Origin of the sequence: Butyrivibrio sp. LC3010 (genome assembly GCF_000424385.1) — a bacterium.
Lineage (GTDB): Bacteria > Bacillota > Clostridia > Lachnospirales > Lachnospiraceae > Butyrivibrio.
In genome coordinates this window covers 1-57,671 of sequence record NZ_AUJU01000002.1, presented here as the reverse complement: position 1 = coordinate 57,671, position 57,671 = coordinate 1, and the positions used below count along the sequence as shown (strand labels likewise).

Below are 57,671 nucleotides of genomic sequence, written 5' to 3'. Positions count from 1 at the left end.
TCAGTCATACCGGGATGCCCTGTGGTATGCCATCGGATTGCACCAAGTATGTCCTCATCTTCTATTCCATATTTATGTTCCGCAAGGCACATGCCTGCTTTTGCATGTATTAATGCAGGATTTCGTCTCTCTACATCAGTAATCTCGACGCCATACTTTTTGCATATTTTGATTTGCTCATCATGTTCCAGATTCTTGGCACAATCATGAAGATAGCCTGCAGTAATCGCTTTATCAATTGGAACATCATGTACTGCAGCCATATTAGCAGCTGTATATGCGACTCCAAGCGTATGATCAAATCTATCCGCATTAAGTACAAGCTTCATTTCTTTTCTAAGCTTATGGGATATTTCTAAGATCTTCACACTCAAGAATAATACCTCCCGTAAACTCAGCCATTGTATATTTTTACATCATCATCAGAATTATCAGGAGCCGGCATACCGTTGTACAAATTCTTTATACTTGCAAAATCAATTACAGATTCCGGAAGCATATATCGAACAGATCTGCCGTTTTTAATTCTGGCTCTTATATCACTACTTGAAATCTCAATATTGTTCAGTTGAAGAAGTCTTATATCTGCGCCATATTTATCATGCAGATAACTTCTGTGCTTATCCATCTCTTCGAGAGATAATGAGCCTCTTACACCTGCTAAAATAACACAATTAGCAAATATCTCCTCTGAATGATACCAGCTTTCGAGCTGTTTAAATGTATCACCGCCTACAATGAAATATATCTCATCGCCTGGATACATCTTCTTAAGCTCTCTCAAAGTATCTATAGTATAGGTTTTACCCTCACGGTCAATTTCAAGTCGTGAACAGGTAAAATAAGGATTACTGTCAATGGCAAGCTTCACCATCTGATATCTAAGCTCTCCCGGAGCAACATTATCATTTTCCTTCATGTATGAGATGCCACTTGGCATAAAAATCACCCTATCAAGTCCGAATTGCTCTCTGGCAGCTTCTCCTAAAATAAGATGAGCATTATGAATAGGATTGAACGTTCCACCTAAAAGTCCGATTTTTCTACTTGCCATATAAAAGTCCCCTTTTTATAATCATTTGATTATTTTATTTTTGATATATTGTATTACTTAGGCAGCTTAATCTCAGGATCTTCATGAAAAGGCTTGTAAAGTACTACTTTTCTTCCTATAACCTGTACAAGTGTGGATCTTGTTCTTTCTGCCACAGTATTTGCGACTTCTTTCACATCATCAGTACAGTTTTTTAATATAGAGCCTTTAATAAGCTCTTTTGTATTAAAGCATTCTAATACACTTTCAGTTACTTCAGGAGTAACTGAAGCCTTTCCTATCTGAAAAACAGGCTCTAAGTTCATAGCGAGCCCCTTAAGATAAGCTCTCTGCTTACTCGTTAGATTCATCATCTTCCTCCATATCTATATAATCGTCCTGTAATATACTATCATCTGCTGAAGCACCGCTTTCTTCGGTATCTGCATTTCTGTAATAATCAAAGCTGTTACCATACATTCTGACAGTATCGCCCTCCTGTATGCCAAGAGCCTCCAGCTTATCCAGAATGCCATTTTCAACAAGGAAGTTCTGGAAAAATGCAAAACCTTTCTCTGAATCAAGGTTAGTGTAACCAAGCATCTTCTCAATCTTAGGTCCTTCGATTACATATTCCTTTTCATCAGAATCATATTCAACAGTAAATGCTTCGTTTTCTTCTTTAAGCTCAACTTCAGGATCATATTCACTTTCAAATACGACAGTATCCTCACCAAGTTTATCGAGCTCCCTGCTAATATAGTATAACAGTTCGTCTATTCCTTTGCCAGTTAGCGTTGAAGTAGCAAATACTTTTACCCCTTGAGGCTCAAATTTTTCTTTGAGTTTCTTTATGATCTCAGAATTCTCACCATCAGGAAGCATATCAATCTTATTGGCAGCAATTACCTGAGTCTTTTTGGTGATATCAGCATTATACTTCTCAAGCTCAATATTTATAGCTTCAATATCTTCAAACGGATCACGGCCTTCAGTTCCTGCAGCGTCAACAACATGAATCATCATGCGTGTACGTTCAATATGCCTCAAGAACTCGTGACCAAGACCTGCTCCATCAGCCGCACCCTCAATAAGTCCGGGAATGTCAGCTACAACAAATCCGCGGGCATCATTAAGACTAACGACCCCGAGAATCGGAGTTAAAGTTGTAAAATGATAGTTTGCAACTTTTGGCTTTGCATTTGAGACCTTAGTAAGAAAAGTTGATTTACCAACATTAGGGAAACCAACAAGTCCCACATCTGCAATCATCTTAAGTTCGAGTAATATTTCAAGTTCCTTGGCAGGTTGACCTGGCTGAGCATATCTGGGTGCCTGCATTGTGCTTGTAGCATAATGCATATTACCGTTGCCGCCTTTACCACCTTTTAAAAGAGTATATTCTGTAACATCTCCTGACATATCTACAATAACTTTACCACTGACTGCTTCTTTAATTACAGTACCCTGCGGAACCTTTATTATAATGTCAGCCCCCTGCTTTCCATGGCATCTGCGTTTTCCGCCATCTTCACCATTTTCGGCTTTATATTTTCCACCGTAGTGGAAGTCTGAAAGAGTGTTTATGCCCAAGTCAACCTTAATAATAACGTCGCCGCCTTTACCGCCATCGCCGCCATCCGGTCCACCGTTTGCAACGAATTTTTCTCTTCTAAAGGAAACATGACCGTCTCCACCTTTGCCACTTTTTACAAACACTCTCGCTCTATCTACAAATGCAGGCATTATTATCTCCTATATGATAAAAAGAGCTCCAAACAATACATGTTTGGAGCTCAATACAATACGATACTGATTACTTCTCTACAGCGTAAACGCAAGCCTGCTTCTTATCGCGGCCCTTGCGCTCGAAACGAAGCACACCATCAACAAGTGCGAAAAGAGTATCATCTTTACCGATACCTACGTTCACACCGGGATGAATGTGAGTGCCACGCTGTCTGTATAAAATATTTCCAGCCTTTACGAATTGTCCGTCAGCTCTCTTTGCTCCAAGACGCTTTGACTCGGAATCACGACCGTTCTTTGTGGATCCGACTCCCTTCTTATGAGCAAAAAATTGAAGGTCCATATTCAACATGACTTACACCTCCTCGAATTTAATGTTCAAAAACTCATTACCATACTGTTTGTAGACGCCCATTATGCCAAGTTCAAATGACTTCAAAAGTAACTCGCCATTTTCTGAAAAACCCTCAGAGGATTTTACATCTATCAATCCTTTAACAGGATCAGCATCACAGGTAAAATTATCATCTGTAAATTTTTCCAATGAATTAACGGTATTAATTGAGAGCATAGAAATAGCTGCACAAACAATATCTTTTCCATATTCACCGGATCCGGCATGGCCCTCAAGCTTAAAGCCGAGTATCTCGCCATCTTTATTTTTACGAATAATGATATTTGTCATATCTGCAAACACTCACTACAAGAATTACAGTGAAATCTTATCAATCTTCACACTTGTGAAGCACTGTCTGTGACCGTTCTTCTTGTGATAACCGGTCTTACTCTTGTACTTATAAACGATAACCTTCTTACCTTTGCCCTGTTCCATAACTGTTGCGCTAACCTTTGCACCAGCTACATCACCAGCAACCTTAAGAGTCTTGTCATCATTTACTGCAATAACATTATCAAATGTAACTTCTTTTCCGGCTTCTACGTCAAGCTTCTCAACACGAATAACGTCGCCCTCGGAAACCTTGTACTGCTTACCACCAGTAACTATAATTGCGTACATAAGGCACCTCCTTCTTCCAAATCTCGCTAACTATGGTGGGAATATATCCACTTCAACCTCGTTAAGCGGCATACTATTGAATAATAACATCACTTATTACGTGTGTCAATAGTTTCTCTTAGAGATTTCTTTTTTTTATTTCTTGTGAATTCCATGATTCCAAGTCCTGTAAGATCCACAAAGCTTAAATTCATAGGATCATTTTTGATAAGATCCTTAATAAACGCTATCAACTCTGAGTTCATGCTTTTATCCTTCATGGATATAAAATCTATAAGAATCATACCGGATAAGTTTCTTAATCTTATCTGTCTATAAGCCTCTTTTGCAGCTTCTTTATTCTGCTCAAGAAAAAACATATCGGATTTTTTTAAATTTTTACCGGAATTAACATCTATAAGATTTAAAGTTTCAGTCTGCTCAATTACCAGGAAAGCTCCGGATTTTAACCATACGTTTTTCTTGAAAATATCTTCAGTACGACTCGTAAGACTATAATGTACTTTTAAAGGTAATCGTTGTTCCTCTTCATCATAATAAGTACAATCGACATCTGCCCCGGTAAGCTCCTCATATATCGATCTGTTATCTGTAACTATCCTGTCAGGAGCCTCATCACATATCTGACTGAAAATCTCATACGTCTTATTCACTACACACGATATACCTGTTTCTTCAGGTGCTATCTGTTGGTATTCAGATCTTGTCTTTGCTATTGCGATTAAATTCTGTAAATCCCCAGCGGTATTTTCGAATGATAATTTTAATTTACCGGTAAGCCTTGGCTGTTTGGTCTTTTGAGCTTCAACCTTTATCTGCACAAGAACAATATCACCGGCTTTAAGCTCCTTAGAAGATTCGACATCTCTGTTTAAAACACAGTGAGCTGGAAGCGTGTTCAACGGTAAAAAGCCTATACCATTCTTATCTCCGTTTTTTTCGAATCTGACAAATGCTGCATTTATGTTGGAAACAATATTTTCTACTCTTCCGACATATATATTCCCTGTGCGATCAACGATATCGATGATATCCAGATATTCTATTTTGTTTTCTTTAAGACCTAATATACAGGTGTGGTCAAAAAATTCTGTTATCAGCAGCTCAGACATATATTTTTCCCTGTGTCAGATTCTTATCTGCAGCAAAAGATAACTCGTTTAACATATCGGGAATCATAGGCTGTACATAGTGTCCGCCTTCATCCTCGCCTTCAAGATAAGTCTCAAGTCTGTGAAATTTCGCAGCGAATTCCTGCATTTCTTCATTAGCAAATGCAAATAAGCTCTCAATAAGTAAAGAAGCCTTTAAATTGGAACTGCTACCTGCAGATAGCAGAACATGAACACTTTTATCTTCCAAAATCTCCCACTTGTAGATCAGCGGTTTAATGTCAATCTGCTTCTCACCATTTTTAGTCTTCTTTGTTGCCAAAATCTCATTCTGTTTCATGAATTCGGTAAATTCATGTAAGAGGTCAAATGAAGGTTCCTTATTTTCTCTAAAGGAAATAATGTACTCTGCAGCAGCAACACTGGTCATTGCATTGACACTTTTTTCAGGTAATTCCTGTATTGCAAGTATCTCAATTCCTTCATTCATAGCACTGTTCAGTGATTCCATGACACTCTCGGGAGAACTACAGCTTAGAACAGTCATATCCATATAGTCACCGTCTGTTGTAGCTCCAACGCTAAGGGGCTGTGCAAATGACAGAATCTGATGAGGGCTGTAGCCTTCACTGTATTTAATATCAATTTCAGCACGTCTTATTGCTTTCTGGACATATCTCATTACATCCAAATGTCCAAGAAAACGTATAGGACCATGCTTTGAAAACTTCAATCTTAGTTTAATCATATTTTGTAACCTTTAAATTTTTGCAATTTATAATGTTTTTCTCTATTATGACTTTCAAAGCGATAACTATGAAAATCGCCAGACAATCCTATAGTTTGATAACATTATTTTTATACGCCTGTTTTGGGCTGGAAGCAAATGCCTACGCCATAGTTTGCGCCGCCGCAGCCCATACATGACTGTCTGCAATTGGGTGAAACTTTACCTTCTTTTGAAGTCTGCCACTCGCGCCATAAGAATTCCTTAGAGACACCGCAATCAAGAATATCCCATGGAAGAATTTCGTCTTTACTACGCTCTCTTTTTACATAGAAAAGGGGATCCAGACCTGCTTTTTCCATCTCTTCCATCCAGATATCGTTTTTAAAGTATTCACTCCATGCATCAAAGATACATCCGCGCTTGTAAACGTTATAAATAACCTCTGAAAGTCTTCTGTCACCTCTTGCAAGTATACCTTCAAGCATACTGGCGTCTGCTTCATGCCAGTTATACTTTATGTGTTTCTGATTAAGCTGTGACATTATTCCTTTTCTGGTAATGCTTGCTTTATCGAGGAATTCTTCTTTTGTATTCATTGAAGCCCATTGAAAAGGTGTAAAAGGCTTGGGAACAAAGAAGGATGTACTTGCAGTTATTTCAATTGTTCTTCCGTTTCTTTTTTCCTTAGGAACAGTTTCAAAATATTCAACGGCAATCTTATTGGCAATATCGCCTATGCCCTCGATATCCTCTGTAGTTTCGCCGGGAAGGCCAAGCATAAAATACAGTTTAACCTTATTCCAACCGCCTTCAAAGGCTTCGTGAGCACCTCTTAAAATATCTTCCTCAGTAAGACCTTTATTAATAACATTTCTCATTCTCTGAGTACCGGCTTCAGGAGCAAAGGTAAGTGAGGATTTCTTTACATCCTGAACCTTACTCATAACATCCAGAGAAAATGCATCTATTCTCAGTGATGGAAGTGAAATATTGACTTTATGCTCATTACAATAATCTATAAGGAAATCAAGCAGCTCGTTAAGTCCGGTATAGTCACTGGTACTTAGTGAACTTAATGAAATCTCTTCATAGCCGGTATTTTTTATCAGAGTCATTGCATACTCTTTTAATTTATTGACATCACGTTCCCTTAGTGGTCTGTACAGCTGACCTGCCTGGCAAAATCTGCAGCCTCTTATACATCCGCGCATTACCTCAAGCACAACCCTGTCCTGTGTAACTCTAATAAAAGGCATTACAGGCTTCATAGGGTAATAACTCTCTGTAAGATCGAGACATATTTCCTTTTCAACTTTTGCAGGAACACCGTCCCTTAGTGTTGAAATGGCGCTTATAGTACCATCTTCCTTATATTCGACATTGTATAAAGAAGGCACATACATTCCATGAATCTGTGAGCATTTGTAAAGAAATTCTTCTCTTGAAGTTCCATTTTCTTTACATTCTTCATATAAGTCAAACAACTCTCTGTATTTTGTTTCACCTTCACCTATGTAAAAAATATCAAAGAAATCTGCTATCGGCTCAGGATTGTAGGAGCAGGGACCTCCTCCTATAACAATCGGATCATCTAAAGTTCTATCCTTGGAATAAAGAGGAATTCCGGAAAGATCAAGAACCTGAAGAATATTGGTGTAACACATTTCATACTGAAGAGTGAAACCCAAAAAGTCAAAATTCTTGACAGGATCCTGAGATTCCAACGCAAAAAGCGGGATATTTTTTTCTCTCATAAGGCTGTCCATATCAGCCCAGGGAGAAAACACCCGCTCACACCATACATCCTCATACTCATTGAATAATCCATAAAGAATCTGTATTCCCAAATGCGACATGCCTATCTCATACACATCCGGAAAACAGAATGCAAATCTAATCTTAATGTCAGATAAATCCTTCACAGCACTATTAACCTCACCCCCAATGTAACGCTCCGGCTTAGTAATGCTAAGAAGGATTTCATCTGATAATGCTAATTTTTCTTTCAAATTACACCTCAAATATAATTATTGGAAAAAGGAATAATTATTTATCTTCTGGCAAGTTCATCTGTGATCTCTTCCCAGCTGATTCCTTTTTCTGACATAAGTACCATCATATGATACAGGAAATCTGCCATTTCGTAAATGAGTTCATTTGAATTTTCATTTTTTGCTGCGATAACCATTTCAGTGCTTTCTTCACCGACTTTTTTCAGGATTTTATCAAGTCCCTTATCAAACAGATAATTGGTATAGGAACCTTCTCTTGGATTTGTTTTTCTGTCATTTATAACAGTGAAAACACTATCAAGCACCTTCTGAGGATTTTTCTCAGCATATTTCTTTCCTGTTATCTCATTGAAAAAACAGGAATAGCTGCCGGTATGACAAGCAACACCTACCTGTTTTACCTTGGCAAGTATTGTGTCCATATCGCAATCTGCTGTAAGCTTTTTCACATACTGGAAATGTCCGCTGGTCTCTCCCTTAAGCCAAAGCTGATTTCTGCTTCTGCTAAAGTATGTCATTTTTCCTGTCTCTATAGTTTTATAATAGGACTCTTTATTAAAATATGCCACCATTAATACTGCATCTGTTCGATAATCCTGAACAACAACAGGAACCATACCGTCGGAGTTTTTCTTGAAATCTTCCCACTCGAATGAAGGAAGCATTCTATCAACAGCCAGGTCATTCTCGGCACAGATATTTTTCATATTTCTTATTTCGGCCGAATTAGCATTTATAGCTTTTCCGGAAAGTCCACTGACATTTGGCTGTGACATAAGCCTTATCATTTTATCAAGGGACAGATCAGGAAGACTCAGAATAGTAGGCATATTTATTTCAGGAGTCTTCTTGATTTCGGAACTATTCAAAAGGATAAGCTCTGAAGCATACTTTCTTACACTTTCATCATAAAGCGAAATCTTATCTGTTTCTGTATAGCAGATGCAGATTTTATCCTTTCCGAATTTTTCGGATACCTCCTGCAAAATATCAATATTTTCCTGCTTTGAAAAGTTAAGACAAGCCTTTTTGCATCCGGCATAAAGGAGTTTTTTTATGTCCTCCATACGCTTAACATTACCTGCACCATAAACCTCACAGGAAACCTGACCGCAAATATCCTTTATTATATCAAGAGATTCCTCATGTTCAGAATCACCGTTGGACATATCATAGACAATAATCGCATCACAATCATCATTATCATATTTTTCTGCCAGAGCTACAGGCGATTCTGATATGATATCAGCATTTTCAAGTGAAACTACTGCATTTTTATGAAGTAAATAGATGCAAGGTACAAATTTTTTCAGCATAAAATCAATTCTCCAAAGGTTTATTTTTTAAAGACTTCCCTTAGTACTTAAGACTCCGGTTATCCTTTCATCAAAGGAAGTTGCCTCATCTAAGGCTTTTGCGAAAGCTTTAAACATGGCTTCAACCCTATGATGATCATTTATTCCCGTGATGACTCTCAAATGTAAATTCATCATAGCACCATAGGAAACAGCGTAAAAGAATTCTCTTACAAGCTGTGTATCAAATTCTCCAATCATTGGTGTAGTAAAGTCGGCATCCATTTCAAAATATGGTCTGCCACACAGATCAATTGCACAAAGCACAAGCGCATCATCCATAGGAAGTAAAAAGTTACCGTATCTTTTTATTCCCTTTTTTTCACCGATAGCCTTGGCTATTGCCTGGCCGATAACTATTCCGGTGTCCTCCACGGTATGATGACCATCAACATAAAGATCCCCTTTTGCATTAACCGTAAGATCAAAGAAACCGTGCCTGGCAATTGCAGATAACATATGATCAAAAAATCCAATTCCGGTATTTACATCAGTTTTACCTGAACCGTCAATTTCAATCTTAACAGTAATATCTGTTTCACCGGTTTTTCTAGTAACTTCAGCAAATCTGGACATATCAGCCCTCCTCGAATCTGACAGCTATTGAATTAGCATGTGCTGTCAGGCCTTCATTTTTAGCAAATAACTCTATATCTTTGTGTACTTTACGAAGTCCTTCCTCAGAATATGCAATAATACTCGTCTTTTTAACAAAGTCATCTACAGAAAGCGGTGAGAAGAACCTGGCTGTCTGATTTGTAGGAAGTATGTGATTGGGACCAGCAAAATAATCACCAAGTGGCTCGGATGAGTATGTTCCAAGGAAAATAGCACCTGCATGCTTGATCCTTGGCATTACTTCAAAGGGATTTGCTGTGATTATTTCCAAATGCTCTGATGCAATGGCATTTGCGGCATCGACAACATCTTCCATGTTTTCTGCAACAAAAATGTATCCGTAATTATCCAAAGACTTATTTATGATCTCTGATCGTTCAAGCTTTTTAGTAAATTCTGCGACTTCATCGGAAACCTTCTGTGCCAGTTCCTTACTGGTGGTAATAAGAATTGCACTGGCCATCTCATCATGCTCAGCCTGGGATAAAAGATCTGCGGCAACATATCTTGGGTTTGCAGTTTCATCAGCAATTACAAGAATTTCTGAAGGACCTGCGATTGAGTCGATTGAAACGTATCCAAAGCATGCCTTTTTTGCAAGAGCTACAAAAATATTGCCGGGGCCTGTGATTTTATCAACCTTAGGTACAGACTCAGTACCAAATGCCATGGCAGCAATTGCCTGGGCGCCTCCAACCTTATAAACTTCTGTTACGCCGGCAATATCAGCGGCTACCAACGTTCCGGGATTTACCTTTCCGTCCTTTGATGGAGGTGTGCACATAATAATACGCTCTACACCTGCAACTTTGGCAGGAACAACATTCATAAGTACGCTGGATGGATAAGCAGCCTTGCCACCTGGGACATAGACACCTGAGATTTCTATGGGGATTATTCTCTGTCCGAGGATTGATCCATCTTCCTTAGTGTCAATCCAGGAATTTCTCTTTTGCTTTTCATGAAAAACTCTTATGTTTTCAGCACTCTTCTTAATGACTTCAATGAATCTGTCATCTAAAGCCTTATATGCTTCTTCAATTTCTTCTCTTGTAACCTTTATGGTCTTATCTGTAATGTCAAAATGATCGAATTTAGCGGTATATTCGAATAATGCTTCATCCTTCCTGTCGCGAACATTAGCAATGATATCCGCTACCGTCTTTTCATATTCACCGTAATTTGAGGGACTTCTTTTAAGGAGCTTTTCAAGAAGTTCGCCTTTTGTCTGATTATTAAGTTCAACTATACGCATTACAGATTCTCCTTCATATCATTGATAAGCTTGTGGATTCTTTCTGATTCCATCTGCATGCTTACCTGATTTACTATGACTCTTGCAGAAAGAGGACAGATTTCTTCAAGTACTGTGAGCCCGTTTTCTCTTAAAGTGCTTCCTGTTTCAACTATATCTACGATAACATCTGAAAGATTTACAATCGGACCCAGCTCAACAGAGCCATTGAGTTTAATTATATCAACTGTCTGCTGCTTCTGATTATAAAAATAATCTCTGGCAATTCTGGGATATTTGCTTGCTACTTTTATCATTTCATGATGATGTAAAAGCTCTCTTGCTGATTCCGGACCACAGACACACATTCTACATTTACCGAATCCAAGATCCAGAACTTCGTAGACGCTTCTATTTTCTTCCATGATGGTATCTTTACCGACAATACCAATGTCAGCGGCTCCATATTCGACATAAGTTGGAACATCAGGACCTTTTGCCAAAAAGAACTTTAGCTTAAGCTCTTCGTTGGTGAAAATAAGTTTTCTAGTCTTTTTATCCATTACTTCTTCGCAGTGGATCCCGCATTTTTCAAGAAGCTCCATTGTAGACTCAACAAGTCTTCCTTTTCCAAGAGCAAATGTTAAATATCTGTTTTCACTGTTCATGTCAATTTGCTCCTTTCAAGATAACGCGCTTGCCTTCAGCTCTTAAAGTCTTTGCCTTACTTAGTGCTTCTGTAAAATTATCAGCAGTATATTCGATAGTGATCTGAGCTTCTCTCTTCGGGATTTCAACCTTTTGTCTGTAAAGAGCTGTCATTAGATCATCAAGATTTATCATAAATCCAATGGACGGAGCACTTTTTCCAAATCTTTCAAGCAGGTTGTCATATCGTCCACCCTTGGCGATGGCATCTCCAACACCATAGGTATATGCGCCGAACACAACTCCCGTATAGTAATTGAATTTACTGAGCATACCAAGGTCAAAAGATATATATTCTTCAATTCCGTAACTGCAAAGCACCTGATATAGTTCCTGTAAATGCTTTATGGCATATGTTGACCTTTTGTTATTAACAAGGCGCCCTGCTTCCTCAAGAACATTTGCATTACCAATACAGGTTGAAACACTTCTTATAAGTTCACGATATTTCTCAGAAACACCATATTCTTCCATAATTCTGTCAGCTGCAAAGGCATTTCTGTTTACGAGTTGCTCTCTGATATCTTCCTCTGTATCAAAATCTATTCCGGCTTCTTCACAGATTCCGTAATAATAATCTGCATCACCTATACTTACCTTGAAGTCCTGAAGGCCTGTTGAAGATATTGATTCAACCAGTAATGCGATCATTTCCGCATCAGCATAGATTGAGCCATCGTTCATAAGCTCTGCACCTATTTCAGTTGATTCCTTAAGCTTGCCCTGGAGATTATTTGTATTAAGAAAAGCTTTGCCACTATAGTAGAATCTTAAAGGCTCATCGTCTTCTAGAAAATACTTACTTGCGCATCGCGCAACAGAAGGAGTAAAGTCCGGACGCAAAACCATCGTCACGCCGTCCTTATCAAAGAATTTGTAGAGCTCCCTTGCACTGTTGTCACTTATCTCCTCTGAAAAAACATCAAAATATTCAAATGTAGGAGTATCTATTTCCTCAAATCCAAAGCCAAACATCTTTTTGCAAATAACATTTTTCACAAAAGATCTGTCACTGCATTCTGTTCCATATAAATCCCTGACACCTTCAGGTGTGTGTAAAAGTCTTCGATTCATAAAATGTCCCTCTGCACTTTAATACGGTAACGTGCTAACTCATTACTATGTTAAATTTATTTTAGTTTATAAGAATACAATTTGTTTGTCAATCTCTTTGTGCTAAATCCTTTTGCATGAGATCAAGGTATGGAATAAAAGCTTCGGAGTCATCGGAAATAACATACTCAGGATCAAGTTCTTCATAGGTGAAGCTCTTTCTGCCACCGGCTAATGCCCGGTCCCAATAGTTTTTCAAATGTCTGAATGGTAAATAGTAGAATACTCCCCTGCTTGTAAAATGGATCAGAAAGAATGCTATACCATCCTGTTTTTCAAATCTCTCCATAAATGAAACCTGATGGGCATGTATATTTTCAAGTGCAAATGTATCTTTAGCGCATTCTTTTGCATCAAAACAAACCGGTATACCTTGAACAGCACCTATATAATCGATAGTGCTCTTTTGGTCAAAGTATGCCAGTGTAATATGTCTGGTTTCTTTATCAATTCTTATTGGGGTTATTGGTGTAGGAATTTTCTGGATAAGTGCAAGATTTTCATCCTGATATTTCTCATTGGTTCTGTTTATCAATTCTTCCAAGGCCTGCCCCCTCAGACCTCTTGAATTCCAAGTTGCCATTCATTCACCTCTATAAACATTACTTTAATAATATTATCGTAAACATCATTAACAGTAACCGAAGAAATACTAACAGATATTGGCTATATTTTTATATAAATCAGGTAAAGGAGCAACAAAAGACTTGCCGGAAAGACCTGAAAGCTCTCCCTCTATAGACGGAAATTCAAGTCTATAAGAATGAAGAAGCTGGAATTTTAAACCATAATTTTTTGAAAAATATTCATTAACCTTTTGATGTCCGTATTTAGCATCGCCAATAAGAGGATGCCCTATTGAAGATAGATGCGCTCTTATCTGATGCGTTTTACCCGTGTGTAACAACACTTCAAGTTCGGTAAATGCCTGACTTTTACCATTTATAGTAAAGCTTTTATATCCAATAACTTTGTATGATGTCTCAATTCGTGATAATTTATTTCTATCTATTCCGGAGAAATCATCATTATCACCATATAGTTTTACAGTATTTTTTCTTTCATCCTTAATCAGATAGCCTGATATATGTTCATCACTTGTAACATTACCTGAAACTATTGTTCTGTAATACTTATGAACAGACCTTTCCCTCAACATTTCTGCTGATTTTCTTGCTCCCGGAAGGGATTTGGAACAAATAAGAAGACCTGAAGTATTCCTGTCAAGTCTGTTACAGATGGATGGCTTAAAAACTCCCAGAGATTCAGGAGTTATAAATCCGGTATTCAAAAGATATCCAATAAGCCACTCATTAACACTGATATCCTTAAACTCAGCCTTTTGTGATAATATTCCAGCAGGCTTATTTATAAGTAAAATATCATCATCTTCATAGATTATTTCAATACTTTTAAGCTTTTTAAAGGCTTTCTCATACTCGGTAAGACTTTTATCTTCAGTGGTTTCAGATGATTTTATGTGTACATTTACAAACTTATTGAAGGTTTCATCTGAAAAGAATACAGATATCGTATCTCCGTTCTGTAATATTTCTTTACCGGTTGCCTTTTTTCCGTTAAGGGTAATATTCTTTTTTCTAAGCATTTTAAAAATAAAACCCATGGAACATTCTGAAAAATAAGTCCCAAGAAATTTATCAAATCTTTTGCCGCTTGAATTGTTATCTACTTTTATTTCCTTCATTACTTATACCTTTATTAAAGTGAAATAGAAAGCAGGACTAAAGCACAGGTTTCTACTGTTCCGGGAACCCATGCATCTTCTATGGCCTGCGGATCGATTTTCTTTGTTACCCTTATCTGTTCAAGCTGATCAAGCCTTGAACAGAAAGCATTAATATCCTTAAACACTTTAACAGTATAATTACTGTAACCACTCTGAGATATCTGATTTTTGATATGTTTCTCACAATTAACGGTATCAAGGGTGTTATCCTCAGTGTAGCATACGACATTCTTATCAAGAACTGTAGCTGCTGCAATGCCGTAGTTCTCATCATAGCTTGTCATTTCAAGATCATATCTGATAAGAAGACCGTTTCTGTGAGCTTCAATTATGTCATATGCTTTTTTTGAACACGGATGTGCTCTTAAATACATCACTAAATTCACTGCACTAAGTCCTGTAGGAAGACATCCAATGGCGGCAATTATACTAAATGCACTTTTATTAGACTTATAAATAATTAGTCCTGTAAAGAAAATAATAAGGCATATAGCAAGGGCAATAACAGTTCTTACTGCCGCAAATTTTCTATTATACTCAATATATCCAAAATTTCCTTTTGCAACTCTTCTCATACTTACCTCAAAATAATTACTTTAATAAATTCAGCTCATCATTAGTAAGCTCTCTATATTCTCCCGGCAATAATGCGGAATCGAGAACTAATTGACCCATCCTTATTCTTTTTAAAAATGTAACTTCATTGCCTATGGCTTCAAGCATTCTTTTAACCTGATGAAAACGCCCTTCATGTATAATAAGATGCAATATTTCAGTTCCATCCTGATTTTCGATAAATGCTTTTGCAGGAAGTGTAAGCTCTTCGTCACCTATATCAAGTCCATTCTCAAGCTTTCTTAAATCCTCATCTGAAACATGTTTTTTAGTATGTACTTCATACTCCTTTTCAACATGCTTTTTAGGTGATAATAAACGATGGGACAGTTTTCCGTCATTAGTTATAATAAGGAGTCCCTCCGTATCTTTATCAAGTCTTCCAACGGGAGCCAGGTCTTTGTCATAACCTGTATCAATAAGATCAAGAACGGTCTTATCATGATTATCACGGGTAGCAGAAACAACACCCTGGGGCTTATTCAAAATGTAATACCTGTACTTTTTATAATCCCTGGTCAGATTCTCACCGGCGAATATAATCTCATTTTTCTCCGGATCAACGGGCATTTCCGGTTTATTGGCAACAGCGCCATCAACTGTTACCATTCCGTTTTTTATGTATTCTTTTAACTGCTTTCTTGTTCCAAGTGAACAATCACCTAAAAATTTATCTAATCTCATATCATCCTTAATAGAAATAGCTGTCGCAGGATTAAAATTGCGACAGCCATATTACAATTTGAATAGTCATTTGACTGAGTATAACAAACAAAATAGCTTGTCTTAATGCACAGTACGGGACCGGTCTTTATAACATATCCAGATTCAGATCAGCCTCATCTGCATAACCGCCTTCAGGAGTTATCTCAGATACATTTGCTGATGCCCTCTGAGGCTCTCTTACATTCGAAGGGTTAACACTGGGAGGTACTAAATCTGCTCTGTTTGATTTAATGGTCTCACTGTAAGCAGTAAGATCTCTAAGTAATGCATTATTGCTGGCACTTGTTGTATCAATTGCCTTGTTTACAATTACCTCAACTTCTGCCAAAAGATTATCTGTATAAGCTACTGCTGCAGCCTTCATCTGATTTGCTTCATTGGTTGATTTAGTAAGAATATCCTCAGCCTGCTTAGCAGCATGAGCGATCACTTCATTTGCCTGAGCATAAGCCTGTTGCATAATGTCATGCTCATTAATCATTGCATGTGTCTGTTCTGTAGCCTTATCTATAAGATCCTTGGCTTTTTTTCTGGCATCCTCTAAGATGGATTCTTTATTACTAATAATAGTCTGATAACGTCTGATTTCTTCAGGAGTTTTACTTCGAAGTTCCCTTAGAAGATCATCTATCTCTTCCTTGTTAACAATAATGTTTCCATGTGACAGGGGCTGATGCTTGCAGTTGTCAATGTAAGTCTCAATTTCATCAATGCATTGTTCAATTCTGCTGCTCATAGTTGTTTCCTCCCATGTTTATTATCATATCCATATTTTTTATAAACCATCTGTGCTACATAAGGAGTAACGCAATGGCTTATATCCCCATGAAAGCTGGCGAATTCTCTCACCGTAGAACTGCTTAGATATGCGTATTCAAGGCTTGTTGTAAGGAAAACGGTATCTACTTCATTTTTTGAAAAAGCTCTGTTTGTTTGTGAAATCTGAAGCTCATACTCAAAATCAGTAATTGCTCGTAATCCTCTAAGAAGGATCTTGATATTATTCTCTTTGCAATAATCAATTATCAATCCTTCATACGAATCAATCTCGACATTATCAAGATCTGATGTAGCCTCTTTAATCATCTTAACACGTTCATCCGCTGAAAACAACGGATGCTTGGCTGTATTGACGCTAACGACAATTACCAGTTTATCAAACATTTCTGATGCTCTTCTAATAATATCCAAATGCCCCAATGTTATGGGATCAAAGCTTCCAGGATAAACTGCTATTTTCATACTTAAACCTCTTACTTAACTACTACAGTACATGTAGCTTTATGTTTACCATCTACCGACTTAGCAGTAATCTTTGCTTTACCCTTTGACAAAGCAATAATATTTCCTGCTGCATCTACAGATACAATACCGGGTTTGCTGCTCTTCCATGTAAGTTCTTTGTTCGTAGCTTTTCTTGGATTGAACTTAACGCCCAATGTAGCACCTGCTCCGACAGTAAGTTTTATTTTTTTCTTTGTCAATTTAATTGACTTGACTCTGGTTGCTTTTTTTACAACTACTTTTATCTGAGCCTGATAGCCACCATCAGCTGAAGTACAGGTAATAACACATTTACCTTTCTTCTTTGCCGTTATGACACCATTCTTATTGACAGATGCAATTTTCTTATTAGAGGACTTATACCTAATGGCTTTATTAACTGCCCACTCAGGGAATACGGAAGCGTTGGCATTTGCCTTGCTACCCTCAAATATGCTGATTGTGTTTGCAGCTACTTCAACAGTTTTTACTCGTCCATCCGTTACAAGAACACGGCATCTTGCCTTTTTACCACCGTAAACAGATGTAGCAAATATTTCACATTCACCATTCTTTAAACCGGTCACTATACCTGCATCGGATACAGTAGCAACGGCACTGTCTGATGAACTCCATATTACGCCCTTGTTATTGCTTACAGTAGCAGTCAGCTGGATTGACTGTCCAACGCCAACCATTGCATTGGGTGTATTAATGGAAATACTAACAGGTGCTGAATTATAGTTTACGTTATTATAGTCGTTAACACTTGTAGGATAAATTCTGTGGAATTCATTAGTATTATAAGGATCATAACGACTATGCAAATAAGTTATACGTCTTCCATTTACACTGACTGAAACAGTATCGAAGTTTTTACTTCCTTTAAGGAACCATACTGATTTGTCGCTAAACTCTGAACCCCATGTCGAATCAACATTGTAATAAATATTACCTATCTTTACAATGTTCCATCCATGAGCTCCTGTCGCCCCTGCTCGACCACCATCTCCCGGTATAAGTCTTGCATCTACACCGCTCATTAGCATCATTCTGTAAAATAAAAGTGAGTAACCTTCACATACAGTATAATGCTTTATAGCAGCAGAATAACATGAATACGGACTGTAATCACCATAGGATTGTTTTATTTGAAAATCATGATCATAAGTTACATTCTTACATATCCAGTCATAAGCCGCTTTTGCTTTATCATAATCAGATTTAAGACTTGTAAGCTTTAACTTATTTACCAGGGAATTAATGGCATTGGTTGTTTCAATTTCCTGCTGTGCACTATGGGTATAAATGAAGCTAATTTGAAAAGTACCATAGGTCATGTCATTAGCATATGCTTTTGTAGTCTGATAACTGTTTTCACAATAAGCCCATCTTACATAATCGCCTTCATTAGGAACACCGGTATGCTCAATCATTACGTCATAAAGCTCGTTTACGATTGTTAATTCATTATAAATTCCAGGAAGCTTAAAATCGACAGTAATGAGAGATTGTCTCGCCATTATTCCTCTTCTTACAGCTTCACCCATTTCCTGAGTAGAAGTACATTTTCCTCCGGATGCTAAAAGAGTTTTAACATTTACAGTTGAATCAAGGCCTGAAGCCAATAAATCAAGTTCCTCTTTGTTTGCATCAATTACGCCTTCATATACGGGGTTAAGTTCTGCTATCGCATCAGATGTGGTAAAGTTTAATACAACAGAAACATCATAAACTGAGAAACTGTCAGCATCATAATGTACAACAGTCTCTTCTGTATCTCCATAAATATCTGTAGCATTATCATTAGCACTGTTCAAACCATAATTCTGTGTAACGTCAGCATTTACCTCTGTTGTTGTAAGGTCATCCTCAATATGAAAGACCTGAAGAGATGTAGAATCACCATCTTCCTTTGCGTCAGTAAGTTCATCAGCAAGTACGATATCAACTGAAACATTGCCTTCCGGTTCTATTTCTACACCATTATTAAATAATGAAATATCAAAGGATGCAGATTCATATACAGCTGATTCTGCAGGTAATACATCATTTACAAGCTCATCTGTTTTTACGCCTGCTACTTTGTTCACTTTACGAACAACAGCTTCAGTTCCGGCAGGTACAACGCCCGCATCAGCGTGAAGAATTATCTTGTAGCCGTCTACAATTCCTACAAAGTCAAATGCTTCAGATTCTTCAGCATTTGCATTGCCGTCAGATACTTCACTTTCAGCTGCCAACTCTTCATCAGTCTTATTTTCGGCATCAGAAGGATTTTGAATCTCCTGATCATTGGCTGTGTCTGATATTCCGGCATTTTGATCAGACTCTGAATTCTCAGAAGCTTCTTCAGATTCTGCTTTATCAGCATTACCATCAGTAACTGCTAAATCACCATCTGATGTATTTTCAAGCTGATCAGTAGTAATATTATTACCTGCAGCTTCATCAGTACTCTCAGCAACTGCTCCAACAGTATTGGAAGAATTATCATCACTTGAAGAACTATCATCTGATATTGAACTGGTTATAACATCAACAGTTGAATTATTCTCTTCTGCAGCTGAATTATTTTCATCTGCAGTGCCAAAATCCTCATTGCCTGTGATTTCTTCGGTTACATTTATGTCGTTAATTTCTGATGCATTTACGGTTAAAGCAGCACTGTTTTCAACCATTATGGCAAAAGCCAGTGATAGCGCCAGAATACTCTTACCCCAAAAAACTTTTCTCACCTTATTACTTCCTTTCAATAGTCCCCGATTATATTAAATAGCCTTTTTTAGAAATACGTGCTGATTTGTTTTATATCTTTTCTCTTTGATAATTTCAAATCCTGCATCTTCAAATACTGACAGATCCATATCAAGATTGCATTCTGCAATCAGCATCGTATACTCGGTAACATATGGCAAACGTCCCAAGAGTTCGAAAGTCCTTTCATACAGACCTGATTCATAAGGCGGATCTACAAAAATAAGATCAACCTCTTTTTCCTTTATATTTTTCAGACCCACAAGGACATCCTGTCTTAAAACAGTTGCCCTGTCTTCGAATTTAGTAGTCTGCAGATTCTGATTGATGCATTTAACAGCCTTAATATTGTTCTCAATAAAATATGCCTTTTTTGCACCTCTTGAAAGAGCTTCAATTCCTATTCCGCCGCTTCCTGCAAAGACATCTATAAATACAGCTCCCGGAACATCATTCTGAAGCATATTGAAAAGAGTTTCTTTAATTCTATCCTGTGTAGGTCTCGTATCGTTACCTTCAGGTGTTACGAGTCTCAGGCGTCTTGCCTCACCAGCTATTACTCTCATTTTATCTCCAATTTTTTTATAATCTTACTTTTGTGCCTTTAGTATCTCTGCTTGTTATCTTTAGATGATCAAGCTTTAAATCCTTGCCATTGTGTTCAATTGATTGCTCATCAGCTTCTTTAAGATAGTACACATCTCTTACAGAATCTTTGGCAGAAAGACGCATTCCTCTGACACCAACAGCTCCCTTTTTCTTCTCTGGAACTTCGTCGATGCTAAATCTAAGGAAGAATCCTGCCTCAGACTGAAGTACAACAGTATTTATCTCATGCAGCTCATGAACACTTACAACCTCATCGCCTTCTGCAAGCTTTGTTGCGGCAACTGTTCTTCTTGTAACATCAAACTCGCCACCGTCAACTATCTTCATATTAGCCTGTTTAGTAACAAACATAATTCTATACAGGTTGAGATTGCTCTGGCTTGAAACGTATATTATCTGGTCACTGGTCGTGTCAAAGTCACTCAGGTTATCAATCGGTACACCTTTATCTCTCATTCTTCCCTGTGGAAGATCCAGTGCCTTGATAGTATGCAGATTACCATTAGCTGTAAATATACATACCTTACCGGTATTTTTCATTACAAATGAAAATCTGAAGTCATTCTTGATAGTATCAAAGTTCTTTTCATAAGTAGTTACATCAATGGTCTTGGCATAACCAAATCTGTCCATGATAAATGCCACATCGATCTCTTCAACCGGCTTTTCTTCATAAACAGCCTCTTCAACGTTATCAATAACCGTTCTACGCTTAACGGCATATTTCTTTCTGATCTCACTGAGTTCATTTTGAATTACAAGAGACATTGACTCGTGATCCTCAAGAATATCCTCATATCGGTATATTTTTGCGATAGTGTCCTCATGTTCCTTTACGAGAGCTTCAAGTTCAAGACCTATTAATTTGTAAAGTCTCATCTCCAGAATAGCGTCAGCCTGTCTTTCTGTGAAAAGTAGCTGGGCAGCCATTGCTCTTGAGGCTTCACTCTTAAACCTGATGCCTTCAGTGTTACCGTTTACAAGGCAATCCTTAGCCATAGGTCTGTCCTTTGAACCTCTGAGAATTTCGATTACGATATCAATTACATTGCAGGCCTTAATAAGACCTTCCTGAATTTCCTTTTTGTCCTGTTCCTTATGAAGCAGTGTAGTATACTTTCTGGTAGCTGTTTCAAACTGGAAGTTGACTACAGCCTTCATTATTGACTGAAGACTCATAGTTTCCGGTCTTCCGTCAGAAATTGCAAGCATATTTACACCAAAGGTATCTTCAAGCTTGGTCTTCTTATAAAGGAGATTTGTAAAATTCTCAACATCCGTATCCTTCTTAAGCTCGATCACAATACGGATTCCCTCTTTTGAAGACTGGTTTGAAATATCAATTATGTCATTGGTTACTTTCTTCTCCGCAAGCTCAGCAACATCTGAAAGGAATTTTCCAATTCCGGCGCCAATCATTGTATAAGGAATCTCAGAAATAATAAGATTTATATGACCGGCTTTACCCTTTTCAACGTCAACCTTACCACGAATGCGAACCTTACCCTGTCCTGTCTCATAGATTGAGCGAAGGTCGTCCTTATTTATTACGATTCCACCTGTAGGGAAATCCGGACCTTTGACATATTTCATGAGCTGTTTAGTTGTCATCTCCGGATTTTGCATGAAAGCAATCTCTGCATCAATTACTTCTGCCAGATTGTGTGGCGGAGTATTTGTTGCCATACCTACTGCAATACCTTCAGATCCATTTATCAGAAAATTAGGGATTTTAACAGGTAAAACGGTAGGTTCACGCTCAGTTTCGTCAAAGTTTGGAATAAAATCAACTACATCCTTATCAAGATCTGCAAGGAAATTCTCCTGAGTAATCTGAGCAAGCCTTGCTTCTGTGTAACGCATGGCAGCTGCTCCATCACCCTCAATATTTCCAAAGTTACCATGACCGTCAACCAGTGGAACCGCCTTCTTAAAGTCCTGGGTCATAACAACCAGTGAATCATATATAGAGCTGTCACCATGGGGATGATATTTACCCATGGTATCACCGACTATACGGGCGCTTTTACGATATGGTCTGTCATATCTGATACCAAGCCCGTACATATCGTATAAAGTTCTGCGCTGAACAGGTTTAAGACCATCCCTGATATCCGGAAGTGCACGAGCTACAATTACACTCATTGCATAGTCTATGTATGACTTTTGCATTATTTCCGAATATTCGGAACGAATCAGTTTTTCTTCCATTATGTAAACCTCATTTAGATATTTATAGACTTATTTTAAAATTCGTTATCATCAAATCCAGTGAATGTCTGTATATTAAACATCCAGCTCAGCATCTGTAGCATGCTGATGTATAAAATCTCTTCTCGGAGGGACATCGTTCCCCATAAGAAGCTCGGTCATGTGTGAAGCCATCTTTGCATCTTCAATTTCTACAAGTCTCATCATTCTGTTTTCAGGATCAAGAGTTGTTTCCCAAAGCTGCTGAGGATCCATTTCACCAAGACCTTTATATCTTTGAAGTGTAAATGAGCCTTTATGGTTCTTACGATATCTCTCAAGTGCTGCATCATCATAGAGATATTCTTCCTTGCCTCTGCTGGGCATAGCCTTATATAAAGGCGGCATTGCAATATAGACATGTCCTTCGAAAATCAGCTCAGGCATAAATCTATAGAACAATGTAAGAAGAAGTGTTGCAATATGAGCACCATCTACATCGGCATCAGCCATAATAACAATCTTGTCATATCTAAGCTTTGATATGTCAAAGTCATTGCCATATCCTTCAGAAAAGCCGCATCCAAAAGCATTGATCATAGTTTTAATCTCTGCATTTGCCAGAATCTTATCTATGCTTGCCTTTTCAACGTTAAGGATTTTTCCGCGAATAGGTAAAATAGCCTGAAACTCTCTGTTTCTCGCCATTTTAGCACTACCACCCGCAGAATCACCCTCTACGATAAAGATTTCACATTTTGAAGCGTCTTTACTGATACAGTTCGCAAGCTTACCATTTGAATCAAAGGAGTACTTCTGCTTAGTCAAAAGATTAGTCTTGGCTTTCTCCTCTGTTTTTCTTATTTTTGCAGCCTTTTCAGCGCATCCGATTATAGATTTTAAGACTTCCAAATTTCTGTCGAAAAATCTTGTTACCTCATCACCGGTTATCTGTGAAACAATCTTTGCTGCATCCTGGTTATCAAGCTTTGTTTTGGTCTGACCTTCAAATCTGGGATCGGGGTGCTTGATGCTGACTACAGCAGTCATACCGTTTCTGACATCGGTTCCGTTGAAATTATTGTCTTTATCCTTAAGTACACCGATCTCTCTTGCATATTGATTGATTATATTGGTAAACATGGTTTTAAAACCGGTGAGGTGTGTACCACCCTCGGCATTATAGATGTTATTACAAAAACCAAGTATATTTTCATGGAATTCATTGACATACTGAAAAGCGACATCAACAGAAACTCCGTCACTTTCACCACTATAGAAAATGACATCCGTAACGGTTTCCTTTGATTTATTCATATCGCGGATAAAGCCGGTAATTCCCTCAGGCTCGTGGAACTCGATATACTCCTCGGTTCCCGGTCTGTCATCGATGAAAATAATTCTGAGTTCAGGATTAAGATAAGCAGTCTCATGAAGTCTGGACTTTATATCTTCCTCTCTGAATCTGGTCTTTTCGAAGATTGTAGGATCAGGTAAAAAAGAAATCGTAGTACCATGCTCTCTTGTTTTACCTACCGGTTCTAACAGACCATCCTTTAATTGTACAGTGGGAACGCCTCTTTCATACGCATCTTCATAGATCTGACCATCGGTTCTGATCTGAACCTTGAGCCAGGTAGACAGAGCATTTACAACGGATGAACCTACACCGTGCAGACCACCGCTTGTCTTATAAGCTGCATTATCAAATTTACCACCTGCGTGAAGCATAGTTAAAACAACACGCTCAGCCGTGATCCCTTTTGCATGCATTCCAACAGGGATACCTCTACCATTATCCTCTACAGTTGCGCTTCCGTCAGGATTGAGCGTAACCGTGATCTGAGAACAATGCCCTGCTAAATGTTCATCAACAGCGTTATCTACTATTTCGTATACGAGGTGATTCAATCCTCTCGTAGAAACACTGCCGATATACATACCGGGTCTCATTCTTACAGCTTCAAGACCTTCAAGAACTGTAATGCTCGATGCATCATAGTTATTCATTTCAGACATAAAACTTTCCCAACCTTACTAAAACTTTTTTCTAATGCCGTTTGTAGGAAAATGAAACAAACGGAAATTTAAATGTGTATTTTTTTTGAGCATGCAATAGCAAGAGCTCCGGGGCCAATGTGACAGGATACTACAAGAGAAAGAGGATCCATATGCATTTTGTAGCCCGGAAAAGCGGCTTCTACTTCTGCCTTGAACTCATTCGCTTTCTCTAGATCATAAGAATAAGCACCGCTCAGATGAACATCATGTGCATCTAAGCCGCCAAATCTATTCTCAATATCTGACATAGCAGCATTGATCATAATATTCTTACCCTGTGTCACAGTCCTTGCCTTTGCAAAAGCATCAAGTTTTTCACCCTGTATCTGTAAAACGGGTTTAAGCTTGAGCAAAGTTCCAAGTGCTGCAGCAGCCGGTGTTATTCTTCCGCCCTTCTTTAAGTAATAAAGCGTATCAAGCATAATATAAATACTTGACTCGAATTTTACCTCTTCAAGCTTATCCTTTATTTCCTTACCACTCATACCCTTGTCACGCATTTCAATTGCATCAAGGACAGATTGTCTCATGGTTACTGAAATGCGCTGATTATTAACAACAAAAACCTTGTTCTCATAATCTTCTGCCAACATTAAAGCAGTCTGACAGGAACTGGATAATCCACTGCTAAGTGGAATATATACTATTTCATCATAATCCTTTAACATGATGTCCCAAAGCTCTATAGTAGAACCGGGACTGGGCTGACTTGTTGAAACGTCGGCACCATCAGCAAGTTTTCTAAAAAATTCTTCCTGTGTAAGATTTATTCCCTCTAAATATTCAACACCATCAATCATAAAGGGCGTAGGCAGTACTTTTATTCCAAGAGCCTCACCCTCAGCAGGCATAATACCACTGTTAGTATCCGTTATGATTGCTACCTTAGACATTGATTTCCTCCAAGTAATTACACTATATATTGTATATTAAATCACATATTCTACTAAATTTTACTTTTATAGAGCCATAAAGTCAAATGAATTTGAGATAAGCCATTGCTTAATAGGCGCATTTTCTTCCATTACGAGGTCAGGATCCTCCAAAAGAAGCCTGTCTGCAAGGCTTGCGGCTTCCTTTATCAGTGCAGCATCCTGATAGATATCTGCTACATGAAACGACATTTCTCCGCTCTGCCTTATTCCAAATAAGTCTCCCGGACCTCTCTGCTTTAGATCTTCCTCGGCAATTCTGAATCCATCATTTGAATTATTCATGATTGAAAGTCGCTCTTTTGCTTCTTCCCTTCCGGATGTGTTTATAAAAATGCAATAAGACTGAGCTTTTCCTCTGCCCACTCTGCCTCTTAGCTGGTGAAGCTGTGCAAGTCCGAATCTTTCAGCATTTTCAATCATCATAACGGTTGCATTTGGAACATTTATCCCGACCTCAATTACTGTTGTTGATACCAGAACATCTATCAGTCCATTTGAAAAATCCTCCATTACAGAATCCTTTTCAGAAGGCTTCATTTTTCCATGTAATGTCGCAACATGTACATCTGAAGGCAAAGCCTTTATCAGCTTTTCTGTATAGTCAGATACGTTCTCTACACCGTCCATTTCACCTTCTTCAATCATAGGACATATGACATACGCCTGATGCCCCTGTTTTACCTGGTCATATATAAATTTATATGCCGTGGGACGGTATTCAGTTCCTACTACGCAGTTCTTTATGGGAATTCTGCCCATAGGCATCTCATCAAGGATAGAAATATGCAGATCTCCGTACAGTATGATAGCCAGCGTTCTGGGTATCGGAGTAGCACTCATTGCGAGAATATGAGTATTCATACCCTTATCAGAAAGCTTTTCTCTCTGCAAAACGCCAAATCTGTGCTGCTCATCAGTAATTACAAGAGCTAACTCTTTATAATTCACCTTTTCCTGAATTAGCGCATTTGTACCGACGATACAATTAAAACTGCCATTCTCAATTCCTTCAAGAGCAAGCCTCTTTTCTTTAGCGGTCAGCGCTCCCACAAGAAGTACCGGTCTGATGGGAAGCTCATACTTTTCAGCCATTTCCAGGAAGCCTTCATAATGCTGTCTGGCAAGAACTTCAGTAGGTGCCATAATAGCTCCCTGATATCCGTTTTCAGCAGTAAAAAGAAGCGATAAAAATGCAAGTATAGTCTTACCGGAACCCACATCACCCTGTATCAGTCTGTTCATTATATGAGGTCCTCGAAGGTCTGATTTTATCTCATTCCAGATTGTAAGCTGTTTACCTGTAAGCTTATATGGAAGTTGTTCAATCAGGGAATCAGGAGCTTTTGATGATTCGTAAGAATAATCGTTAATGGATTGTTCTTCTTCTCTTTTCAGGAATCTCAGTCTTAATATAAACTCAAGAATCTCGTTAAATGCAATTCTTTTTCTGGCTATCCTGTATTCATCAGTATTCAGAGGAAAATGTATTTTCCGTACAGCCTCTGAATAATCAAGAAGCCCAAGCTGCCTTTTAATATATGTCGGAAGCATCTCCTCAAGATATGGCGTCATATTTATAGCCTGCTTCATCACCTTTATTACAAGCTGGTTGGAGAGCCCCTTAACCAAAGGATATTTTGGCTGCATTGAGCCCATTATCTCAAGATAATCCTCTGTCTTATACATCTTGGGCTGTTCCATTACAAAGCCTCTGCCTTTTCGTTGAACAATACCTCTGAAAACATAATGATGTCCGGGTTTAATATTGTTTCTCATAAAAGGCATATTGAAGTAAGTAATGTTAATATCTCCTGTGGTATCAGAAGCTTTAAATGTAAGAATGCTCAAATTTCTTACATGTTTAAGGGCAATATTAGATGAAGGAACTACTCTTATGGCACTTACATCACCTTCATGCAGATCGGATACATTTTGTATCTCTTTGCATATGTCATAATCACGTGGAAAATATCCAAGAAGATCCTCAATACTTTTTATTCCGCACTTTTCAAAAAGGGCGCTGCTTTTATCGCCAACGCCCTTTAAAGAAGATACATTTTCAATTAGTGATGGATTTTTCTTACCCGTCATTTTACTCCGCACTCACAATATAATAGTAAATCGGTTGTCCGCCATACTGAACTTCAACGTCACAGTTAGGGAATTTAGCAACAATACGCTCACTGAGTGTATTTGCTTCATCTTCCTTAATATCTGATCCGTAATAAAGGCTGATAAGTTCAGTAGAATCGTCGGCAATCTTGTTGATCATCATCTCGGTAACATCATCAATGTCACCACCAACGCCAAGTATTCCGTTATCACCAATTCCCATATAGTCGCCCTGCTTGATTGTTACATCATCAATCATTGTGTCTCGGACAGCATAGGTAATTTCACCTGACTTAACTGAAGCTATTGCTTCAATCATTCCCTCTTCATTTTCCTGTGCTGAAGCGCCGGGAATAAAGTTAATGGCAGCTGTAATACCCTGAGGAACTGTCTTAGTGGGAATAACAATAATCTTCTTATCCCCTTCCTTATCATCCATCATTATCTTCGCCTGGTTAGCGGCAAGTATAATGTTCTTATTATTTGGAAGCACAAAAACCGTATCAGCATCAACTTTAGAAGCAGCATCAAGAATATCGGCAGTGCTGGGATTCATGGTCTGGCCGCCTTCAATAACGTAGTCAACACCAAGACCTCTGAAAATCTCTGCAAGTCCTTCGCCTGCACAAACAGCTACAAAACCTATTTCCTTATGCTCTGCATTTACATACTTGGGTTCTTCTGCTTTAGAAGCTTCACCTTTAAGAGGAATATCATCATCCTTACTGTATGTAGGTGTTGATTCTGCAGCACCGTTAATCTCAGTTTCTATCTCAGCATAAACACCGCTTTCTGTCTCGTGGAAAAGCTTCTCACGATGTTCCATGCGCATGTTGTCAATCTTCATGTTAGAAAGCTGGCCATACATTAAAGCTCTCTGGATAGCAAGTCCGGGATCATTTGAATGAACATGTACTTTACAGATTTCATCATCTGCCACCATTACAATGCTGTCACCGATAGACTCAAGGAAACTTTTAAAATCAATCTCCTGCTTTACATTTAAAGGCTTATTAAGAAGAACAATAAATTCGGTACAATAGCCAAACTTAATATCTACTTCAGCTTCAGCCTTGGCTTTCTTCGGAACAGGTGTAGCTGCAGCCTCATCTATACTGTAATCAATTTCCTTTCCGAGAAATGCATCAAGGGCTCCCTTAAGAACCTGCATGAGACCCTGTCCGCCTGAATCTACAACACCTGCCTGTTTTAAAACAGGAAGCATTTCAGGAGTTTTTGAAAGGACAACATCACCGTACTTAATTGTTTCTTCAAAGAAAACAGCTAAATCCTCGGTACCTTCCTTTGAAAGCTCCATAGCCTTCTCAGCAACTCCCTTGGCAACAGTAAGAATTGTTCCTTCCTTGGGCTTCATAACTGCCTTATATGCTGTCTCAACAGCTTTACCAAAAGCATCTGCAATAATCGGAACATTAAGCTCATCATAGTCACGGACGCCTTTTGTAAAGCCTCTTAAAAGCTGTGAAAGAATAACGCCGGAGTTACCTCTTGCGCCTCTCATCGCACCAGAATAAATATTCTTGCAAAGAACACCCATATCTACATCTTCGGGAAGTGCTTTTACATCCTTAGCTGCAGACATGATTGTCATTGTCATATTTGTACCTGTGTCTCCGTCCGGAACAGGAAATACGTTAAGCTCATTTATCCATTCTTTTTTTGCATTAAGATTACTTGCGCCGGCAAGAAACATCTTCTTCACGTCTGACGCATTTATAGTGTTACTCAAAATTCTACCTCCTTGACCTTAGTCGATGACGCGAACGCCCTCAACGAAGATATTTATCTTCTCTATTTCAAGGCCGGTGAATTCCTCAACCTTGTATTTTACATTATCTATAAGATTATCCGTTACAGCTGAAATGCTCACACCGTAAGCAATTATTACATGAAAATCTAATGTAAGCTTTCGATTAGATCCGACAGTTACATTAATACCTCTCTTGATATTGTCTTTTTTTAACAGACTAACAAGACCCTCAGCCATATTAACATTAGCCATTCCGACGATACCGAAGCATTCATTGGCAACAGCTCCTGCATACTGAGCAATTACTTCATTATCAATAGCGATACTTCCCATATGGGTATTCATTGAAGTAGACTTCATACTGCACCTCCATTAAAGCATATAAAAAGATTATAAACTAAGCGGATAAAAAAATGAAGCGAAATAAGAATTTCGAAGAAATTTCATAAAAGATAAAAAAAGGATTCACTTGCGTGAATCCTTTAATTAAATACAAACTTCAATGAAATAAGATTAAGCACGCTCAACCTTTTTGGATCTGAGGCAGCTTGTACAAACATTCATTCTCTGTGTTCCGCCATTAACTTTAACAGCAACCTTATGTACGTTAGCATTCCAGATTCTATTGCTCTTTCTATGGGAATGGCTTACGTTGTTACCGAAATGAACGCTTTTGCCGCAAACTTCACACTTAGCCACTTTGACACCTCCTTATAAGCCATATTTGTTAATAACCAGTTGCTACTGAGTTATTTAAAACTCATAAAACATTATAATCATAATAAATATTCGCAACATCAGATATAATAGCAGAAATGTTAAGTGATTGCAAGTAAAAATTCAACATTTACAAAAAAGTAATAATTTTTACTAAATATCTTTACTGCCGCCCCGTAATTCAGGCCTTCATATATGCATCAAACTGTCTGAGGAGTACATTATATTCCTCATTTATAATATCGCATAGCTTATGGTCTCCACACAGGTTATCGGGATGATAAATCTTCATAAGATCACGGTATCTTTTTTTCAATGCAAGAAGAGAATTAACTCCCTGGAAGAAAATTTCAGCTCTGCTGTATTCATCTTCTCTAAGATATCCCTTTTCCTGCTCAAGTTTTTTTCTTTCTCTTTCGAGTTTCTTCTTATCGATGTTAAGCTTATCAAAGCCCTCTTTAAGAATCTCGATCTGTTGATCAAACAGAGCCTTGTCATCCTGTAGCTTTTGTTTGTCGTGCTCAAGGCGACTTCTCTCAAACTGAAATCGGTCGCGGAATTTTTTCATCTCTGCTTCGATCTCAGCCACTTTACGATCAACTGCCATTTGTTCCTGTTCAAGTCTCTGGCTCTCTTTATAAATCCATAGCTTCATTTCAAAGAGCTCTTCCTCGGTTGCCTTGTCAATTCTTTCTTCACTAATGAACTTTTCCATACGGAACCCCCTATACCGTACAAAATTATATGAGAAAATTTACAGCAGCTTTTGCTGGAATGTTCCCATATGCCTTACAAAATTAACTCAGGTCTCATCTTCAGGAAAGGCAATATCTACAGCGCTGTCATCATCCATCATGTCATTGCCACGATTCAAGAAACGATCAGCAATATCCGGAACAAGATCAAGTACTTTGGTTACAGCATCCTGATTCTTGATATTAACCAGCTTCGTCTGTCCGTTTTTAATTACAAGAACTGCGCTAGGTGACATCTTGGCAGCAAAGCCACCGGCTCCGGAATTCTTTTTATCGGCATCACTGGCACCTGCCCCTACCCCAAAGGAAACATCTACCAGCGGAACAATTACGGTATCTCCAACCTGAGTGGGTTCACCAACTACAGTCTTAGCTCCCATAATAGTATTCATGCCATTCATTAGAGAATCCACAACGGAATTAAACTTTGAATCTCCCATAAAAAAGCTCTCCCCAACTATGAATTGATAATTTTGTTGAATCTTTTGATAGTTTTCTTTACATCTTTGTTAAAGTAAAGTACTGCTGCAGAAAAAACTATGGTAAAAATTGTAATTCTGCCCTTGATATGCGCTTCTCCTGCAAGGATTTTACGATCAAAATCAGGCGTAACATACACCTTATTATAAACTACAGGATATAAAACACCATAAGCGGCGAGAATATCAGCAGTTACAGTAGGATCTTCCATTCCAACGAGTAAGTTCACCTTGAATTTCTTTGGAAGAATCATCCTGATCACTCTGAATAAATGCTTTTTGGTAATTTCAAATGCACGCTTGAAAATATCATTGGATAGTGTATTTTTTACCATGTCTATCTTAGCATAAATTCTAGATATTGTATATTGGATTTTTGTGAATACATCCTGTGGTACTTTGATTATTCTGGCAATTGTCTCAAAGATTTTTTCAATAATATCAAAAAATCCCTTGTCATCATCCTCAAAATCATCTTCCGTTTCTGATTCCCGGATATTCTCCTCATCAGTTTCTGAGGGAATATCCTCAGCAGAATCAGCTGCTTTTTCAGGTGCAGTTTCATCTGTGTTTTGGGCATCTGTCTGCTGTTCGATAGCATGTTCATTCCAAGGGGCCTCAGTCTGCTGCTCGATATCATGCTCATTCTCAGATGTTTTAGCGCTTTCATCCTCAGCTTTCACTTCAGGAAGACCTTCTTCCATCTCTGTAAGCTTATCCTGATTTTCACTATATATCTCATCTTCGAGATCATATTCCTCTAAGTCATCATTCTTTTTATTTTTCGGCGGATAGACTTTAAAACATAATACTTTAATATAAAACTCTTTTGATTCAGGATATGAAATGCCTCCGCTGATAAAATGAAGAAGCCAGCTAAATGAAGCACATGCAGAAATATTATCTTTAAGTTTATCAGCATCTTTCTCAAGATCTGTCTCTTGTATTAAAGCATCAACCTTATAGCGTACAGGAACAAATAATATCAGCAGAATAATTAATAATGTGAGCGCCAGAATAGATCCAAGTACGATGCCTATTATTTTTAAGACAGTTAAAACAGTCCCCATCAATTATCCCCCAACGCTCCTCCAAGATAACCTTTTATATCTCCGGTCAAGCCATTCTCATTTGCTTCATCGCACAATTTTACAATGATATCCACAGCTTCCTTATAGCTTCCGGCGATTCCATAAACAAATGCAGGGTGCCGCTTATAATACTTCTGTTTAAGAACAGCACAGTGCTTTATTTCAAGCTGACCGCCTGCCATTTCGGGCGCAGTGATCACATAGATGAAAAGCTGACCTGCTCCGTGTTTTAGCTTCCACTTAACAAGTCTTGGATTTTTAATGGATTCACCTATGTATAAATTTGAATAGAATGTACAAAACCCCTTTATAGACAAAATTTACTCCCCTGATTTTTTAAAATAACAGTCGAAAACTCTCTTAGCAATCGGTACAGCATATTCGCCGCCGGAACCCGCATTCTCTACAATGATAGTAACGGCAATCTGCGGATCTTCAGCCGGTGCATACCCCGTAAACCAGGCATGTGAGTCAGAAGTGCTGTCCTTAAATTCCGCGGATCCTGTTTTACCTGCAGCAGAATAAGATAATCCCTTTAATCTGGAGGCTGTTCCGACAGTTACAACTTTTTCCATCATATTTTTAAGAAAATATGACTCATCTTTTGTCATCAGTGTTTTATATTCAGAAGGTTTAAAGTTTTCAAGCACCTTACCATCTTCCGTCACAACTTTTTCAAGAAAATAAGGCTTCATCAGTAAGCCGTCATTGGCTATAGCCATGGTGATCAGGTTCATGTGAAGCGGTGTAACCGTGGTGGCACCCTGACCAATTCCAAGCTGCATTGTATCTCCGTCACTCAAATTCTCATCGCAGGTCGCAGTTGATGAAGAATAATTCATATCCCACGGAAGATCTGCATTAAACATAAGTTCATCAAGCGTTTTGCCAAATTTAGCCCTGTCAAGCTGCAGAGCTATATTTGCATAGGATGAGTTACAGGACTTTGCAAATGAAGTCTGAAAATCGAGTGCACCGTGACTTTCTCCATGGAAGCACTTAATGGTATCGTTACCTGAAACGAATTTACCGTTACAATTATAGCGATAATCCAAATAATCTTCACCAAACTCCTTGTAGTATTCAAGTGATGTCAGTATTTTAAAAGTTGATCCGGGAGGATATAATCCTTGAGATACTCTGTTTAAAAGTTGAGTATTATTCTCATCAGAAGTAATGTCTTCCCAATCATTTAAAATTGTAGCAGGATCAAAGTCCGGTTTTGATACCAAAGCCAAAACCTTACCGGTTTTAACATCTGTTACAATAATTGCTCCTTTGTGAGCCGATAAAGCTTCAAATGCAGTCTCCTGAAGATCTACATCAAGAGTGGTATACACATTATCCCCGGGGAATTTTAATTCATTCTCCTTAGCTTCTGCCTTACTTTTAAGCGTGGCATTTGAATTAATAAGATAATAATTGGCAAGATTCTCTATGCCGCTTCTTCCGTTTACCGAGAACCCTACAACATGTGAAAATACTTTTCCGAACGGATACTCTCTGGTTTCATTACCATTGGCATCAGTAACTGTCTTGGCAAGTATCTGTCCGTCGTTTGAATAAATTGTGCCTCGTGTATTCTGTGTTTTTAAAAGCTGCTGATGAGCGTTGTAACTGTTATCAAACATTACTCTCTCATTTTTGATGGCATAAATACAGATATAGCTTACCATCGAGATAAACAGCAGCAAAAATGCTATTCCAATAAAGATAATGGGATAAGATTTATTATCGTCTTTCATTCATCTTCTCCCTCTTTCGTTTTAAATATTCCTGATAACGTTCATCAGTTCTTACAAGACATTCGCCCTCTACAAATGCAAACATGATTATCGTAACCATTACTGAGGTTCCACCATAGCTTACAAGTGGCAAAGTAACACCTGTCAGAGGAATGAATTTTGAATCGCCGCCTATCGTAAGGAAGACCTGGAAGATGTACATAACGCCCATTCCTACGCATAATAATCTTCCGAAAATACTTTTTATCTTATATCCTTCCAGAAGTATCATAAGAAAGGTTGACATACACACAGCAACAAGACATGATGCAAAAACAATACCAAGTTCCTCAGCTATGGCAGCAAACATGAAATCTTCTTCAACGTACGGAATGGAAGTAGGTGTACCTCCATAAAGACCTAGTCCCCATAAACCGCCGCCACTTATTGCAAAAAGTGACTGGGTAATCTGATATCCTGTTGCATCTATATCTATCCAGGGGTCACTCCAGGCAGCAACTCTTTGCTGTATGTGCGGAAAAAGCCTGTAAGCTATTACACTTGCAGCTGTTCCTGCACCAAGTCCTGCAATCATATAAAGGGGCTGGTTTGTAGCAACAAACAGCATGCAGATGTACACTACAAAGAACAGCAGCGCACTTCCAAGATCCTTTAAAAATACCAGTATGATCACATGCATAGCCGCTATTACAGAGACCAAAACTACTGTTTTAAAATCCTTTTTTCTTGAAAGTATTGATGCAATAAAAAATACAAATATAAGTTTAACCAATTCCTGAGGTTGGAAAGATAGTCCCGCAATCCTGAAATTTATCTTTGAACCATTGGCAACAGAACCATATATCAAAAGAATGGCAAGTACTGCAATACCTATCCCTGCAAAAATCCATCCGCCTCTCTCAAGAAATGCCATTCTGAAAATAATTTCAGGTATTATAAATGCAATAACAATTGAAGCACATGCTATAAGGAACTGTCGTATACCTTTACCATAGGATATTCTTGTTATCATAATCATGCCTACCATAAGAAGCATACACATATTATTGATAATTAGCCTGTTCCCATCAGGATATACCAGCCTGAATAGCGAAATGGTACTTATAAGTACCAGTGACTGAATCATGAGCAGAAAGAAATATCTCTTTGATCCCGTCTGTGCAATGATTTGAATAAAACACGCAAACTGAGTCGCAAAGAGCGAAACTGTCTGCAGAAAATAAATCCACCTTCTTCTGCGTTCTCCTTTATATATGAATACAAGAAAGCTGAAAAAGGCGTAAACAGCCATACTTCCTGCTATCACATATTTTGATATTTCAGTTAAGTATAATTCCATAAATTCTGCACCTTAATCGGCGCTCCTCTCAAAATGTCCGGTCGTGTAATCCTGTTGTGATAAAATATAATCAAATTCAGAACTTTTCTTATCTGTGTGATTATAAAAAATACCATTGTAGGCATTCAAAATCTCACTGACTTCTTTTTCATTCTCAGTGGTGAAATCGATCCTGTATAAAATATTATACTTATCAGAAAATCTTCTGATTTTCTTAGCCTTCTTGAATAAAGATACAGGAACGCTGTTCCAGATAATATTCATACAGTGCTGACAGTCATAGGTAACAGGAAGTGTTCTTCCGGTCCTGTCCACAAGGCTGGTCATACCGTAGTCTGAAAGCCTGCCTCTATTACCACTGCAGCCCTCCAAAGTATTTTTAACACAGCCGGCTGTCAGCATCATTGGTACTCTTCCGTAAACCATCAGTCCTGCTTCCGGAATTAAAGAGTAATCGCATTCACCTTCTGATCCATTATAAAGTGAATCAAGGAATTCATTCATCTCATGTAAACTAAGCTCCAAGGGCAAATTGAACGCCTTCAGAACATCATCGCCGCATAACTCCTTATAAAGCAAAAGCGCTTCATGATTCCAGATATAAAGACCATAATCAAGAACAACTTTTCCTTTATATCCGGATTCTTTAATTACATATAGCTCTTCCAGATTACGTACAAGAACACCTGTCAAATTAAGATCATCAGCTTTATTCAGTATCTCTCTTATTTCTTTATGACCATCAAAAAAGCTTTCGTTTCTGATAATATACGGAAGTGAAACATAAATACTTACGTTTGAAGGTATGTCTTTGAGTTCATTTGAATCAAATTCTATAATCCTGCTATCTGCGTATATTCTTAAACTTTTATCTGTTCCGGATGCGTGTTTAAAAACGCTCGTAAGCTGAGCATTATTCATTACTGAAACAGCAAGAATATCTCTGTCTGAATCCGTATCATCTGTGACAGCCTGTCGATTCATGACCTCTTTATTATCATGAGAATTTATGCCATTTTCAACAGAACCGGCAGACAAAGTGTCCTCTGATGATTCACAAATACCGTTTGTTTTCTGATTATTTATTATAGCATTTAACAGGGCTTCACATGCATTTCTTCTTAATTCGTTTAAAGATTTATTTGCTGCAAATATCCCTTTATCATCAATATCCAATGAAATATCTTTAAGCTCAAACCAGGTATTACCAAATTTAGAAAGCTGTTTTGTAATGTCATCTTCTGACATGGGTTTTTTTAATGCTTCCTGAACTATATCTCCGGTTTTTGTCACACTGATTATACTTTCTGATATTGAACCATCTGTTTCTATGGTTATAGTTGCAGGCTCACCCACAAAAAATCTTCCGGTGAGATTTACTTTGATTTTTTTCTCTCCGGTGAGATATTTTTCACGTATCGTATTTAATACGTTTTCATCAGAACCATTGTATGCAGGATTATCAATAGTCACCATATCCTTGCTGTTGTGTCTGAAATAATATCCCTCACCTATTTCTGAACGCAGATATAAAGCTGACAATATTTTCTTATCAGCTTCTGATGCATCCAATTTGATTTTCCCTTTCTCAAAACTGTCAGATTCTGCCAGTTCATAATATCTGTCTATATATTTTCTGTACACAGAGGTAACACCTGCTGCGTATTCTGGCTTTTTCATGCGGCCTTCAATTTTGAAGGAATCGATTCCCACCTCTATAAGCTCAGGAATTCGATCAACCATACACATATCCTTTAGACTCAAAGGATAACATTCTCTTTTGCCGCTCTTATATGGAAGTCTGCAGGGCTGTGCACAACGTCCTCTGTTTCCGCTACGCTCGCCTACCATACTGGAAAACAGACATGCACCTGAATAGCAGTAACACATTGCGCCATGAATAAATGCCTCTATTTCAACGCTTTCACCATTACTGAATTTACAGTTATTATGAATATTTTCAATTTCAGATAAAGACAGCTCTCTTGCAGGTACAATACGCTTTGCACCAAGTTCCATCAAGTGCTTTGCACCGCCTTCACCTGTTATCGTCATCTGAGTACTTACATGAAGCTCGACCCAGGGGAACATTTCACGTATCATCCTGAATACGCCAAAATCCTGAATTATTGCTCCATCAAGTCCAGCCATAGCGAAGGGTTCAAAAAACTCTTTAAAGGCAGGAATTTCATTTTCCTTTAAAAGAGTGTTAACTGTAAGATATATCTTTTTCCCATGCAAATGCGCATATTGTATAGCCTTTATAACTTCTTCATTAGTAAAATTATCAGCAAAGGCTCTTGCTCCGAACCCCTGCCCTCCAAGATAAACAGCATCTGCACCTGCATTAAATGCTCCTACCATCGTTTCATAATTACCGGCGGGAGCTAATAATTCAACTTTACGCATATATAAAAACCTCGCTTAATGCGCTTCTAAAACAAGTTCCACATAACTTTTCCAAGTGGATCCCAATGGCTCGCACCAGATTTAGAATTACCTCATCTATAATAAAGGCTGCCATACAGGCAGCCCAACAATTACTTTTTCAGAGATTTAAGCTCTGTCTCCATCTGAATAATCTTTCTTGAATCCTCTGTTATATCAGATTGAAGATTCTTAACATTTTTTTCTGTATTTTCAAGCTTTATCTGTGTAGCAATAAGCTCGTGCTTAATATCATAAAGCTCTTTTTCTTTATCGCTGAGCTGACCTTCAAGCATTTCAACCTGCTTCTTTGCTTTGAAATAATCATCAGCAATATTCAGCTGCAATAATACATTCTGTGTATCAAGAGGCTGTCGCTTAAATCCATCCATTTTATTATAATCTGCAATTTTATTATTTATATAAGAGGCAACCTTTTGAAGATATTCCTCACTCTCGTATCCGCTCAGAGTAAATACCTTTCCACCAATGATTACCTCGGTATCTGTCTTAGAAGCCATAATTTTCCTCCCCATATCAAAACTTAAAAGTATTTATCCAAATTATATACTTTAGGCATATACATTATCAATAGTATAGCGCGATATTTTTTCAAAAGGGCACTACTACATCATGTATCTGCAAGCTCTGAAAGCCCAAGATGTTCATATGCAAGAGAGGTAACAACTCTTCCTCTCGGAGTCCTGTTTATAAGACCGTTTTTAAGAAGATATGGCTCATATACATCCTCTATTGTGCCCGCGTCCTCGCCAATAGAAGCAGCAAGAGTCTCAAGACCTGCGGGTCCTCCCGCGAACTTTTCAATCAAAGTAAGAAGAAGTGTCCTATCGTTATGATCAAGTCCGAGCTTATCTACATCCATTAGATCCAGAGCAGTTTTTGCAACATTCTCTGTTATTACGCCGTCATATCTCACCTGAGCATAATCTCTTACTCTTTTCAAAATTCTGTTGGCAATTCTGGGCGTCCCCCTGCTTCTTCTTGCCATTTCCCTTGCGCCGCCATCCTCTGTCTCTACACCTAGCACAGTAGCTGACTGCATAATGATCTGCATAAGCTCTTCCGTCTCGTAAAATTCCATCTTATAGAGCATTCCGAATCTGTCTCGCAGTGGAGCAGAAAGCATACCTGCTCTTGTGGTAGCACCTATAAGTGTAAAATGAGGAAGATCAAGTCTTATTGATCTTGCTGTCGGGCCTTTGCCTATTATGATATCGATTTTATAATCCTCCATAGCAGGATAAAGGACTTCCTCCACCTGTCTGTTCAACCTGTGGATTTCGTCAATAAATAAAACATCACCTTCTTTGAGGTTATTTAAAATTGCTGCGATGTCACCGGGCTTTTCAATTGCAGGTCCGCTTGTAACCTTACAGTGAACTCCCATCTCTGCTGCAATAATTTCAGCAAGAGTGGTTTTACCAAGTCCGGGCGGTCCGTACAACAAAATATGATCAAGGCTCTGACCTCTTTTTTTGGCTGCCTCAATTGATACATTAAGATTTTCTTTGATTTTAGCCTGACCTATGTAATCTTTTAATCTCTTAGGCCTCAGTGACCCTTCTATTTTTTTATCTTCATCAAGAACCTTTGCATATATAGCTCCATTACCCCGCTCTGCAGTAGTTCTTATTGTCCTTTTTTCCATAACTCCACCACTTTATTTACAAATTCAGATAAGTTCTTTCAAAGCAAGCTTCAAAATAGCTTCCGTATCATCCCCGTCTGCATCCCCCTTAGCGATAACTGCTCTTACTGCCTTTGATGCTTCTGATAAAGCATATCCAAGACTTACAAGAGCTTCAACGGCTTCATTTGCAGGCGTATCCTCAGTAGTCAGAGCAGACATGTTTTCTGCACTGCCACCTGCCTTACCACTGATAATATCATCATTTGAAATCTTATCCTTTAGCTCAAGAACCAGTCTTTCAGCAGTCTTCTTGCCTACTCCGGGGGCTTTACTTATCGATTTCGAATCTCCGGAAAGAATCGCAAATCTAAGATCATCAGGAGTCATAACAGATAGTATTGCCTGCCCTCCCTTAGGTCCTATTCCGCTGACACTTATAAGTAGTTTAAAAAAATCCAGTTCATCCCGCGTAAGAAATCCATACAGATTCATGGCATCTTCGCGAACACTCATATATGTGTAAAGCTTTACGCTTTCACCTTTACCGGGCAATCTGTCTGCAGTATAAGCGGAGATATTGACATTATAACCAATACCTCCGACATCGATAACAGCAAGCAGATCTCTTTTTTCATCAAGTATTCCATTTACAAAAGCAATCATTTAAAGAGCTCCAATTAAATTTATTTTTTGGGATTTATTCATCCGATGAGTCATTTATACGTCTGTTACCATCTTTATCGTCCTCAGACTGTATGTTCTCCGACTCATAAGATATACTTACCTTTTTTGAAAAATCAAGTTCATTCCAGGATGTCATGATTCTGGATATAACATTATCTATATCCGTCTCATTTATACCCGGAAGGAATAAAAAGAACTGATTAATTCCGTTTTGCATCATAACATCACTTTTTCTTAGCGAATTGGAAATAAGAGTACCAAATCTCTTCATATACTCTGTAAATTCCATCTGACTTACATTACTATTCGCAGGTGTAGCCTTAAAAAGCACCCTGTAAGCAGTGCCATGATAACTTCTGATATATCTTAACATATATCTGTAAATGTGACTGAAGGCATCCTGACCGACCCACATAGCACTGTTATAGGTCTCATTCTCTTTTAAAGCATTGCTGATCTGATCAATCTCATCCTTCGAAGCGGAATCATATGTAACAATCTGCTCCATTGAATCAGCAAATATATTATAACCATGTTTTCCGTTTTGTTTAACATGATAAAGGGCCGTGTCGGCTTTTCTGAAAAGAATTTCGTAATTCCTTCCATCAGTCGGTACGAACGCAACACCACTGGATACGCCTACAGAAAAAGGCAGCAAAGTCGTAGAAAACTTATTCATGATTTCTTTTAACTGCTTGTTTATACGCTTATTAAGCGAGTTAATCCCGGACTCAGCTTTAAAGTTTTTCAAAAATACGATAAACTCATCTCCGCCAATTCGTCCGACTATATCCTTTTCACGAATATTGGTAGATATGACTTCAGAAAACAGCTTAAGAAGCTTATCACCTGTATCATGGCCATAGAGATCGTTTACCATTTTGAAATTGTCTATGTCAAGGATCATCAGTGCGCCATTTTCTTTTTGACAGACTTCAGTAAGCTTTGCATTTACTGCAGATTTATTAAGAAAACCCGTAAGACCATCAATGGTGGCATCATTAATGAGCTCACGTATCCGTGCGCGATTCTCAATAACATTCATGATCCTTTTAAGGAGAACATCTTCTCTAAGGGGCTTGCGTATAAAATCAGCTGCGCCAAGTCCCAATGCTCTGATCTCAGCATCCTCATCTTCATCCGACGTAAGAAATATTACCGGTGTCTCTTCATCGCCCCAGTCCTTCTCCAATTGACGAAGTCTCTTGAAAGTCTCATATCCATCCATATGTGGCATCAAAATATCAAGAAGAATAAGATCAGGCTTATTGTTCCTAATATGAGCAAGAAGCTTTTCTCCTGATTTTATGGCTGTGACTCTTATATTATTTTTGCTAAGTATATTACCTGCTGCAAGCAGATTAGTCATGTCATCATCAACTACAAAAACCCAGCCGGCCATTAATGTAACCTCCGAAGTTCATCTAAGAAGTCTTGTTTATGTCACTAATAATTCTATCATACCATTCAAATATTAAGGCGTTTTTTTCTTCAATAACCCTTAAATCATTTTCCTTTCCTGCAAACTCCAGATCCTTTGCAAGACTGCTTAATTCTTCTGCACCAATAAGCTTTGCGGAACTCTTAAGTGCATGAAGCTCTATGATATAGTTCTTAATATCCTTCTTTTCATATAATTCTTTTATTCTGTTCTTTTTTATTTCGGCAGTTCTTATAAACATCTGTAGTACCGTGATATATGCATCTATACTGCCGCTTAGAGAAACAGCGGAATCCACATCAAGATAGGACAATTTTTTAAGTTTATTAATGTAATCAATGTTTTCTTTTGAACTTTCATCCATTGTTGTTGAAGGCATAAACTCTATTATATCCTCATCTATAATGGTATCCTTACTCTTAGTCTGCTCCTTGGTCTTTTGTCTTACCTTTTCATCATTAGCTGATACATAGGTGTATTTATAGGGCGGCAGATATTTTGCCAGGAATTTTTCAAGTATCTTTGTATCAACAGGTTTTGACAGATAATCTGCAAATCCGGCAGCAATATATTCTTCCTTTGCGCCAACAACGGCATTAGCTGTAAGAGCGATCACGGTAGTATCCTTACTTAAAAGATCTCTTTCTTTAAGAATGGCAAGGGTTTCTATACCATCCATCATAGGCATCATGTGATCCAAAAAGATAATATCATAGTGCCTTGTACCCGCTTTATCTATGCATTCCTGTCCGCTTGATGCAAAATCAGGTTTTATCTTATTCCTCTTAAGAAGGCTCTTCATTACCGATAAATTCATCTCATTATCATCTACAATAAGTATGTCTGCATCCTGAGCCACAAGGAACTTATCAGTGCTCTCAGCAATGTCTGCCTTAATACTTTCAAAGTCAAACTCTCCTATATCTCTCCAGTCCGTAACCTTTTGCTGGATGACAAATGAAAATTCAGAGCCCTCACCATACACACTCTTAACTTCAAGGTTACTACCCATCATTTTAAGAAGGCTTGTTACGATTGCAATTCCAAGTCCCGTACCTTCAATATTTCTGTTTCTCTTCTCATCAAGTCTTTGAAAAGATGCATGAAGCTTATCGATGTCAGTGTCTTTTATACCTATACCTGTGTCACAGACCTTAACATCAAGAAGAACCTCCTCTTTATTTAAAGGCTTTGCTGACATTTTTAAGGTGACGCTACCCTTTTCAGTATATTTTACGGCGTTGGTAAGAAGATTAAGTATAATCTGTTTTATTCTGAAATCATCCCCATACATACCCTGAGGTATTTTGGGATCAATCTCAAGCTTAAGCTCAAGACTGGTTTTGTTTATACGTGCACTTATCATATTGATAATATCTGCTATAAGTGCTTTTGCTTCATAATTAACAGAAACTATTTCAAGCTTACCTTCCTCAATCTTTGAGAAATCCAGAATACTGTTAATAAGCGAAAGAAGTGTTTTTGATGCGCTTTGAATATTTGCTGAATAGGATTTTATATCATCATTGTCGCACTCCCTTAGAATCATTTCATTCATACCGATTATGGCATTAATAGGGGTCCTTATTTCATGAGACATCATGGCAAGGAAATCACTTTTTGCTTTTCCTGCAGCTATTGCAGCATCTGCAGAATCCTGCAACTGATCATTAACCTGATCCTGCCAGGTTATAAGACTTCCAAGCAGATTCCATATAGCAAAAACACAAACAAGTGATGAGAAAAATGCTATAAGACCATAAACTATTGAACGCCCGTAAATAGTAAAGAAATTGATTACTACAAAAACAGTAAAGTCTGCAATTTTTGTATTTTTCGCGATGATTACTTTAGGTACGTTATCATAATCCTTAAATACTGTTACAGAGCCCTGATCATTATAAGCTTCTTCATAGTTAAGACCTGCTATGTTTGTGGATCTTTTATTTGTCATCTGATAGGTCCCGTGAGGATGATTTATGATGGTTCCCCTGGAATCTGTCAAAAATGCATAACCGGTATCTGTATAGGAATTGCCAAGAATATCAATCAGCTTATCAATGTAAAAATCGATTCCGAATACGCCAAGATAATCCCCTGTTTTTGCATCATTTACCACTTCCGAGAAGGTTATACAATACAGTCCTGTCTGGACATCAATATATGGACTTGAAATATTGAAGCCGGTATCAGAATTTAAAGTATCCATGTACCACTGTCTGTCTTCAATCCTGAAATAATCATCCGGTCTCCATCCGGTATTCATATAAACCGAATGAACAAAGTCCTTGTTGGCAATATAAGAAGCTGAGATCTGTTCATAACAGGAAGTTATTCTGGCGAGATAATCTATAGTTTCCTGAGGATTCTTTAATATATCGGAATTCGTAGAAATATCTGCAACAAACATATCAAGGATGTTTTTTTGTGATAAAGTCCATTCCGTTACCTGGCTTTCATAATTTCCCGCTTTCTCCTGCATGCTGGCAGTACACCAGCGTATAGTCATCCAGCTGATGGATATAACACTTATAAGCATACTCAGACTCATAAGAACAATTATTATTGTTCTGTATTTACTGCTTATCTTCTTTATGCGTTTTACATCCTGTCTGCTGTGTTTCTGATTCTCGCTTTTTACATAATTTGAATAACTGATTATCTGCTGAATACTCTCAGAAAGCTGTTTTGTGGCAGACTGAATACTCTCGAATCTGGCTTCATAGTTCTTATCTTCATCGAAGGTCCTTGAATCAGTATTATTGAGTATCTGGCTAAGAGGAGTTTTCAGATCCCCTGTAATTTCCTGCAGAAAACTGTTTTTGGAATCCAATGCCTCCTGAGCTTTGGCCTCATTATTCTTACTAATAAAATAAAGAATGAAAATAACAAAGAAAATTATGAGATTAAGAACCATTGAAAGTAGTAACCACAGATAATTATTATGGTACAACTCCCAATCATTAATACCGACAATAAGATACCAGCCCGATTCCGTTCCGGTTGCAAAAAGATTGTCATGGGAAAGTCCATTTCTTAGCCTGTAGGAAACAGTCTCATCAGACAGTTTTGCACTCTCAAAAATGCCCATATAATCGGGGAAAGCATCTATGAGTTCACTACCCACGTAGCTTTGATCGCTACACCCTGCAATAATACCATCCTCAGTAACAATTACTGAAGTAGTATTATCAGCTATGGACATCTTTTGAATTTTATTCTGAATCTGTGAAAGAGTATAGTCGACAGCAAAAACCGTATCATTATCATCTAAGGAAATAGAAACGGTATAACATATCGCTCCGGTAACAACATCAATATAAGGAGAACTCACATAGGCGTTACCTTTATTTTTGATAGCGCCCTGATACCATGGTCTTGAAGCAGGATCATACTCTTCCTCCTTAAGATCCGGTATTATGTACCAATCATTGCCTGCTGCATAAACATTAAAGCCCACTCCGCCGGTCTCTTTTCTGATTTTATCCTGGGTATCATGGATGAATTTTTCCAGAACATCTTTGTCCAAGATCAGAGGTTGCGCTTTTATTGCATATTGTGATGTTAAGTTTTTGGCATTTTTTATCCCGTTTTCAAGTTCAGCTCCAATACTTTCAAGCTGATATTTACCTGAACTAATTGTCTCATCGGCAGTTGTTCTGAATACCAAAAGCAGATTGATAGTAGTGACAATTATTAATGTTATAAGAACAAAGATAATAATGCCTGCTGCATGTTTATGCTTTTTCACAGATAAATACCTCAAAGGGTGTTACAGCAGCTTAGAGTTCTTTATATATCCTATCATTGCATTTGCAATGAAACCGTTTAAAAATCCGGTTAGTGCGCCTGCTATCAATAATAATGGCAAATAAAACATGATTCCGGAGGTTTTTACTATAAAAATCGCAATAAGGAGCTGTCCCAGATTATGAGCAAGCCCCCCGCAGATACTTACACCTTTTATATCCAATAGGTCCAGTCGTTTTATAATTACCATCGTTATAAAGCTGATAACAGCACCGGAAACCGAAAACATTATTCCAAACAGAGTTCCAAAGAGGAATCCTGTAAGTATTATCCTCAGAACATTTATGAGAATGCCTTCGAATTCTCCATAGCAAAATAACAATAGAACAATTACCATATTGGGGAGTCCGAGCTTCATACCCGGAACACCGCCGAAAAATGGTATTATTGATTCAATATAAGTCAGAATCATTGCATAACAAAGCAATAATCCCAATACACTTATTCTTTTTATTTTAATTGACGTATCCATTCTAAAGCTCAGGCGTGTTTAAGAGCTTTGACGATAGTCATCTCGATAACATTGCTCTTTGTTCCAACAATCACGTCTTCAGCAATACTTGCAACGATGGATTTTTCAAGCTCATCCCACGCTTCCTGAGATGCTTCATTTTCATCACCCTCATCATCAATAGCGTCATTTAGGGATTCTTTGTAGTCAGAAAGACACCATGCTGCATTCATGTCGCCTATTCCATCATAGCCGTCATAAATACCCATGCTTCCAAATCCTACATTAACTCCACCGTACTCCTGCTGAAGTCTTGCAACATAATCAAAGTCCATAAGACCTGTTTCGATAATGTCTGCTATTTTGCCCATGAAACCTTTAGCCATAGCATTCTCACCGCTGGAAGAAACAGAAATAAGCTCTTCCTTCTTTTCGAAGTTCATCTCTGTTTTAGCAGTAAGCTTAAGGCAGCAATAATTCTCATATTTCTCAAACCAAAGTAATGCTGAAAAATCATTTGTGATTTCACCAAGCATCAAAGCTGTTTCTTCAAAAAGCAGCTCCATCTGAAGATGATCTTTATGTCCGAGATTGCATTCTGAAAGGTATCTGGATGCCTTATCAAACTCCGCAGTCATCATTTTATCATAACAGTTAATTACGATCTTTGATGTTTTGAAAATCGGTTCGCCTTCAATTTCCTTATACTTTTTGCCCATATTTTATCTCCTCATAAGTTGTATTTAAAAATATTATATCACATCACTTTTTTCATTTGCTCCATAATATTTTAAGCAAAGCATTGTTATATCATCAAATTGCGGAGCATCTTTAACAAACTGATATATCCTTGTTCTGACTGCATTATCAAGCTCTTTTGGCGTACCGTCCGGTTTTTCATTTAATGCAGCCAGCATTCTGTCATTTCCAAATAATTCATTATTGGAATTGGTCGCTTCCGTAACTCCGTCCGTGTAAATATAGATCACGTCGCCCTTTTCAAGATTAATTTCACCGCCCTTGAAAACAAGCCCTTCCATCGTAGCCAAAGGTGGAGAATGTTTTTCTTTAACAATAACAAAGTTACCGTCTGCTTTTCTATAGCAGGGATATTCGTGTCCGGCATTTGAATACTTCAGCTTTCCTGTAGAGATAGTCAGTATACCAATCCAGGCAGTTACAAAAAATTCGAGATCATTTCCTTCACACAACTGGTTATTAACCTTAGCAAGTATCGTATTTGGATTCATTTTTCTGGAATACAATCCCTGATTCTTAATGATAGTTCTTGCAACCATCATAAAAAGTGCAGCCGGAACACCTTTTCCTGAAACATCAGCAATAACTATTGCCAGATGGTCATTGTCAATCATGAAAAAGTCATAAAAATCGCCGCCAACCTCCTTGGCAGGAGTCATTGAAGCGTATATGTCAAATTCTTTTCTCTCAGGAAAGGGAGGAAAAATCCTAGGTAAAATATGCTCCTGTATTCCCGATGCCAAAGCAAGGTCTCTGTCTGCAATCGCTTTTTCTCTTCCCTGCATAACATTGAGAACGCAATACATAAGAAGTATAAAAAGCATTATTACAGCATTTATAATTGAAAGACCATATATTCGTATCGTAAGAACAGATACAATAGTAGGACCAAGTACATATGTAAAAAATGTAATTATCTGATATAGCTGTAAATTCTTTCTCTCAATCACAAGAATTGACAACGTGCATATAATCGAACTAAAGACATACAGCATTGAAAACAGATAAATGCCGGTCCTGTGATAAACTCCTTCACTGTCTACATAGAAGTAAAATTTAAAGAACATATTCAATAATCTTACTGCTACGGAAGTACATAAACCAAATAATTGCAGCTTATTGATAATTCTTAAATGAGGCTTTTCAATATCCAGAAATGTTCTGGTATATTTCCAGAAACAGAAAACCTCAAACGGAGCACACAAATAATAAAGTGTATTATCAAGGAAATTAATAGCACTGTATTTACTTACTCCATCCACCAGCCATGCGATTGAATCAGTAAATACTCCAATATACGCTGCGTTTAAAAGATATAAAAGCCACTTAAGATCCTTACCTGTTTTTTGTACATCTATAAGACAACATATAAAAAGCACATATCCCATCAGCATCGCAAAAACATCGCCGCTGATATTAAAGATGTAAACAGGCTTTAAATTAGCAAAACCTCTTATAAACAGAAACTGAACGCTTGTTACAATAAATATTACATAGAAAACCGCAGCCAGAATAGCACGCTGCTTTTGTTCTTTAGTTATAAGTTCCATCAAAATTCCATCCGGTAGTATCAAAGATTTTTAATAATGGTAGTTTTGTTTTTACCATCAACATATTCATACAGTACATCATCCATACTGTTTTTGACCATATAAATACCAAGTCCGCCGATTTTTCTCTCCTCTGCAGACAAAGTAACATCAGGATCTTCCTTGGCAAGAGGATCATAATGAATTCCACTGTCAATAAGTGTGATAACAGCCCTGTTCTTGTCATCTACATCAAAAGTAATCTCAGCTTTACCAACCTTGTCTCTATACGCGTAGTGGGCAATATTTACATAAAGTTCCTCAACTGCCATATCGATTTTCATCTGGTCTTTCATTTTACATTCTGCAATCTCAAGCTCTGAATCTATAAATTCCAGCACCTGAGGAAGATTTTCAACTTTTGCATCAATTACAATTTCTTTCATATGCCATATCCTTTGAATCAAAAGTTTAAGGTATCAGTTACATCTAAAAGTTCAAAAAGCTCCTTCTTCCAGAACTCAATCTTATTTATTCCCTGTTCATTTTCGAGAGCACCTCTGCGTATGGATCGTCTTATAAGTCTTGTATAACCGATTATTCTGGCTTTATCGATGACCTCATTGATTTTATTCTCATCTTCTGTTTCAAGATATTTTGCAAGTACCTTCTTATAAAATCTATCAGCAGTGTCAAAATCATATCCAAGGAAATCTAATATTGAATCCTTATCTAATTCGTAAAAACCGACAAAAGCATTATAAATTGATCCAAGTTCAAAAATCGGATGACCTACAGCCAGAGTATCCATATCAATAAGAATTACTTCATCATTTTGAAACTCAACGTTATTTGTATGGTAATCTCCATGAATCATAAAATCAGTATCCGGCACAGCTTCAACCAGAGCTTTAAGCTTTTGGTAATGCGCATCATCAATATAATCTTTGGTAAAATCCACCCATTTAAGAACTGTATCCTTTATTCTGGGCAGTTTTCCGGGAGCAACTTCTGTAGAATGGATTTTTTTCAAAAGATCTGCAAACTCATCAACGCACCAGTCAAATTTGTCAGGTTCGCTGGCGATTATCGAAGAAAAACTCTTAGCGTTTAAAAGCTCAAAAACAGACCCATAGCTGTCCCCAACCTTCACAACGTCGTAGGATATCGCCGTAGGAATACCAAGAACAAGTGCAAGTCTTGCAACTTCGCGTTCATGATGTATATCATCAAGAGCATTTGGATCGTTGTAGACTTTTACGACATTATCCTTATCAATCCTGTAAAGGGTTCCGTTTGCGCCTTTTCCTATAACTTCACATCCTTCTACGCTCACCTGCTTATATGCCTTTTCGACAGTCATCATTTGATTGAAACCTGTCATATCAAGTATTTCATATATCTCAGACCCTACATTTATCATCTTTATATTTTTATGTTTCTTGATAATATGCAGTATCACACGGAGTCCTGCACTTGAGATATATTCAAGTTCTCCGGCATCAATTATTACATCTCCATCGTCCGGCACTGACTCTTTAATCACCGCATCAAATTCAGGAGCATTTGTTGAATCAATTCTTCCCTTTAAAAACACCTTTATACAATTTTCAATTTTTTCTACTCTTACTTCTTCCATATAAGACACCTTTTTTATCGTTTTGTGGTTCTGGCAATTCTATACGCTATGTTCTGCCATAAATGTTCCAAAAGTCCATAATCCTTTACAAGCGATTGAGGAAGAGACGGAACCCTGTCATATAAAATTTCCAGATACTCAAGTTCACTGTCACCAAAGTCAAGTATTTCCATAGAATGAGTGCATTTATCACCGTTTTTAGATATTCGCATTCCTGTAACAGCGCCTTTAAGTTCGGCAGCATAATGTCCTGTATCTATATGTATATTAACTGCTTTTCCAACAGGAATGCGCTCATTACCATCAAAGAAAGCTTCAATGTGATGCTCAGTCAGAAGCGTTGTAACTCCGGAGAATTTTTTACCTTTACCCTCGCCATGAGCTATATCGACATCTACAAATTCAGGATAAATAACATTTACGACTTCTCCGTCATAGTCTCTGCCATCTATCAGGAACAGCGCCATGATCAGATAATACAGATTTCGTATTATCCAAAAAGCCAAAATGGCAAGTCCGATAGTCTGTGTTTTATCAAATATAATTATTATCCTGACAAGTCCAATAACAGAAAGAACAACTAAAATTATAAAAGGAAGCATCTCTTTTATATTTCTTTGCCTTTTTTGTACTTTCTTCGATTTATCCGTAACCTTAAAGGTCTTAAGGCTTATTCCCAATGATTCCTTTAAAATAGGGAATAACAAATGCGGCATTACACTTGTTTCATAAATACCACTCCATTTTGTCGAAATGGCATTTCCACTGATTACTCTAAGCGATGCATCCTGAAGCAAATGCATAGGTAACCAGAAAAGCAACAGCTCCAGCCAGTTACAATGAAGCACCGGGATCGCAAATGTTGCAAATAAGAGCGGAGAAATAATATAAATAAAATTCTTTAATGGTGAATACCAGTAAATTACAGCACTAATATAACTGAGTTTCTGTGCCAATGAAAGATTTCTGTTTCTCCATATTTTCAGCTTTTTAGCAGTTACAATAACACCTCTGCCCCATCTTGATCTTTGCTGTATATGTTCTTTATATGTGTGCGGAGTCTGACCACTCGCAAGCGGCTCAGGCAATGCAAGGCTTACGAATCCTGCGGCTTCTATGAGAAGTCCTGTTGCAAAGTCTTCAGTAATGGATTCTGTGTAAAAGCCTCCGATAGCTTCCAATGCTTCTCTGCTTAAAATTGTATTGGAACCACCATAAATAACACTGTTGGTAGAAGTTTTTGATACTTCAATTGTTCTATAGAAAAAGTCCTGTTCATTTGGAGCTCTTCTCTCAGAATACAATGCATGCTGAAAAACATCCGGGTCGTAAAAACATTGAGGCGTCTGTAACAGTCCAAGCTTTATCTCTTTTTCTTCGTTCCTTCTCTCATTTCTTTTTTTTGCATCCACAAAATATGGAATAGTCTTTAAAAGGAAGTTACTCTTAACTATCATGTCAGCATCAAGTGTAACTATATAAGGCGAACTGGTTTTTGAAAGAGCATTATTCAAATTACCCGCCTTTGCCCCTTTGTTATCAGGTCTGTCAAAATAGCCGACTCCCATGGACTCTGCCAGTTCACGCATTTCTTTCCTTCGATTATCATCACAAACATAAACATGAACTTTGCTTTTGTCCGGATAACGCAGATGATTACAACCATTAATGGTTTTACGAAGAAGCTCCGTCGGTTCATTATATGTAGCAATAAAAATATCCACATCTGGATATTCATCATCTTCAATCTCAGGAAGCGGATGATTTTTAAGTCCTAAAAGGTTAGAGAACAATAATATGGATTCAATAAAACCAACTATTTCAACAATCAATAAAAGAATGTTGGCAATAACCGGAATGATTCCATATTGGTATGGGATTGAAAACAAAGTTCTCCAACAAAGATATATTAATGTGAAGTAAGCACTTAAAATAATAAGTCCTTTTAAAATAAAATAATAATATCCGCGTGTTCTTGATATTTCACCAATCTCACTTTTGTTAAACAGATCATAATAAGTGAGATTATCCTTCTTATTGATCTTTCTGTTTAAGAATCTCAAAATCAATATAACTATAATGAATAATGCGCTGAAATTAGCCATCATAGAATATTGTTTTAGTGAATCATATGCGCGTTTTCCAAGAGAGTTTGTGGTAATAGCAAATCTTTTCTCGCTTGAAGTAAGCTCAACTATATCAGCAGGAGTATTAATACTATCGGGAGAAGATCCCTTTACAAGCTCCATTACCCATTTTCCCGCAACAGTCAGCTCATTGTTACTAATAGAATTATCATAATTTCTATCATATTTAAGTATTGCTGAGGTTTCACTCTTATCTGATAAACTCCATACAGCATAACTGATAGAGTTCTCATTCAAATAGTTGAACCATTTTTTGGCAGATCTAAAATCAATTATTCCATCACCGGAAGCTTCACTTATTCCACATTCAGTAATAAATACCGGGAGACCGGAATCTACAGCATTTCTAAGTTCATCCATAAGATCCTGATAATGAGATGCCGCATAAAAATGCAGAGTATACATTATGTTGTCGAATTCAATCGGTCTATTAATAGCAGGAAGAAGGTCCCTGTCATAATTAGGGGTTCCAACTATAATTACTGAGTCAGGGATGTTTTTTCTAATTACAGGAATTATTTCATTGCTATATTCAACGATATCTTCCCACTCAGTATCACCATTTGGCTCATTGCAGATTTCAAATATAAGATTGGGATAATCAGAGTACTCTGAAGAGATTATTTCAAAAAATTCTCTGGCCTGCTCCTTATTGATGTTTGGATTATAATCATTAAGGATATGCCAGTCCACAAGAACATACATATCAGCGGCAATAGCCGCTGATATACCTTTTTTCATAAGTCTAAGACTATCGTCCTTTTCACCTGAGCAATATTCTTCAGAATACATTGCTAATCTGATAAAGCCAACGTTCCATTTATCGGAAATTTGAGCGAACAAATCTTCATTGATGATATCAGGATACCAGGTAAGACCATGAGTACTTAATCCTCGCAGCTGTACCGGAGTTCCATTTTCATCAACCAGATTTTTTCCATCAACATGAAGTCTGCCATTTACAGATGGTCTTGCTGTATAGGCAGTTTCGTTTTTAGCTTTAACAGTATTGTTCCTTGGCAATAAATTAAGAAGTAATAAAAATATCACCAAAAAAAAGCATACTATCCTTCTATGGTGAAAATAACGCATAATGCCCCCTCAAGCTTTGAGCGATTACATTCCCTTATATATTAATTAGCAGGATAACAGAGTTATCCTGCTAATCAGAACATACATATAAACTTTATTCAATAGAAAGAATATCTGAGAAACCTGTTACTTCAAATATCTCATTTACTTCTTCAGAAACATTCTTAACAACCATTTTACCCTGTTTATTCATGGTCTTTTGAGAGGAAAGAAGAACACGAAGACCGGCACTGGAAATATACTCTAAACTTGCAAGATCAAATACAAGGTCTTCTACACCGGGAAGTGCAGCCTTAAGTTCTTCTTCAAGTGTAGGAGCAGTTGTCGTATCAAGTCTTCCTTCAAGTGCAACTACCAGATTTTTATCGTTTAAATCCTTTTTAATGTTTAGCATGTACAATAACCTCCTCACAAAGTTTTGCAACTTATTTATTTAATATTCTTCTTTATTGTACACTATTACGACAATAAATGTATGAAGTTTATAATTTTTTTAAAATATTTTTAATTTTATAATCATCACACAGCTTTTCCTTCTATATCTTCTATCTGAGCGGTGTAAAGATGGTAATAATCACCTCTTTTAGCCATAAGTTCCTCATGAGTTCCACACTCAGTTATTCCACCGTTACTAATGTACATAATCTTATCGCAGCCGGTGATGGTAGATAATCTGTGGGCGATGATAAAGCTGGTTCTTCCTGCAAGCATGGCGTTTAATCCTCTTTGCAAATCTTTTTCTGTCTGTACATCAATACTTGAAGTTGCCTCATCAAGAACAAGAATTGCAGGATCTGACAGAAGCGTTCTTGCAAATGATATAAGCTGCTTTTGTCCCTGTGACAGAAGTGCTCCTCGTTCCTTAACCTCCGTATCATATCCCTTACTCATATTTCTGATAAAGGAATCAGCACACACAGTTTCGGAGGCCTTTAATATCTCTTTGGAAGTGGCATCCAGCTTACCATATCGTATATTATCCTCTATCGTGCCGGAGAATATAAAGCTGTCCTGAAGCATTATACCCATCTGTTCGCGCAGGGACTTAAGAGTAACCTTTGAAATATCCTGGCCATCAATAAGTATTTTTCCGCTGTCTACATTGTAGAATCTTGAAATAAGGCTTACTATAGTACTCTTTCCGGCACCTGTAGGACCTACAAGAGCTACACTCTCACCGGGTTCTACAGTAAATGATACATTATGAAGAACCTCTTCTCCCTTCTCGTATGAGAATGATACATTCTGAAATTCCACCTTTCCTTCGAGAGGTTTCATTTTTATTGCATCAGGCTCATCCTTAACAGTCACCGGCTCATCCATGGTCTCAAAAATTCTCTCAAGATAAGCTATGTTATTAATAAATCCGTTAAAGATATTTCCAAGGTTCATGATAGGCTGCCAGAATCTTGATGCATAACTGCTTATTGCAACTATGGTTCCCAATGTCTGATTGCCACCTGCAAAGATAACAAGTCCGAAGAAATAAATTGCCGCTCTTACGAAGACAGAAATCGTATCTATTCCGGGCCACACCAAAGTGCTGTAAAATATTGCTCTCATCCAGGTCTTTTTACAATCTCCCGAAAGTTCTTTGAAAATCTTGGCATTCTCATCTTCTCTCGCAAATATCTGTGTTATTCTTGCACCTACTATGTTTTCCTGAAGATAAGCATTCAGGTTTGAATTTTTGTTTGAAACCATCTGCCATGCTTTTCTCTGCTTATCTTTTATCCAGAACATAAAAATCATAAGCACCGGTACACCGGCAAGAACAACAAGGCTGAGCTGTACATCCACAGCCAGCATAAAAACAACAATGAAGATCAGGTTCAATATCTCAAGCACAACATTGATAAGTCCGTTACTAAGCATATCTGATACTGAATTTACATAATTCACAACTCGTACAAGTATCTTGCCATGCGGTCTGTCATCATAATACTGAAATGGCAGCTCCTGAAGATGTACATAAAGATCATGTCTGATCTGATAAATAATATCCTGGCTGACATTTACCATGATCCTGGATCTTATTGTTGAAAACAAAATACTAAGGCCATAGAAAACAACGGAAATCCCAACTAAAGAAAACAGTAATGTTTTGTTGTTTTCAGGTATGGCAACATCAAGTGCATTTCTTACAAGAACAGGGTTAACAAGCGCTGTTATTCCTGCTACAGCTGACATAAGAAATGCGATTATCATTTTTACCAAATGCTTTTTTATATATCCTGAAGCTCTGAGTAAGTGCTTAATGTCAAAGGGCTCCTCAAGTATTTCATCCTGTTTATAAGTATTTCTGGCCATATTTATGCTCCCATCTGCAGCTTTACAAGATCTGCGTAATATCCACCCTTTTTAATAAGTTCCTCATGTGTTCCGCGCTCAGTTATTTCACCATGCTGCATTATGAGAATCTGATCTGCATTCTTGGTGGTAGAAATTCTCTGTGCAATGATAATCTTGGTGCATTGAAAATCAAGATTATCAAGACTTTCCTGTATTGCCTTCTCCGTTTCAAGATCCACAGCTGATGTTGTATCATCAAGTATCAGAATTGAAGGTCTTACTGCCAGTGCTCTGGCAAGTGAGATTCTCTGTTTCTGACCACCTGACAAGCCCACGCCTCGCTCACCGACTATAGTTTCATAGCCTTCAGGCATTTTTGCTATAAAGTCTGAAGCCTGTGAATATCTTGCGAACTTAAGCACATCTTCCCTACTGAGGAACTGATCGCCATAAGCAATATTTCCGTCAATAGTATCTGAGTACAAAAGTACATCCTGAGTTGCAAGTCCAATGTTCTTACGCAGCTGATGAAGCTGAATATCCTGTACATTTACTCCATCAATTAAGACCTTTCCTTCAGTCGGTTCGTAGAATCTTGGAATAAGATGTATAAGTGATGTTTTTCCGCAGCCTGTTTCACCCATAATGGCTATTGTCTGACCGGGTTTTGCGGTAAAGGATATATGCTTTAGAACAGGAAGCTTTCCATCCGAATACATAAAGCTCACATCCTTGAACTCAACCTTTCCTTCGAATCTGTTAGGCATAAGTGCAGTATATTCCTTATCTACTATTTCAGGCTCTGAGTAGTAGATTTCCATAACCTTAACTGCTGCGGCTGAAAATCTCTGAAATTCATTCATAACGTTTCCAAGCTGTCTCATGGGATTGGCTATTGCCCAAATAAGTCCGGAAAATGCGACAAATTCGCCCATGGTCATCTCAGAGTTGATAAGAAACAGTCCACCTATTAAAAGGAGTATAACCGGCAGCAGGTTTGCCAGTGTTTCAACTATCGGGAAATATTTAAGCCATATATTAGCTGTTTTCTTATTGGTATCCCTGTAATCTTTGTTACATTCATCAAACTGTTTAATCTCATAATCTTCTCTTGCAAAAGCTTTTACTACCCTGTTACCGGATATGTTTTCCTGTGCCATGGTATTCATTCCGGCAAGCTTTTCACGAAGAAGTGCATGCATGGGTGCAACCTGAGTCTTAAACATTATTATTATGACAAAGATAAGCGGAGCTACAGCCAGCAGGCAGAGCGCCATCTTCCAGTTCATAAAAAGGAAATATATTCCGACAGCGCTTATAAGAGAAACGGCTTCTATTACCATTCTCATAACCCACGCTACCATATGTCTTACAGCATCAAGGTCACCCGTTACTCTTGTCATCAGGTCACCTGTTCTGTAGGTACTGTAAAACTTCATGTCCTGTCTTTGGATTTTGTCATAGAGGAAATTCCTGACTCTGAAAAGAACCCCCTGTGATACCTTTTCATAACCATAACAATCAATGTAAACAAGAATACATCTCAAAATAGTAAAGCCAACCATCATAAACAGTAATCTGTAAAATTCATCAGGATGGGAATTAAAATTAGCTCTTGCCTCCTGTCCGGTAAGAAATTTATCTACTATTTGTGACGAAAAATAAGGAACAGTAAGCTGCATCATGTTATAAACTACTGTTCCCAAAAGGCACATCACATAAATAAATCTGTACCCTTCCATATTGTCCCAAAGCCATTGCAGCCTTGTTCGTGGAAATTTCCACTCATTGCCATTTGTTTTCATAATTTTTGCTCTCCCCATTTTTTAGGTAGTGTCAAATTTACTACCTCTTTTTTGTTCTAAAGCCTTGATTTATCGGGAGTTCAAAATAAAATGAGCATTGACCTCCCTTTTTGGTATAATGTCAGCGACCAAACTCACAAAAAACCAGGAGACAATGCTCGTGAACATTATACTTTATTTACTTGAAATCATCCACCAACTCTATCAGCAGAATTGCTGGCTGGTAAACTTCATATGCAGATATATACCGCTAAAACAGTGGGCTTTCGACGATTCCCATTCTCCCAAATATCAAAAGTTCAAAGTTGATAAGCTTCCCGTCATCATAAAAGTAGAGCCATGGGATTACC

At 37.8% G+C, this 57,671-nt stretch carries 51 protein-coding genes and 1 pseudogene (1 of these 52 running past the window's edge); 1 reads left to right on the top strand and 51 read right to left on the bottom strand.

What is annotated here, in order from left to right; translation table 11 throughout:
* The 51 genes from yqeK to G622_RS0101865 form a co-directional block, all read right to left on the bottom strand.
* On the bottom strand, positions 1-368 hold the 5' portion of the coding sequence (yqeK, locus tag G622_RS0102115; protein ID WP_026509289.1) for a bis(5'-nucleosyl)-tetraphosphatase (symmetrical) YqeK. It extends 214 nt beyond the left edge of the window; only the first 368 of its 582 coding nucleotides appear in the window; it begins with the start codon at positions 366-368; the stop codon falls past the left edge of the window.
* Between the two features lie 26 nt (positions 369-394).
* Entirely contained in the window at positions 395-1,054 is a 660-nt protein-coding gene (gene nadD / locus G622_RS21365) for a nicotinate-nucleotide adenylyltransferase (RefSeq protein WP_044912804.1), read from the bottom strand.
* A 53-nt stretch (positions 1,055-1,107) separates the two neighbouring features.
* Entirely contained in the window at positions 1,108-1,404 is a 297-nt protein-coding gene (gene yhbY, locus G622_RS0102105; RefSeq protein WP_026509288.1) for a ribosome assembly RNA-binding protein YhbY, read from the bottom strand.
* Positions 1,388-2,779: a GTPase ObgE gene (gene obgE / locus G622_RS21360; protein ID WP_081675139.1), complete on the bottom strand. Its 1,392-nt coding sequence runs from the start codon at positions 2,777-2,779 to the stop codon at positions 1,388-1,390. The genes yhbY and obgE overlap by 17 nt, the downstream gene beginning before the upstream one ends.
* 70 nt (positions 2,780-2,849) lie before the next feature.
* Positions 2,850-3,134 carry a 50S ribosomal protein L27 gene (rpmA, locus tag G622_RS0102095; protein ID WP_026509287.1) on the bottom strand — a complete coding sequence of 95 codons (285 nt, stop codon included), beginning with the start codon at positions 3,132-3,134 and terminating at the stop codon, positions 2,850-2,852.
* A gap of 3 nt (positions 3,135-3,137) precedes the next feature.
* Positions 3,138-3,467, bottom strand: coding sequence for a ribosomal-processing cysteine protease Prp (locus tag G622_RS0102090; RefSeq protein WP_026509286.1), 330 nt, complete (start codon positions 3,465-3,467; stop codon positions 3,138-3,140).
* A gap of 24 nt (positions 3,468-3,491) precedes the next feature.
* On the bottom strand, positions 3,492-3,800 hold the full coding sequence (gene rplU / locus G622_RS0102085) for a 50S ribosomal protein L21 (RefSeq protein WP_026509285.1): 309 nt from the start codon (positions 3,798-3,800) through the stop codon (positions 3,492-3,494).
* A gap of 89 nt (positions 3,801-3,889) precedes the next feature.
* A complete protein-coding gene (locus G622_RS24215) occupies positions 3,890-4,912 on the bottom strand; it encodes a ribonuclease E/G (protein ID WP_049945641.1) in 1,023 nt (340 codons plus the stop codon).
* Positions 4,905-5,660 (bottom strand): TIGR03936 family radical SAM-associated protein, encoded by a 756-nt coding sequence (locus tag G622_RS21350; RefSeq protein WP_049945640.1) that lies wholly within the window; start codon positions 5,658-5,660, stop codon positions 4,905-4,907. The genes G622_RS24215 and G622_RS21350 overlap by 8 nt, the downstream gene beginning before the upstream one ends.
* 110 nt (positions 5,661-5,770) lie before the next feature.
* Complete coding sequence (locus G622_RS0102070) at positions 5,771-7,651, bottom strand: TIGR03960 family B12-binding radical SAM protein (RefSeq protein ID WP_081675138.1); 1,881 nt, start codon at positions 7,649-7,651, stop codon at positions 5,771-5,773.
* A 41-nt stretch (positions 7,652-7,692) separates the two neighbouring features.
* Positions 7,693-8,970, bottom strand: coding sequence for a bifunctional phosphoribosyl-AMP cyclohydrolase/phosphoribosyl-ATP diphosphatase HisIE (gene hisIE, locus G622_RS25115; RefSeq protein ID WP_081675137.1), 1,278 nt, complete (start codon positions 8,968-8,970; stop codon positions 7,693-7,695).
* A 27-nt stretch (positions 8,971-8,997) separates the two neighbouring features.
* Complete coding sequence (gene hisB / locus G622_RS0102060; protein WP_026509282.1) at positions 8,998-9,585, bottom strand: imidazoleglycerol-phosphate dehydratase HisB; 588 nt, start codon at positions 9,583-9,585, stop codon at positions 8,998-9,000.
* A gap of 1 nt (position 9,586) precedes the next feature.
* Positions 9,587-10,882, bottom strand: a complete 1,296-nt coding sequence (hisD, locus tag G622_RS0102055; RefSeq protein WP_026509281.1) for a histidinol dehydrogenase — start codon at positions 10,880-10,882, stop codon at positions 9,587-9,589.
* Positions 10,882-11,529 carry an ATP phosphoribosyltransferase gene (gene hisG / locus G622_RS0102050; protein ID WP_026509280.1) on the bottom strand — a complete coding sequence of 216 codons (648 nt, stop codon included), beginning with the start codon at positions 11,527-11,529 and terminating at the stop codon, positions 10,882-10,884. The genes hisD and hisG overlap by 1 nt, the downstream gene beginning before the upstream one ends.
* A 1-nt stretch (position 11,530) precedes the next feature.
* A complete protein-coding gene (hisZ, locus tag G622_RS21345; protein WP_044956947.1) occupies positions 11,531-12,643 on the bottom strand; it encodes an ATP phosphoribosyltransferase regulatory subunit in 1,113 nt (370 codons plus the stop codon).
* Between the two features lie 88 nt (positions 12,644-12,731).
* On the bottom strand, positions 12,732-13,265 hold the full coding sequence (locus tag G622_RS0102040) for a Holliday junction resolvase RecU (protein WP_026509279.1): 534 nt from the start codon (positions 13,263-13,265) through the stop codon (positions 12,732-12,734).
* Positions 13,266-13,334: 69 nt separating this feature from the next.
* Positions 13,335-14,387, bottom strand: a complete 1,053-nt coding sequence (locus tag G622_RS0102035; protein WP_026509278.1) for an RluA family pseudouridine synthase — start codon at positions 14,385-14,387, stop codon at positions 13,335-13,337.
* A 14-nt stretch (positions 14,388-14,401) separates the two neighbouring features.
* Positions 14,402-15,004, bottom strand: coding sequence for a hypothetical protein (locus G622_RS0102030; protein ID WP_026509277.1), 603 nt, complete (start codon positions 15,002-15,004; stop codon positions 14,402-14,404).
* Positions 15,005-15,020: 16 nt separating this feature from the next.
* Complete coding sequence (locus G622_RS0102025) at positions 15,021-15,728, bottom strand: pseudouridine synthase (protein ID WP_026509276.1); 708 nt, start codon at positions 15,726-15,728, stop codon at positions 15,021-15,023.
* Positions 15,729-15,855: 127 nt separating this feature from the next.
* Complete coding sequence (locus G622_RS0102020; protein WP_026509275.1) at positions 15,856-16,506, bottom strand: HrpE/YscL family type III secretion apparatus protein; 651 nt, start codon at positions 16,504-16,506, stop codon at positions 15,856-15,858.
* Positions 16,503-17,012: a pantetheine-phosphate adenylyltransferase gene (gene coaD, locus G622_RS0102015; protein ID WP_026509274.1), complete on the bottom strand. Its 510-nt coding sequence runs from the start codon at positions 17,010-17,012 to the stop codon at positions 16,503-16,505. The genes G622_RS0102020 and coaD overlap by 4 nt, the downstream gene beginning before the upstream one ends.
* Before the next feature lie 11 nt (positions 17,013-17,023).
* Positions 17,024-19,771 (bottom strand): Ig-like domain-containing protein, encoded by a 2,748-nt coding sequence (locus G622_RS0102010; RefSeq protein ID WP_026509273.1) that lies wholly within the window; start codon positions 19,769-19,771, stop codon positions 17,024-17,026.
* A 33-nt stretch (positions 19,772-19,804) separates the two neighbouring features.
* On the bottom strand, positions 19,805-20,356 hold the full coding sequence (gene rsmD / locus G622_RS0102005; RefSeq protein ID WP_026509272.1) for a 16S rRNA (guanine(966)-N(2))-methyltransferase RsmD: 552 nt from the start codon (positions 20,354-20,356) through the stop codon (positions 19,805-19,807).
* A 16-nt stretch (positions 20,357-20,372) separates the two neighbouring features.
* Positions 20,373-22,610 carry a DNA gyrase/topoisomerase IV subunit A gene (locus G622_RS0102000; RefSeq protein WP_044956945.1) on the bottom strand — a complete coding sequence of 746 codons (2,238 nt, stop codon included), beginning with the start codon at positions 22,608-22,610 and terminating at the stop codon, positions 20,373-20,375.
* A gap of 75 nt (positions 22,611-22,685) precedes the next feature.
* The gene (locus G622_RS0101995; protein WP_026509270.1) at positions 22,686-24,608 is read right to left on the bottom strand and encodes a DNA gyrase/topoisomerase IV subunit B; all 1,923 of its coding nucleotides are present in this window, start codon (positions 24,606-24,608) and stop codon (positions 22,686-22,688) included.
* Positions 24,609-24,676: 68 nt separating this feature from the next.
* Positions 24,677-25,543 (bottom strand): DegV family protein, encoded by an 867-nt coding sequence (locus G622_RS0101990; protein WP_026509269.1) that lies wholly within the window; start codon positions 25,541-25,543, stop codon positions 24,677-24,679.
* Positions 25,544-25,609: 66 nt separating this feature from the next.
* Positions 25,610-27,676, bottom strand: coding sequence for an ATP-dependent DNA helicase RecG (gene recG, locus G622_RS0101985; RefSeq protein ID WP_044956944.1), 2,067 nt, complete (start codon positions 27,674-27,676; stop codon positions 25,610-25,612).
* A 1-nt stretch (position 27,677) separates the two neighbouring features.
* A complete protein-coding gene (locus tag G622_RS0101980; protein WP_026509267.1) occupies positions 27,678-29,450 on the bottom strand; it encodes a DAK2 domain-containing protein in 1,773 nt (590 codons plus the stop codon).
* Positions 29,451-29,465: 15 nt separating this feature from the next.
* Positions 29,466-29,828 (bottom strand): Asp23/Gls24 family envelope stress response protein, encoded by a 363-nt coding sequence (locus G622_RS0101975; RefSeq protein ID WP_026509266.1) that lies wholly within the window; start codon positions 29,826-29,828, stop codon positions 29,466-29,468.
* 153 nt (positions 29,829-29,981) lie between these two features.
* Complete coding sequence (gene rpmB / locus G622_RS0101970; protein WP_026509265.1) at positions 29,982-30,167, bottom strand: 50S ribosomal protein L28; 186 nt, start codon at positions 30,165-30,167, stop codon at positions 29,982-29,984.
* 199 nt (positions 30,168-30,366) lie between these two features.
* Positions 30,367-30,900 carry a hypothetical protein gene (locus G622_RS0101965; protein ID WP_026509264.1) on the bottom strand — a complete coding sequence of 178 codons (534 nt, stop codon included), beginning with the start codon at positions 30,898-30,900 and terminating at the stop codon, positions 30,367-30,369.
* Between the two features lie 87 nt (positions 30,901-30,987).
* On the bottom strand, positions 30,988-31,380 hold the full coding sequence (locus G622_RS21340; protein ID WP_044912829.1) for a GerW family sporulation protein: 393 nt from the start codon (positions 31,378-31,380) through the stop codon (positions 30,988-30,990).
* A 17-nt stretch (positions 31,381-31,397) separates the two neighbouring features.
* Complete coding sequence (locus G622_RS0101955) at positions 31,398-32,489, bottom strand: DUF2953 domain-containing protein (protein WP_026509263.1); 1,092 nt, start codon at positions 32,487-32,489, stop codon at positions 31,398-31,400.
* The gene (locus tag G622_RS0101950) at positions 32,489-32,827 is read right to left on the bottom strand and encodes a hypothetical protein (RefSeq protein WP_155831402.1); all 339 of its coding nucleotides are present in this window, start codon (positions 32,825-32,827) and stop codon (positions 32,489-32,491) included. Before G622_RS0101950 ends, G622_RS0101955 begins: the two co-directional genes overlap by 1 nt.
* Positions 32,828-32,830: 3 nt before the next feature.
* Positions 32,831-34,255, bottom strand: coding sequence for a peptidoglycan D,D-transpeptidase FtsI family protein (locus G622_RS0101945; RefSeq protein WP_026509261.1), 1,425 nt, complete (start codon positions 34,253-34,255; stop codon positions 32,831-32,833).
* Complete coding sequence (locus tag G622_RS0101940; RefSeq protein WP_026509260.1) at positions 34,242-35,594, bottom strand: FtsW/RodA/SpoVE family cell cycle protein; 1,353 nt, start codon at positions 35,592-35,594, stop codon at positions 34,242-34,244. The genes G622_RS0101945 and G622_RS0101940 overlap by 14 nt, the downstream gene beginning before the upstream one ends.
* Before the next feature lie 12 nt (positions 35,595-35,606).
* Entirely contained in the window at positions 35,607-38,003 is a 2,397-nt protein-coding gene (locus tag G622_RS0101935; RefSeq protein ID WP_026509259.1) for a U32 family peptidase, read from the bottom strand.
* Positions 38,004-38,134: 131 nt separating this feature from the next.
* Positions 38,135-38,542: a cell division protein ZapA gene (gene zapA, locus G622_RS0101930; RefSeq protein ID WP_029321302.1), complete on the bottom strand. Its 408-nt coding sequence runs from the start codon at positions 38,540-38,542 to the stop codon at positions 38,135-38,137.
* Between the two features lie 110 nt (positions 38,543-38,652).
* A complete protein-coding gene (gene ruvB, locus G622_RS0101925; protein ID WP_026509257.1) occupies positions 38,653-39,690 on the bottom strand; it encodes a Holliday junction branch migration DNA helicase RuvB in 1,038 nt (345 codons plus the stop codon).
* A gap of 24 nt (positions 39,691-39,714) precedes the next feature.
* Complete coding sequence (ruvA, locus tag G622_RS0101920; protein ID WP_026509256.1) at positions 39,715-40,335, bottom strand: Holliday junction branch migration protein RuvA; 621 nt, start codon at positions 40,333-40,335, stop codon at positions 39,715-39,717.
* Between the two features lie 34 nt (positions 40,336-40,369).
* Positions 40,370-41,758 carry a GGDEF domain-containing response regulator gene (locus G622_RS0101915; protein WP_026509255.1) on the bottom strand — a complete coding sequence of 463 codons (1,389 nt, stop codon included), beginning with the start codon at positions 41,756-41,758 and terminating at the stop codon, positions 40,370-40,372.
* A gap of 22 nt (positions 41,759-41,780) precedes the next feature.
* Positions 41,781-45,548 carry a cache domain-containing protein gene (locus tag G622_RS21335; RefSeq protein ID WP_049945639.1) on the bottom strand — a complete coding sequence of 1,256 codons (3,768 nt, stop codon included), beginning with the start codon at positions 45,546-45,548 and terminating at the stop codon, positions 41,781-41,783.
* Positions 45,549-45,569: 21 nt separating this feature from the next.
* Positions 45,570-46,079, bottom strand: a complete 510-nt coding sequence (locus G622_RS0101905) for a Gx transporter family protein (protein ID WP_044956942.1) — start codon at positions 46,077-46,079, stop codon at positions 45,570-45,572.
* An 8-nt stretch (positions 46,080-46,087) separates the two neighbouring features.
* Positions 46,088-46,777 carry a hypothetical protein gene (locus tag G622_RS0101900; RefSeq protein ID WP_026509253.1) on the bottom strand — a complete coding sequence of 230 codons (690 nt, stop codon included), beginning with the start codon at positions 46,775-46,777 and terminating at the stop codon, positions 46,088-46,090.
* Between the two features lie 33 nt (positions 46,778-46,810).
* Complete coding sequence (locus G622_RS24210) at positions 46,811-48,367, bottom strand: PP2C family protein-serine/threonine phosphatase (RefSeq protein WP_049945638.1); 1,557 nt, start codon at positions 48,365-48,367, stop codon at positions 46,811-46,813.
* A gap of 20 nt (positions 48,368-48,387) precedes the next feature.
* The gene (locus tag G622_RS0101890) at positions 48,388-48,792 is read right to left on the bottom strand and encodes an ATP-binding protein (RefSeq protein ID WP_026509252.1); all 405 of its coding nucleotides are present in this window, start codon (positions 48,790-48,792) and stop codon (positions 48,388-48,390) included.
* A 17-nt stretch (positions 48,793-48,809) separates the two neighbouring features.
* A complete protein-coding gene (locus tag G622_RS24205) occupies positions 48,810-49,985 on the bottom strand; it encodes a phosphotransferase (protein WP_049945637.1) in 1,176 nt (391 codons plus the stop codon).
* A 14-nt stretch (positions 49,986-49,999) separates the two neighbouring features.
* On the bottom strand, positions 50,000-53,224 hold the full coding sequence (locus G622_RS21320) for a cellulase family glycosylhydrolase (RefSeq protein ID WP_081675135.1): 3,225 nt from the start codon (positions 53,222-53,224) through the stop codon (positions 50,000-50,002).
* 94 nt (positions 53,225-53,318) lie between these two features.
* A complete protein-coding gene (locus G622_RS0101875; RefSeq protein ID WP_026509251.1) occupies positions 53,319-53,618 on the bottom strand; it encodes an STAS domain-containing protein in 300 nt (99 codons plus the stop codon).
* 125 nt (positions 53,619-53,743) lie between these two features.
* Positions 53,744-55,534 (bottom strand): ABC transporter ATP-binding protein, encoded by a 1,791-nt coding sequence (locus G622_RS0101870; RefSeq protein ID WP_026509250.1) that lies wholly within the window; start codon positions 55,532-55,534, stop codon positions 53,744-53,746.
* Positions 55,535-55,536: 2 nt separating this feature from the next.
* A complete protein-coding gene (locus G622_RS0101865) occupies positions 55,537-57,321 on the bottom strand; it encodes an ABC transporter ATP-binding protein (RefSeq protein WP_044912845.1) in 1,785 nt (594 codons plus the stop codon).
* Between the two features lie 154 nt (positions 57,322-57,475).
* Between G622_RS0101865 and G622_RS26310 the strand changes: the two are divergent.
* A pseudogene (locus G622_RS26310) lies at positions 57,476-57,671 on the top strand (transposase); the annotation flags it as partial.

What these genes read in the sequence shown, in the direction of transcription:
- nadD (WP_044912804.1), bottom strand. Translation starts at nt 1,054, where the DNA reads ATGGCAAGTAGAAAAATCGGACTTTTAGGTGGAACGTTCAATCCTATT.
- yhbY (WP_026509288.1), bottom strand. Translation starts at nt 1,404, where the DNA reads ATGAATCTAACGAGTAAGCAGAGAGCTTATCTTAAGGGGCTCGCTATG.
- obgE (WP_081675139.1), bottom strand. Translation starts at nt 2,779, where the DNA reads ATGCCTGCATTTGTAGATAGAGCGAGAGTGTTTGTAAAAAGTGGCAAA.
- rpmA (WP_026509287.1), bottom strand. Translation starts at nt 3,134, where the DNA reads ATGTTGAATATGGACCTTCAATTTTTTGCTCATAAGAAGGGAGTCGGA.
- G622_RS0102090 (WP_026509286.1), bottom strand. Translation starts at nt 3,467, where the DNA reads ATGACAAATATCATTATTCGTAAAAATAAAGATGGCGAGATACTCGGC.
- rplU (WP_026509285.1), bottom strand. Translation starts at nt 3,800, where the DNA reads ATGTACGCAATTATAGTTACTGGTGGTAAGCAGTACAAGGTTTCCGAG.
- G622_RS24215 (WP_049945641.1), bottom strand. Translation starts at nt 4,912, where the DNA reads ATGTCTGAGCTGCTGATAACAGAATTTTTTGACCACACCTGTATATTA.
- G622_RS21350 (WP_049945640.1), bottom strand. Translation starts at nt 5,660, where the DNA reads ATGATTAAACTAAGATTGAAGTTTTCAAAGCATGGTCCTATACGTTTT.
- hisIE (WP_081675137.1), bottom strand. Translation starts at nt 8,970, where the DNA reads ATGCTGAAAAAATTTGTACCTTGCATCTATTTACTTCATAAAAATGCA.
- hisB (WP_026509282.1), bottom strand. Translation starts at nt 9,585, where the DNA reads ATGTCCAGATTTGCTGAAGTTACTAGAAAAACCGGTGAAACAGATATT.
- hisD (WP_026509281.1), bottom strand. Translation starts at nt 10,882, where the DNA reads ATGCGTATAGTTGAACTTAATAATCAGACAAAAGGCGAACTTCTTGAA.
- hisG (WP_026509280.1), bottom strand. Translation starts at nt 11,529, where the DNA reads ATGAACAGTGAAAACAGATATTTAACATTTGCTCTTGGAAAAGGAAGA.
- hisZ (WP_044956947.1), bottom strand. Translation starts at nt 12,643, where the DNA reads ATGAATCGAAGACTTTTACACACACCTGAAGGTGTCAGGGATTTATAT.
- G622_RS0102040 (WP_026509279.1), bottom strand. Translation starts at nt 13,265, where the DNA reads ATGGCAACTTGGAATTCAAGAGGTCTGAGGGGGCAGGCCTTGGAAGAA.
- G622_RS0102035 (WP_026509278.1), bottom strand. Translation starts at nt 14,387, where the DNA reads ATGAAGGAAATAAAAGTAGATAACAATTCAAGCGGCAAAAGATTTGAT.
- G622_RS0102030 (WP_026509277.1), bottom strand. Translation starts at nt 15,004, where the DNA reads ATGAGAAGAGTTGCAAAAGGAAATTTTGGATATATTGAGTATAATAGA.
- G622_RS0102025 (WP_026509276.1), bottom strand. Translation starts at nt 15,728, where the DNA reads ATGAGATTAGATAAATTTTTAGGTGATTGTTCACTTGGAACAAGAAAG.
- G622_RS0102020 (WP_026509275.1), bottom strand. Translation starts at nt 16,506, where the DNA reads ATGAGCAGCAGAATTGAACAATGCATTGATGAAATTGAGACTTACATT.
- coaD (WP_026509274.1), bottom strand. Translation starts at nt 17,012, where the DNA reads ATGAAAATAGCAGTTTATCCTGGAAGCTTTGATCCCATAACATTGGGG.
- rsmD (WP_026509272.1), bottom strand. Translation starts at nt 20,356, where the DNA reads ATGAGAGTAATAGCTGGTGAGGCAAGACGCCTGAGACTCGTAACACCT.
- G622_RS0102000 (WP_044956945.1), bottom strand. Translation starts at nt 22,610, where the DNA reads ATGGAAGAAAAACTGATTCGTTCCGAATATTCGGAAATAATGCAAAAG.
- G622_RS0101995 (WP_026509270.1), bottom strand. Translation starts at nt 24,608, where the DNA reads ATGTCTGAAATGAATAACTATGATGCATCGAGCATTACAGTTCTTGAA.
- G622_RS0101990 (WP_026509269.1), bottom strand. Translation starts at nt 25,543, where the DNA reads ATGTCTAAGGTAGCAATCATAACGGATACTAACAGTGGTATTATGCCT.
- recG (WP_044956944.1), bottom strand. Translation starts at nt 27,676, where the DNA reads ATGACGGGTAAGAAAAATCCATCACTAATTGAAAATGTATCTTCTTTA.
- G622_RS0101975 (WP_026509266.1), bottom strand. Translation starts at nt 29,828, where the DNA reads ATGAAGTCTACTTCAATGAATACCCATATGGGAAGTATCGCTATTGAT.
- G622_RS0101965 (WP_026509264.1), bottom strand. Translation starts at nt 30,900, where the DNA reads ATGGAAAAGTTCATTAGTGAAGAAAGAATTGACAAGGCAACCGAGGAA.
- G622_RS21340 (WP_044912829.1), bottom strand. Translation starts at nt 31,380, where the DNA reads ATGGGAGATTCAAAGTTTAATTCCGTTGTGGATTCTCTAATGAATGGC.
- G622_RS0101955 (WP_026509263.1), bottom strand. Translation starts at nt 32,489, where the DNA reads ATGGGGACTGTTTTAACTGTCTTAAAAATAATAGGCATCGTACTTGGA.
- G622_RS0101945 (WP_026509261.1), bottom strand. Translation starts at nt 34,255, where the DNA reads ATGAAAGACGATAATAAATCTTATCCCATTATCTTTATTGGAATAGCA.
- G622_RS0101940 (WP_026509260.1), bottom strand. Translation starts at nt 35,594, where the DNA reads ATGGAATTATACTTAACTGAAATATCAAAATATGTGATAGCAGGAAGT.
- G622_RS0101935 (WP_026509259.1), bottom strand. Translation starts at nt 38,003, where the DNA reads ATGCGTAAAGTTGAATTATTAGCTCCCGCCGGTAATTATGAAACGATG.
- zapA (WP_029321302.1), bottom strand. Translation starts at nt 38,542, where the DNA reads ATGGCTTCTAAGACAGATACCGAGGTAATCATTGGTGGAAAGGTATTT.
- ruvB (WP_026509257.1), bottom strand. Translation starts at nt 39,690, where the DNA reads ATGGAAAAAAGGACAATAAGAACTACTGCAGAGCGGGGTAATGGAGCT.
- ruvA (WP_026509256.1), bottom strand. Translation starts at nt 40,335, where the DNA reads ATGATTGCTTTTGTAAATGGAATACTTGATGAAAAAAGAGATCTGCTT.
- G622_RS0101915 (WP_026509255.1), bottom strand. Translation starts at nt 41,758, where the DNA reads ATGGCCGGCTGGGTTTTTGTAGTTGATGATGACATGACTAATCTGCTT.
- G622_RS0101905 (WP_044956942.1), bottom strand. Translation starts at nt 46,079, where the DNA reads ATGGATACGTCAATTAAAATAAAAAGAATAAGTGTATTGGGATTATTG.
- G622_RS0101900 (WP_026509253.1), bottom strand. Translation starts at nt 46,777, where the DNA reads ATGGGCAAAAAGTATAAGGAAATTGAAGGCGAACCGATTTTCAAAACA.
- G622_RS24210 (WP_049945638.1), bottom strand. Translation starts at nt 48,367, where the DNA reads ATGGAACTTATAACTAAAGAACAAAAGCAGCGTGCTATTCTGGCTGCG.
- G622_RS0101890 (WP_026509252.1), bottom strand. Translation starts at nt 48,792, where the DNA reads ATGAAAGAAATTGTAATTGATGCAAAAGTTGAAAATCTTCCTCAGGTG.
- G622_RS24205 (WP_049945637.1), bottom strand. Translation starts at nt 49,985, where the DNA reads ATGGAAGAAGTAAGAGTAGAAAAAATTGAAAATTGTATAAAGGTGTTT.
- G622_RS21320 (WP_081675135.1), bottom strand. Translation starts at nt 53,224, where the DNA reads ATGCGTTATTTTCACCATAGAAGGATAGTATGCTTTTTTTTGGTGATA.
- G622_RS0101875 (WP_026509251.1), bottom strand. Translation starts at nt 53,618, where the DNA reads ATGCTAAACATTAAAAAGGATTTAAACGATAAAAATCTGGTAGTTGCA.
- G622_RS0101870 (WP_026509250.1), bottom strand. Translation starts at nt 55,534, where the DNA reads ATGGCCAGAAATACTTATAAACAGGATGAAATACTTGAGGAGCCCTTT.
- G622_RS0101865 (WP_044912845.1), bottom strand. Translation starts at nt 57,321, where the DNA reads ATGAAAACAAATGGCAATGAGTGGAAATTTCCACGAACAAGGCTGCAA.